The 57,671-nt window shown below is 40.6% G+C and carries 57 protein-coding genes, 2 pseudogenes and 1 riboswitch (1 of these 60 running past the window's edge); of the genes and pseudogenes, 42 read left to right on the plus strand and 17 right to left on the minus strand.

The features are described from left to right. Positions 1 to 162: 162 nt before the first annotated feature. Positions 163 to 441: a hypothetical protein gene (locus WKT08_RS00005; protein WP_021153142.1), complete on the plus strand. Its 279-nt coding sequence runs from the start codon at positions 163 to 165 to the stop codon at positions 439 to 441. Between the two features lie 54 nt (positions 442 to 495). Beyond that, the gene (radC, locus tag WKT08_RS00010; protein WP_049506208.1) at positions 496 to 1,179 is read left to right on the plus strand and encodes a RadC family protein; all 684 of its coding nucleotides are present in this window, start codon (positions 496 to 498) and stop codon (positions 1,177 to 1,179) included. 52 nt (positions 1,180 to 1,231) lie between these two features. Here radC and WKT08_RS00015 read toward each other — a convergent pair whose 3' ends face one another. The 6 genes from WKT08_RS00015 to WKT08_RS00040 all read right to left on the minus strand — a co-directional run bounded on the left by WKT08_RS00015 (position 1,232) and on the right by WKT08_RS00040 (position 5,292). Next, positions 1,232 to 1,879 carry a redox-sensing transcriptional repressor Rex gene (locus tag WKT08_RS00015; RefSeq protein WP_049506210.1) on the minus strand — a complete coding sequence of 216 codons (648 nt, stop codon included), beginning with the start codon at positions 1,877 to 1,879 and terminating at the stop codon, positions 1,232 to 1,234. Between the two features lie 130 nt (positions 1,880 to 2,009). Then, complete coding sequence (locus WKT08_RS00020; RefSeq protein ID WP_003015144.1) at positions 2,010 to 2,225, minus strand: DUF4649 family protein; 216 nt, start codon at positions 2,223 to 2,225, stop codon at positions 2,010 to 2,012. 1 nt (position 2,226) lies between these two features. Next, the gene (locus WKT08_RS00025; RefSeq protein ID WP_003015156.1) at positions 2,227 to 2,574 is read right to left on the minus strand and encodes a DUF1831 domain-containing protein; all 348 of its coding nucleotides are present in this window, start codon (positions 2,572 to 2,574) and stop codon (positions 2,227 to 2,229) included. Positions 2,575 to 2,583: 9 nt separating this feature from the next. Then, the gene (locus tag WKT08_RS00030) at positions 2,584 to 3,696 is read right to left on the minus strand and encodes a cysteine desulfurase family protein (protein ID WP_049506211.1); all 1,113 of its coding nucleotides are present in this window, start codon (positions 3,694 to 3,696) and stop codon (positions 2,584 to 2,586) included. Positions 3,697 to 3,705: 9 nt separating this feature from the next. Beyond that, entirely contained in the window at positions 3,706 to 4,662 is a 957-nt protein-coding gene (locus tag WKT08_RS00035; RefSeq protein ID WP_003007186.1) for a ribose-phosphate diphosphokinase, read from the minus strand. A gap of 72 nt (positions 4,663 to 4,734) precedes the next feature. After that, on the minus strand, positions 4,735 to 5,292 hold the full coding sequence (locus WKT08_RS00040; RefSeq protein WP_340279458.1) for a CYTH domain-containing protein: 558 nt from the start codon (positions 5,290 to 5,292) through the stop codon (positions 4,735 to 4,737). A gap of 95 nt (positions 5,293 to 5,387) precedes the next feature. On the opposite strand from WKT08_RS00040, the gene WKT08_RS00045 reads away from it, so the two are divergent. The 5 genes from WKT08_RS00045 to mutY all read left to right on the plus strand — a co-directional run bounded on the left by WKT08_RS00045 (position 5,388) and on the right by mutY (position 10,151). Next, entirely contained in the window at positions 5,388 to 6,059 is a 672-nt protein-coding gene (locus tag WKT08_RS00045) for a GTP pyrophosphokinase (protein WP_023918039.1), read from the plus strand. Beyond that, positions 6,043 to 6,861: an NAD kinase gene (locus tag WKT08_RS00050; protein WP_282188909.1), complete on the plus strand. Its 819-nt coding sequence runs from the start codon at positions 6,043 to 6,045 to the stop codon at positions 6,859 to 6,861. Before WKT08_RS00045 ends, WKT08_RS00050 begins: the two co-directional genes overlap by 17 nt. After that, positions 6,858 to 7,751 (plus strand): RluA family pseudouridine synthase, encoded by an 894-nt coding sequence (locus WKT08_RS00055; RefSeq protein ID WP_340279459.1) that lies wholly within the window; start codon positions 6,858 to 6,860, stop codon positions 7,749 to 7,751. Before WKT08_RS00050 ends, WKT08_RS00055 begins: the two co-directional genes overlap by 4 nt. 21 nt (positions 7,752 to 7,772) lie before the next feature. Further along, positions 7,773 to 8,747 carry a phosphate acetyltransferase gene (gene pta / locus WKT08_RS00060; RefSeq protein WP_021153149.1) on the plus strand — a complete coding sequence of 325 codons (975 nt, stop codon included), beginning with the start codon at positions 7,773 to 7,775 and terminating at the stop codon, positions 8,745 to 8,747. A 246-nt stretch (positions 8,748 to 8,993) separates the two neighbouring features. After that, positions 8,994 to 10,151 (plus strand): A/G-specific adenine glycosylase, encoded by a 1,158-nt coding sequence (mutY, locus tag WKT08_RS00065; RefSeq protein WP_340279460.1) that lies wholly within the window; start codon positions 8,994 to 8,996, stop codon positions 10,149 to 10,151. 23 nt (positions 10,152 to 10,174) lie between these two features. Here the strand turns inward: mutY and WKT08_RS00070 are convergent, their stop codons facing one another. The 5 genes from WKT08_RS00070 to WKT08_RS00090 all read right to left on the minus strand — a co-directional run bounded on the left by WKT08_RS00070 (position 10,175) and on the right by WKT08_RS00090 (position 14,434). Beyond that, the gene (locus WKT08_RS00070) at positions 10,175 to 10,522 is read right to left on the minus strand and encodes a thioredoxin (RefSeq protein WP_340279461.1); all 348 of its coding nucleotides are present in this window, start codon (positions 10,520 to 10,522) and stop codon (positions 10,175 to 10,177) included. 261 nt (positions 10,523 to 10,783) lie between these two features. After that, positions 10,784 to 12,499, minus strand: a complete 1,716-nt coding sequence (locus WKT08_RS00075) for a phospho-sugar mutase (RefSeq protein WP_340279462.1) — start codon at positions 12,497 to 12,499, stop codon at positions 10,784 to 10,786. A 150-nt stretch (positions 12,500 to 12,649) separates the two neighbouring features. Next, positions 12,650 to 13,210, minus strand: coding sequence for an ECF transporter S component (locus WKT08_RS00080; RefSeq protein WP_150906024.1), 561 nt, complete (start codon positions 13,208 to 13,210; stop codon positions 12,650 to 12,652). Next, entirely contained in the window at positions 13,207 to 13,746 is a 540-nt protein-coding gene (gene coaC / locus WKT08_RS00085) for a phosphopantothenoylcysteine decarboxylase (protein ID WP_223141917.1), read from the minus strand. The genes WKT08_RS00080 and coaC overlap by 4 nt, the downstream gene beginning before the upstream one ends. A 10-nt stretch (positions 13,747 to 13,756) precedes the next feature. Continuing rightward, complete coding sequence (locus WKT08_RS00090; protein ID WP_340279463.1) at positions 13,757 to 14,434, minus strand: phosphopantothenate--cysteine ligase; 678 nt, start codon at positions 14,432 to 14,434, stop codon at positions 13,757 to 13,759. Positions 14,435 to 14,609: 175 nt separating this feature from the next. Here WKT08_RS00090 and WKT08_RS00095 point away from each other — a divergent pair, with 175 nt between their 5' ends. Continuing rightward, positions 14,610 to 16,280 carry a formate--tetrahydrofolate ligase gene (locus tag WKT08_RS00095; RefSeq protein ID WP_340279464.1) on the plus strand — a complete coding sequence of 557 codons (1,671 nt, stop codon included), beginning with the start codon at positions 14,610 to 14,612 and terminating at the stop codon, positions 16,278 to 16,280. A gap of 68 nt (positions 16,281 to 16,348) precedes the next feature. Here WKT08_RS00095 and WKT08_RS00100 read toward each other — a convergent pair whose 3' ends face one another. Continuing rightward, positions 16,349 to 17,692, minus strand: coding sequence for an MATE family efflux transporter (locus tag WKT08_RS00100; protein WP_340279465.1), 1,344 nt, complete (start codon positions 17,690 to 17,692; stop codon positions 16,349 to 16,351). 96 nt (positions 17,693 to 17,788) lie between these two features. On the opposite strand from WKT08_RS00100, the gene WKT08_RS00105 reads away from it, so the two are divergent. Beyond that, on the plus strand, positions 17,789 to 18,343 hold the full coding sequence (locus WKT08_RS00105; protein WP_003011957.1) for a GNAT family N-acetyltransferase: 555 nt from the start codon (positions 17,789 to 17,791) through the stop codon (positions 18,341 to 18,343). Positions 18,344 to 18,527: 184 nt separating this feature from the next. On the opposite strand, the gene WKT08_RS00110 is transcribed toward WKT08_RS00105, so the two are convergent. Continuing rightward, positions 18,528 to 19,556, minus strand: a complete 1,029-nt coding sequence (locus WKT08_RS00110) for a YdcF family protein (protein ID WP_340279466.1) — start codon at positions 19,554 to 19,556, stop codon at positions 18,528 to 18,530. Between the two features lie 135 nt (positions 19,557 to 19,691). Here WKT08_RS00110 and brnQ point away from each other — a divergent pair, with 135 nt between their 5' ends. The 3 genes from brnQ (at position 19,692) to WKT08_RS00125 (ending at position 22,455) form a co-directional block, all read left to right on the plus strand. Continuing rightward, positions 19,692 to 21,008, plus strand: coding sequence for a branched-chain amino acid transport system II carrier protein (gene brnQ, locus WKT08_RS00115; protein WP_195423191.1), 1,317 nt, complete (start codon positions 19,692 to 19,694; stop codon positions 21,006 to 21,008). 154 nt (positions 21,009 to 21,162) lie between these two features. Next, positions 21,163 to 21,870, plus strand: a complete 708-nt coding sequence (ccdA2, locus tag WKT08_RS00120) for a thiol-disulfide oxidoreductase-associated membrane protein CcdA2 (protein ID WP_049482972.1) — start codon at positions 21,163 to 21,165, stop codon at positions 21,868 to 21,870. Positions 21,871 to 21,894: 24 nt separating this feature from the next. After that, entirely contained in the window at positions 21,895 to 22,455 is a 561-nt protein-coding gene (locus tag WKT08_RS00125; RefSeq protein ID WP_340280078.1) for a TlpA family protein disulfide reductase, read from the plus strand. A gap of 37 nt (positions 22,456 to 22,492) precedes the next feature. Here the strand turns inward: WKT08_RS00125 and WKT08_RS00130 are convergent, their stop codons facing one another. The 3 genes from WKT08_RS00130 to WKT08_RS00140 are packed head-to-tail and all read right to left on the minus strand — an operon-like array spanning position 22,493 to position 25,310. Beyond that, positions 22,493 to 23,737, minus strand: coding sequence for an NAD(P)H-dependent oxidoreductase (locus WKT08_RS00130; RefSeq protein WP_049507732.1), 1,245 nt, complete (start codon positions 23,735 to 23,737; stop codon positions 22,493 to 22,495). An 18-nt stretch (positions 23,738 to 23,755) separates the two neighbouring features. Next, on the minus strand, positions 23,756 to 24,361 hold the full coding sequence (locus WKT08_RS00135) for an NADPH-dependent FMN reductase (RefSeq protein WP_195423193.1): 606 nt from the start codon (positions 24,359 to 24,361) through the stop codon (positions 23,756 to 23,758). Between the two features lie 25 nt (positions 24,362 to 24,386). Beyond that, complete coding sequence (locus WKT08_RS00140) at positions 24,387 to 25,310, minus strand: FAD:protein FMN transferase (RefSeq protein ID WP_195423195.1); 924 nt, start codon at positions 25,308 to 25,310, stop codon at positions 24,387 to 24,389. A gap of 224 nt (positions 25,311 to 25,534) precedes the next feature. Between WKT08_RS00140 and nox the strand changes: the two genes are divergently transcribed. From nox to ilvD, 16 genes are all read left to right on the plus strand, one after another. Continuing rightward, positions 25,535 to 26,911: a H2O-forming NADH oxidase gene (gene nox, locus WKT08_RS00145; protein WP_340279467.1), complete on the plus strand. Its 1,377-nt coding sequence runs from the start codon at positions 25,535 to 25,537 to the stop codon at positions 26,909 to 26,911. Between the two features lie 118 nt (positions 26,912 to 27,029). Further along, positions 27,030 to 28,574 carry a ClC family H(+)/Cl(-) exchange transporter gene (locus WKT08_RS00150; protein ID WP_340279468.1) on the plus strand — a complete coding sequence of 515 codons (1,545 nt, stop codon included), beginning with the start codon at positions 27,030 to 27,032 and terminating at the stop codon, positions 28,572 to 28,574. 110 nt (positions 28,575 to 28,684) lie between these two features. Then, positions 28,685 to 29,557, plus strand: a complete 873-nt coding sequence (gene efeO, locus WKT08_RS00155; RefSeq protein WP_118228191.1) for an iron uptake system protein EfeO — start codon at positions 28,685 to 28,687, stop codon at positions 29,555 to 29,557. A 5-nt stretch (positions 29,558 to 29,562) separates the two neighbouring features. Then, a complete protein-coding gene (gene efeB, locus WKT08_RS00160) occupies positions 29,563 to 30,768 on the plus strand; it encodes an iron uptake transporter deferrochelatase/peroxidase subunit (protein ID WP_340279469.1) in 1,206 nt (401 codons plus the stop codon). After that, positions 30,746 to 32,431, plus strand: coding sequence for an FTR1 family iron permease (locus WKT08_RS00165; RefSeq protein ID WP_340279470.1), 1,686 nt, complete (start codon positions 30,746 to 30,748; stop codon positions 32,429 to 32,431). Before efeB ends, WKT08_RS00165 begins: the two co-directional genes overlap by 23 nt. Next, positions 32,418 to 33,137, plus strand: coding sequence for a twin-arginine translocase subunit TatC (gene tatC, locus WKT08_RS00170; protein ID WP_340279471.1), 720 nt, complete (start codon positions 32,418 to 32,420; stop codon positions 33,135 to 33,137). Before WKT08_RS00165 ends, tatC begins: the two co-directional genes overlap by 14 nt. Continuing rightward, entirely contained in the window at positions 33,137 to 33,334 is a 198-nt protein-coding gene (locus tag WKT08_RS00175) for a Sec-independent protein translocase subunit TatA/TatB (protein ID WP_023918087.1), read from the plus strand. Before tatC ends, WKT08_RS00175 begins: the two co-directional genes overlap by 1 nt. 713 nt (positions 33,335 to 34,047) lie before the next feature. Continuing rightward, positions 34,048 to 34,665, plus strand: a complete 618-nt coding sequence (locus WKT08_RS00180) for an SAP domain-containing protein (RefSeq protein WP_023918090.1) — start codon at positions 34,048 to 34,050, stop codon at positions 34,663 to 34,665. Between the two features lie 314 nt (positions 34,666 to 34,979). Continuing rightward, on the plus strand, positions 34,980 to 35,516 hold the full coding sequence (locus WKT08_RS00185; RefSeq protein WP_023918092.1) for a hypothetical protein: 537 nt from the start codon (positions 34,980 to 34,982) through the stop codon (positions 35,514 to 35,516). Positions 35,517 to 35,666: 150 nt separating this feature from the next. Beyond that, positions 35,667 to 36,263, plus strand: a complete 597-nt coding sequence (locus WKT08_RS00190) for a hypothetical protein (protein WP_340279473.1) — start codon at positions 35,667 to 35,669, stop codon at positions 36,261 to 36,263. A 42-nt stretch (positions 36,264 to 36,305) separates the two neighbouring features. Further along, the gene (locus WKT08_RS00195; RefSeq protein ID WP_340279474.1) at positions 36,306 to 37,031 is read left to right on the plus strand and encodes an alpha/beta fold hydrolase; all 726 of its coding nucleotides are present in this window, start codon (positions 36,306 to 36,308) and stop codon (positions 37,029 to 37,031) included. Positions 37,032 to 37,213: 182 nt separating this feature from the next. Further along, a complete protein-coding gene (gene guaC / locus WKT08_RS00200; RefSeq protein WP_195487214.1) occupies positions 37,214 to 38,197 on the plus strand; it encodes a GMP reductase in 984 nt (327 codons plus the stop codon). Then, a riboswitch (purine riboswitch) is annotated at positions 38,187 to 38,282 on the plus strand. Its footprint overlaps the gene before it by 11 nt. 91 nt (positions 38,283 to 38,373) lie before the next feature. Beyond that, entirely contained in the window at positions 38,374 to 38,955 is a 582-nt protein-coding gene (locus WKT08_RS00205) for a xanthine phosphoribosyltransferase (RefSeq protein WP_003001484.1), read from the plus strand. Then, positions 38,955 to 40,214 carry a nucleobase:cation symporter-2 family protein gene (locus tag WKT08_RS00210; protein WP_070589011.1) on the plus strand — a complete coding sequence of 420 codons (1,260 nt, stop codon included), beginning with the start codon at positions 38,955 to 38,957 and terminating at the stop codon, positions 40,212 to 40,214. Before WKT08_RS00205 ends, WKT08_RS00210 begins: the two co-directional genes overlap by 1 nt. 113 nt (positions 40,215 to 40,327) lie before the next feature. Further along, entirely contained in the window at positions 40,328 to 41,671 is a 1,344-nt protein-coding gene (locus WKT08_RS00215; protein WP_023918099.1) for an MATE family efflux transporter, read from the plus strand. A 127-nt stretch (positions 41,672 to 41,798) separates the two neighbouring features. Next, complete coding sequence (gene ilvD, locus WKT08_RS00220; protein ID WP_340279475.1) at positions 41,799 to 43,517, plus strand: dihydroxy-acid dehydratase; 1,719 nt, start codon at positions 41,799 to 41,801, stop codon at positions 43,515 to 43,517. 59 nt (positions 43,518 to 43,576) lie between these two features. On the opposite strand, the gene WKT08_RS00225 is transcribed toward ilvD, so the two are convergent. Next, positions 43,577 to 43,759, minus strand: coding sequence for a 4-oxalocrotonate tautomerase (locus tag WKT08_RS00225; RefSeq protein WP_001117401.1), 183 nt, complete (start codon positions 43,757 to 43,759; stop codon positions 43,577 to 43,579). Positions 43,760 to 43,873: 114 nt separating this feature from the next. Between WKT08_RS00225 and WKT08_RS00230 the strand changes: the two genes are divergently transcribed. The 14 genes and pseudogenes from WKT08_RS00230 to WKT08_RS10450 all read left to right on the plus strand — a co-directional run. Continuing rightward, complete coding sequence (locus tag WKT08_RS00230; RefSeq protein ID WP_003001444.1) at positions 43,874 to 44,458, plus strand: thymidine kinase; 585 nt, start codon at positions 43,874 to 43,876, stop codon at positions 44,456 to 44,458. A gap of 21 nt (positions 44,459 to 44,479) precedes the next feature. Continuing rightward, a complete protein-coding gene (locus WKT08_RS00235) occupies positions 44,480 to 44,959 on the plus strand; it encodes a GNAT family N-acetyltransferase (RefSeq protein WP_195189863.1) in 480 nt (159 codons plus the stop codon). A gap of 9 nt (positions 44,960 to 44,968) precedes the next feature. Continuing rightward, the gene (gene prfA / locus WKT08_RS00240) at positions 44,969 to 46,048 is read left to right on the plus strand and encodes a peptide chain release factor 1 (protein WP_003007273.1); all 1,080 of its coding nucleotides are present in this window, start codon (positions 44,969 to 44,971) and stop codon (positions 46,046 to 46,048) included. Beyond that, on the plus strand, positions 46,048 to 46,884 hold the full coding sequence (gene prmC / locus WKT08_RS00245) for a peptide chain release factor N(5)-glutamine methyltransferase (protein WP_340279477.1): 837 nt from the start codon (positions 46,048 to 46,050) through the stop codon (positions 46,882 to 46,884). The genes prfA and prmC overlap by 1 nt, the downstream gene beginning before the upstream one ends. Beyond that, positions 46,871 to 47,482, plus strand: coding sequence for an L-threonylcarbamoyladenylate synthase (locus WKT08_RS00250; protein ID WP_150906069.1), 612 nt, complete (start codon positions 46,871 to 46,873; stop codon positions 47,480 to 47,482). Before prmC ends, WKT08_RS00250 begins: the two co-directional genes overlap by 14 nt. Positions 47,483 to 47,520: 38 nt before the next feature. After that, positions 47,521 to 48,777 carry a serine hydroxymethyltransferase gene (glyA, locus tag WKT08_RS00255; protein ID WP_195529454.1) on the plus strand — a complete coding sequence of 419 codons (1,257 nt, stop codon included), beginning with the start codon at positions 47,521 to 47,523 and terminating at the stop codon, positions 48,775 to 48,777. Positions 48,778 to 48,785: 8 nt separating this feature from the next. Next, positions 48,786 to 49,760 carry a nucleoid-associated protein gene (locus tag WKT08_RS00260; protein ID WP_070589003.1) on the plus strand — a complete coding sequence of 325 codons (975 nt, stop codon included), beginning with the start codon at positions 48,786 to 48,788 and terminating at the stop codon, positions 49,758 to 49,760. Continuing rightward, entirely contained in the window at positions 49,760 to 50,362 is a 603-nt protein-coding gene (locus WKT08_RS00265; protein ID WP_003007284.1) for a lysozyme family protein, read from the plus strand. Before WKT08_RS00260 ends, WKT08_RS00265 begins: the two co-directional genes overlap by 1 nt. Before the next feature lie 238 nt (positions 50,363 to 50,600). Beyond that, on the plus strand, positions 50,601 to 51,611 hold the full coding sequence (locus WKT08_RS00270) for a DUF1002 domain-containing protein (RefSeq protein ID WP_003016663.1): 1,011 nt from the start codon (positions 50,601 to 50,603) through the stop codon (positions 51,609 to 51,611). Between the two features lie 418 nt (positions 51,612 to 52,029). Beyond that, positions 52,030 to 52,269 (plus strand): annotated as a pseudogene (locus WKT08_RS00275) (Eco57I restriction-modification methylase domain-containing protein); the annotation flags it as partial. A 336-nt stretch (positions 52,270 to 52,605) separates the two neighbouring features. Then, complete coding sequence (locus WKT08_RS00280; RefSeq protein WP_340279478.1) at positions 52,606 to 54,132, plus strand: DUF262 domain-containing protein; 1,527 nt, start codon at positions 52,606 to 52,608, stop codon at positions 54,130 to 54,132. Continuing rightward, positions 54,129 to 56,216 carry a DUF262 domain-containing protein gene (locus tag WKT08_RS00285; RefSeq protein WP_340279479.1) on the plus strand — a complete coding sequence of 696 codons (2,088 nt, stop codon included), beginning with the start codon at positions 54,129 to 54,131 and terminating at the stop codon, positions 56,214 to 56,216. The genes WKT08_RS00280 and WKT08_RS00285 overlap by 4 nt, the downstream gene beginning before the upstream one ends. Positions 56,217 to 56,594: 378 nt before the next feature. Beyond that, positions 56,595 to 56,690 (plus strand): annotated as a pseudogene (locus WKT08_RS10445) (DNA recombinase); the annotation flags it as partial. Positions 56,691 to 57,389: 699 nt separating this feature from the next. Continuing rightward, positions 57,390 to 57,671 carry the 5' end (the start) of an AAA family ATPase gene (locus tag WKT08_RS10450; protein ID WP_445330255.1) on the plus strand. Its footprint extends 789 nt past the window's final position, so the window shows 282 of its 1,071 coding nt (coding positions 1-282); it begins with the start codon at positions 57,390 to 57,392; its stop codon lies off the right edge, out of view.

The raw sequence follows: 57,671 nt of genomic DNA on the forward strand, positions 1-57,671 counted from the left end.
AGAGATGCCGGGGCTTTTTTCTTTATAGTATGGCATGAAATAACTAAAGGATTCTTGTAAAATTGTAAGCGATTGGTAATATAATGTAAGGAATTTGTCATAATATTGAGGGAAAATAGGTATATAATAAGAGGAGAAAGAGTATGATAAGGAGGTAGAATAGTGACAAAAGAGCGAATTTATCATCTCTTGCATCATTTCTATAATCTCTTAATAAATGATTTTCCACGAAATGGATTAATTACGAAAGGAATCTACGAAGTAGAGCAAGTCTACCAAACCTTAGAAGCCATTCCTCAGAGTCAGGAGTACTTGATCCGCTGTGAAATTCAACAGTTTTTAAAGGAGCTTGAACAAGTTCAAACAGGTTATCAGATCCGCTTTAATAAAGATGAAGTCTTAGTGTTAGATGATTTGAAGCAAGAAATCGCCAGTAAATAATGAAAGGTCGTTATTTTCTCAATTTATTACGAATTAATAAGTGAGGAGGAAATTATGTACGACATATCATTTATTGAACCATCTTTGCTTCCTAGGGAGCGCTTAGTTTCTGAAGGGGTGGATAAGCTAAGTCATCAGGAATTGTTATCCATTCTCTTACGGACAGGTAACAAGCAAAAAAGCGTTTATGAGATTGCACAAGGTCTTTTGAGCTCGGTAAATAGTTTAAAGGAGTTAGGGCAATTAACCCTAGAGGAGCTACAGGAAATCTCTGGCATTGGGCGAGTGAAGGCCATCGAACTTCAGGCTGTGATTGAGTTTGGACGAAGGATTCATAAAGATGAATTGATGAGTTCTGAACAGATCATGAGCAGTCAGAAATTGGCCCATAAAATTCAACAGGAAATTGGCCATAAAAAGCAGGAGCACCTAGTTGCCCTTTATTTGAATACCCAAAATGAAATTATTCATCAACAGACGATCTTTATTGGAACAGTGAATCGAAGTATCGCGGAGCCGCGTGAAATCCTGCATTATGCACTGAAGCACATGGCAACCTCCATTATCTTGGCTCACAATCATCCATCTGGTGCTGTGTTCCCCAGTAAAAATGATGATGAAGTCACTCAGCGAGTCTTAGAGGCCTGTGAAGTAATGGGGTTGACCCTATTGGATCATTTGATTGTATCCGAAGAAAACTACTATAGTTATCGAGAAGAAACGGATTATTTGGTATAAAAAAGGTTGGAACCTTCTTGTTCCAACCTTTTTGTTGTTGAAGTATAAGTCTTTATTCTTCGTTTTTACGCATAAAATAAAGAAGTGTTTGCAATTCACTAGTAAGATCGACATATTGGACAACAACCTCTTTAGGAACTGTCAAATGGACTGGAGAAAAGCTTAGAATTCCTTTGACACCAGCATCTACTAAAAGACTAGCAACTTCTTGAGCCTTAACACTTGGAACAGTTAGAATGGCTGTTTGAATGCCTTCTTTTTTGAGATTCTCTTTGATCGTAGAAATCCCATAAATGGGGATCCCATCCTTACTTTTGGTATTAATCAGTTCATGATCATCTACATCAAAAGCCATGACAATTTTCATTTTATTTCGCTCATGGAAACGGTAATTAAGAAGGGCGCTTCCCATATTTCCGATCCCAACAATAGCGACATTAGTAATAGCATTGTCATTTAAAAGATCTGCAAAGAAGTTCATCAGTTTTTTTACATCATAACCAAATCCACGTCTTCCCAATTCACCAAAATAAGAAAAATCTCTGCGAACAGTAGCAGAGTCAATCCCAATTGCATCCGCAATTTGCTTGGAATTGGCGCGCTCTATTTTTTCAGAGTTAAAGCGTTTAAAAATGCGGTAGTAGAGCGATAAGCGTTTTGCTGTTGCGCGTGGAATTGGAGTATTTTTATCATGTTTCACAATATCACAACCTTTCCCTCTTATTGTATAGGAAGATTGTGAAAAAATCAACTATCTTGAACAGTTTTTCAAAAATATTTTTGTCTAAAGAAAAAGCTGATGGTGATGGGAGAGTTCCATCACCATCAGCTTAGTTTTCAGCTTGCTCTACCTTTTTCAAAAAAGCATAGAGCCCATCGACTCTCCCCTTATAGGGGAGTTTTTCACCCTTGTATTCAATGGAAACAATTGAGTAAGAGTCAGGCAGGGTTACACAGCCTGAAAATGCTAGGATGCAGGCTGCAAGGTCGGGATAAGTAGTCATTCGTTCTACTTGGTAAGCGTCGATATAAGTTAGGGTTACCATATTAGACCTCTGTTTTGTTGAAAATTTCTCTTTCGACAAGACTATCCATTAGGAAATAAAATTTTTGTTGGATAATGTCATTTTCTGGATTTTTAAAGATATTCACCAGACGAAGTCCAGACTTATCTGTAATATTGATTTTAAAACCTGTGAGGTCTTTGTTGAAGATAATTTTAAGCAAGAAGCCTTCACCGCTATTTGGAACAGCTTCGAGCAAACGATTTAACTCGTAATTTCCAACTTTTGTAACAGCAAATGTATTGTCACGTAAGGTATATTTTTTAACATTTGGGTGTAGACTATAGGTATATTTGCAGTCTTTCAATGAAACACTTGTTTCAAAAGCCATATTGTTCTCCTATGATAAAATTTCTTTAAGTTTTGAGAGGAAGTCTTGAACCTCCTCTACGGTATTGAGTTCTGAAAAACTAATTCGAAGGGATTCTTTTAGGCGTGAGCTATCTTTTCCATAGAGCGCCTCAAGGACATGGCTGGGTTGAACTGTACCGGCGGTACAAGCAGAACCTGTAGAGACAGAAATTCCAGCAAGATCGAGTCGCATCAATAATACATCATTTTGGACACCCGGAAAGCCAAGGTTCCAAACAAATGGAAGATGATCGTCATTCGCATTTACGTAGTAGTCGTAGGCTGCTAAACCATTGACTAGTTCCTGGCCAAGTTTTTGAACCTGGTTGAAATTTTCTTCTTGATGAAGTGTAGCTTGCTGAAGCGCAGTTGCCATCCCGACAATAGAAATGAGATTTTCCGTGCTGGCTCTCATCTTACTTTCCTGATCCCCACCATGGATGAGATTATCAAAGTCTGGGACAGCTGCATAAAGGAAACCAACTCCCTTTGGTCCATGGAATTTGTGGGCAGAAGCACTGAGAAAATCAATTCCCAACTCTTCGGGATAGACAGGGACCTTTCCGATTGCTTGGACAGCATCAACGTGAAAGGCAGCTGGATGATCTTTTAAGAGTTCTCCGATTTCTTTAATCGGTAGAAGATCGCCAGTCTCGTTATTGGCAAACATGGTAGAGACAAGAATAGTATCCGGTCTAAGAGCGGCCTTGATATCACTAGCCAGAATGCGTCCAACTCTTGGTTGGACGATCGTAACTTCAAAACCGAAACGTTCTACAAGGTATTCGATGGGTTCTAGAACCGCATGGTGTTCCAAAGCGGTCGTAATGATGTGTTTGCCATCTGCTTGGTGTTTCAAGCAGTAGCCTTTTATAACGGTATTATTACTTTCTGATCCACCTGAAGTGAAGAAAATACGATTTGGAAGAGTATGGAGAGACTGAGCAATCTGCTCGCGAGATTCCCGGAGAAGTTTACTAGCCATCCGTCCATGAGCATGAAGGCTCGATGGATTTCCAAAAGTGGTCTTCATAGTTTCAGACATTTTATCAATGACTTCAGGTAGAAGGGGAGTTGTTGCGGCATTATCAAAATATATCACATTAAGACCTTATTTCTTGTGGTAGGCAAATAGAGGACTAACAGGTTTTCTTTCTTGAATGCGAACAATAGCTTCAGCGATCAGTTCGCTAGCTGTCAGATAGTTAATATTTTTAGGAGTTGGTCCGTTTGGAGCAACAGAATCGGTTACTAAGATTTCTTTGATCGGAGCTTGGTCTAATAACTCGACAGCACCTTTTACAAATAAACCATGGCTTGATACAGCATAAATTTCAGTAGCACCTTCGCGTTCGACGATTTTCGCAGCTTCTGAGAATGTCTTACCAGTATTGAGGATATCGTCAATCAAGATCGCTTTCTTGTCTTTGACATCCCCGATAATATAGCCATAATCACGGTTCGCATCATCTTGCTCGTAATCAATGATCGCAATCGGTGCATCAAGATATTCTGCTAAACTGCGAGCTCGTTTGACACCAGAGTTTTTAGGGCTGACGACTACGACATCAGGACCAGTTAGACCTTTGTTGATGTAGTGTTCTGCAAAAAGTGGAATGGTAAAGAGGTTATCCACGGCAATATCGAAGAAACCTTGGACTTGCACTGCATGGAGATCCAGAGTGACGACACGATCCACCCCAGCTTTGACCAACATATTTGCGACAAGCTTAGCAGTAATTGGTTCGCGAGGAGCAGCAGTCCGGTCTTGGCGAGCATAACCGAAGTAAGGCATGACCACATTGACAGTATTTGCGCTGGCCCGTTGGCAAGCATCCACCATAATTAAGAGTTCCATCAAGTGATTGTTGACAGGGAAACTGGTTGATTGAATGATATAAATATCATATCCACGAACACTTTCCTCAATATTGACTTGGATTTCACCATCTGAGAATTGACGGGATGAAATTTTCCCAAGTGGAACCCCAGCATGATCCGCGATTTTTTGCGCAATCTCTGGATTTGAATTGAGAGAGAAGAGCTTCATATTTTTTTTATCTGACATGTGATTCCAACCTCATTTAGATTTTTGATCTTAGCACTATTTTAGCAAAAATTTGCGATAATTTCAGCTATTTTACAATCTTTCCGCCAATCTGGCGATTTTATTTTTTGCTGCTTTGTAGACGATTCCATGGTCTGTTATGAACTGATGGAAATTTTCTTCCTGTTCAGCAGTTTCGACCTCGATTTCCAACTCGTAATCTTCAGTGTCTAGATAGAGACTGTGGTCTAGTACCACCAATCCTGCAGCTGTTTCTTTTTCGAATCGTTCTGTTGTAAGGCTTCCCCAGACAGCGAGTTGCTCAACAGAGATTTCTTTAGAGATTAAGAGGTTTTTGATTTCTCCGTCAGGAAACTGTTGGTGTTGAAGGATCGCCTCGGTTTCTTCTGGGCTGAGGTCTTGATTGTACTCGAAATGGCCAACTGCCTCAGGGACCTTGAGAGTCAATTCAGCCTGATCTGTGAAAGTACGCACCCGCAAGGCCATTTTTTCCTTACGGATGAGCTGGTCGGGTGTATCGATATAGTGATTGGTTTGGACAACCAATTCTGTATCATCAAAAAGTGGAAGGAGGGATTGGTATTCCTCCTTGTCTAGCAAGGTTTTGTATTCAATTTCTAAATGGTTCATTTTGTAGTCCTTTACTTTTTTTCGAAAGCGATTCATGATATAATAAGAGATGTGTTTATTGTATACAAAAATGGTTCAGATTACAAGGTGGTAGGATGGCAATTGATTGGGAAAACTTCTTAGATCCGTATATCCAAGCAGTTGGGGAATTAAAAATCAAACTGCGTGGGATTCGTAAGCAATATCGTAAGCAACAAAAGCATTCTCCAATCGAGTTTGTCACAGGTCGGGTCAAGCCGATTGAGAGCATCCGTGAAAAGATGATCCGAAGAAATATTTCTGAAGAAAATCTGGCTCAGGATATGCAAGATATTGCTGGTCTTCGTATCATGGTTCAGTTTGTGGATGACGTCGAAGAGATCCTAGAGGTTCTGAGACAACGGCAGGATATGCGCGTGGTCCAAGAGCGAGATTACATCCGCCACAAGAAATCAAGTGGCTACCGGAGTTACCATGTCGTGGTCGAGTACCCGGTCGATACCATTGATGGAAATGAAACGATCTTAGCAGAGATTCAAATTCGGACCTTGTCCATGAATTTTTGGGCAACCATTGAACACTCGCTCAATTATAAATATAAAGGAGACTTTCCAGACGAGATCAAAAAACGCTTAGAGACGACAGCAAACCTGGCCTATCTCTTGGATGAAGAGATGGGGGCAATTCGGGATGCGATTCAGGAGGCTCAAGCCCTGTTTGATCCACTTCATCGTAAGTTAAATGATGGCGTTGGAAATAGTGATGACACAGATGAAGACTACAGGTAAAAAAGTATCCATTATTCGCAATCGCAAGCGTCAAAGTGAAGAGGTTTTTCAGCAGTTGCGCTACAAGCTTCGGAAAAATAATTTTATTTTGACGGAGAAGCACCCGGATATTGTGATTTCAATTGGTGGCGATGGGATGTTGCTATCGGCCTTTCACAAGTATGAACACCAGTTGGATCGGGTGCGATTTGTTGGCGTCCATACTGGACACTTAGGATTTTATACAGATTACTTAGACAGTGAAATCGATAAGCTGGTTGAGAACTTAAAATATGATACTGGAGCTAAGGTTTCTTACCCTATTTTGAATGTCAAGATTACTTTCGAAAATGGGGAAACCCGTACCATGAGAGCTTTGAACGAAGCGACGATTAAGAGAAGCGACCGGACCATGGTTGCCGATCTTACGATTAATGGAGTGGATTTTGAGCGCTTCAGAGGAGACGGGATTACCGTTTCGACTCCAACAGGAAGTACGGCTTACAACAAATCCTTAGGAGGAGCAGTCCTTCACCCGACTATTGAGGCGCTACAGATCGCTGAGATCGCCAGTCTCAACAATCGTGTCTATCGTACCTTGGGTTCTTCTGTTATTGTCCCTAAAAAGGATAAGATCGAGATTACACCGACAAGACCTGGCTTCCACATTATCTCTGTCGACAATTCAACCTATTCTTACCGTAATATTGCAAAGGTAGAATACCAGATTGACAACCATAAGATTAATTTTGTGGCAAGCTCCAGTCACACCAGCTTCTGGAATCGGGTCAAGGATGCCTTTATCGGAGATGATAGAGAATGAGATTTGAATTCATTGTCGATGAGCATGTCAAGGTCAAGACCTTCCTGAAAAAGCATGAGGTTTCTAAGGGGCTCTTAGCAAAGATTAAGTTTCGTGGTGGCCAGATCCTTGTCAATGGACGTCCGGAGAATGCAATTTATTTGTTGGATATTGGGGATCGCTTGGTCATTGATATTCCAGCAGAAGAAGGATTCGAAACCCTAAAACCCATGGATCGGCCTTTGGATATTTTGTTTGAAGATGATCATTTTTTGGTCTTAAACAAACCCTTTGGCATTGCATCGATTCCAAGTGCGATTCATTCCAATACCTTAGCCAATTTTGTAAAAGGCTACTATGTGAAGCAGGGCTACGAGAACCAGCAGGTTCACATTGTCACTCGCTTGGACAAGGATACAAGTGGCGTTATGCTCTTTGCTAAGCATGGTTATGCCCATGCCCGCTTGGATAAGCAATTGCAGTCTAAAACGATTCAGAAACGCTATTATGCCTTGGTTAAGGGTTCTGGGAAGCTTGATCCTGTCGGAGAGATTATTGCTCCGATTGCGCGTGATGAAGAGTCAATTATCACCCGAAAGGTAGCTAAAGGCGGCAAGTATGCTCGTACTAGCTACCAGGTTGTTCAATCTTTTGGTGATATGCACCTATTGGATATTCAGTTACACACAGGTCGGACTCATCAGATCCGCGTTCATTTTTCCCATATTGGTTTTCCGCTCTTGGGAGATGATCTTTATGGCGGGAGTTTAGAAGACGGCATTGAGCGTCAGGCCCTTCATTGTCATCGTCTATCCTATTATCATCCATTTCTAGAGGAAGAGTTGGTCATAGAAAGTCCACTACCTCCAGATTTCCAAGCTGTATTAACACAGCTTCAAACTAGTTATTAATTATTAAAAGGAGTAAAACTCATGGAAGTTTTCGAAAATCTCAAAGCCAACCTCGTTGGTAAGAATGCACGTATTGTATTACCAGAAGGTGAAGAACCTCGTATCCTCCAAGCGACAAAACGCATTGTGAACGAGACAGAAGTAACCCCTGTCTTGCTTGGTAATCCAGATAAAATTCGGATTTATCTTGAAATCGAAGGGGTTTTGGATGGATATGAAGTCATCGATCCTCATTCTTATCCAGGTTTTGAAGAAATGGTAGCTTCCTTAGTAGAACGTCGTAAGGGCAAAATGACAGAAGAAGAAGCGCGTCAAGTTTTGAAAGACGACGTTAACTATTTTGGTGTCATGTTGGTGCACATGGGAATTGTTGATGGGATGGTATCTGGTGCGATTCACTCAACAGCCGCAACTGTTCGTCCGGCTCTTCAAATTATCAAAACTCGTCCAAATGTAAAACGGACTTCAGGGGCTTTCCTTATGGTTCGTGGATCTGAACGCTACTTGTTTGGGGACTGTGCCATCAATATCAATCCAGATGCTGAAGGATTAGCCGAAATTGCCATCAACTCAGCTATTACCGCCAAGATGTTTGGCATTGATCCAAAAATTGCTATGTTGAGCTATTCAACAAAAGGATCTGGTTTCGGTGAAAGTGTTGATAAGGTTGTCGAAGCGACTAAGCTTGCTCATGAACTTCGTCCAGACCTTGAAATTGACGGGGAATTGCAATTTGACGCAGCCTTTGTCCCTGCGACTGCAGCCTTGAAGGCTCCAGGAAGCAAGGTAGCAGGTCAAGCCAATGTCTTTATCTTCCCTGGTATTGAAGCAGGTAACATCGGATACAAGATGGCAGAACGTCTTGGTGGCTTTGCAGCGGTAGGTCCAGTATTGCAAGGGTTGAACAAACCAGTCAATGACCTCTCTCGTGGATGTAATGCAGATGACGTCTATAAATTAACCTTGATTACGGCTGCTCAAGCTGTGGAGCAATAAGAAATAAATTTAGAGCGTGGGACAGAAATTGGTAATTCGTTAGAATTCGATTTCGTCGTCCCACCTCCGCACAGTTGAGTAGGGCTGTAAAAGCTGATGAAATCAGCGTAGTAGAACCCACTCAGCCACTGCGTCTTGCTCGACAATCCAAAAATAATTGAGAGGCTAGGACTTTTGTCCCAGCCTCTTTTTCTTTATAAAATCAGAATTTCTATACTCTAACTCATTCTGTGGTATACTAGGAATATGTTAGATGTAAAAGATTACGGGATTACCATGTGGGAGGAGGAAAAAATTGCTTCCTTCCGAGAAAAGTTATTAGCCTGGTATGATGCCCATAAACGGGATCTTCCCTGGAGAAGGACCCAGGATCCTTATAAAATTTGGATCTCAGAAATTATGCTCCAGCAGACACGTGTCGATACGGTGATTCCTTATTATGAACGTTTTTTAGACTGGTTTCCGACGGTCGCTGATTTGGCTCAAGCCCCTGAAGAAAAACTCTTAAAAGCTTGGGAAGGCTTGGGGTATTACTCACGTGTCCGCAATATGCAGAAAGCTGCCCAGCAGATAATGGAAAATCACGGAGGAGTGTTTCCATCAAGTTATGAGGAAATATCTAAACTCAAGGGAATTGGGCCTTATACAGCTGGTGCCATTGCTAGTATTGCCTTTGGATTACCAGAGCCAGCAGTGGATGGCAATGTCATGCGTGTTCTAGCTCGCTTGTTTGAGGTGGACTACGATATCGGAGTTCCAACCAATCGCAAGATTTTTCAAGCCATGATGGAAATCTTGATCGATCCGGCCCGGCCGGGTGATTTCAATCAGGCCTTGATGGATTTGGGCTCCGATATTGAGTCCCCAGTCAATCCACGTCCGGAAGAGAGTCCTGTTAAGGAATTTAGCGCGGCCTACCAACATGGGACCATGGATCGTTATCCCATTAAGGCTCCTAAAAAGAAACCGGTACCTGTCTATCTAACAGCCTTTATTATCAAGGATAGTCAAGGACGCTACTTGCTGGAGAAAAATGAGCGAGATGGGCTTTTATCAGGTTTCTGGCATTTCCCCTTGATCGAAGTGGATGGCCTATCTGAGAACCTAGGTCAATTATCTCTATTGGATGGGAAGGGGGAAGCAGAGAGTAACCCAGAAATTATTTCTTTTGAACAGGACTATGACTTGGCCATTGATTGGCAAGACAGATCGTATCCTATCGTTCAGCATATCTTTTCGCATCGCAAGTGGCAGGTTCAGATTCGATACGGCCTAGTAAAAGAAGGAGAGCAACCAGCAAGCGAATCGACTGTTTGGTTAACACCAGAAGAATTTTCCGATTATCCTTTTGCTAAACCCCAGCAGAAGATTTGGACGACTTTTTCGGAAAATGAAAATAGCTAGAGATTATTCTCTAGCTAATTTTTTTATAGATGAGCGAATGCTTTGATTTCTTCTTCAGACATGGATGAGTCGCAACGAACAGTGACTTCACCGGATTCGACATGTAAAAATCCTGGGACAGTTGGGATGCCGTAAGTTGAGCGGAAGCCTTGTAATGCGTCTAGCTGACTTGGTTCTTCACTATTAATAAAATAGATATGAGCTTTTGTTTCAGCTACGACAGTTGCTAACTTAGCAGCGAACTTCCGGCAGTAAGGACAAGTCTTGCGTCCGATAAAGAAGGTCGCTGTTTCTTTATGATCGATCGCTTCTTGCGCACGTGCGACAGTTGTGACTTCAAGATCTTTAATATCTTCTAAAAATTGTTCCATGAGATTACCTCGCTTTCTTCTAAGTCTAGTATGCCATATTTTCTATAAAATCGCTGGTATTTGCTACGAAAGAAAGAGAGAGTGGGAGAGAAATCGGTAATTCGTTAGAATTCGATTTCGTCGTCCCACCTCCGCACAGTTTAGTAGGGCTGTAAAAGCTGATAAAATCAGCGTACTAGATAGAGCCCACTCAACCACTGCGTCTTGCTCGACAATCCAAAAATAATTGAGAGGCTAGGACTTTTGTCCCAGCCTCGTGTTTTAGCCTACAAAAGCATTGATTTCTGCTTCGATCTTCGCAATTTTTTCTTTAGCATCTGCTTCAGATTCACCAACTGTAGCGATGTAGAATTTGATTTTTGGTTCTGTACCTGAAGGACGAACGGCAAACCATGAATCATCAGCCAAGATGTATTTAAGAACGTTGCTTGGAGGAGTTGTCAATTTTTCAACGCCGTCAGCAGTAGTAGCTGTTTGTTCCAAGAAGTCTTCTGTCTTAGCAATGTCTGTATTGTTAAATTGTTTAGGAGCATTACCACGGAATTTATCCATGATTTTCTTGATTTCAGCAGCCCCGTCCACACCTGAAAGGGTAACAGAGATGGTTTTTTCTGCGAAGTAACCGTATTGTTTGTAGATTTCTTCGATACCATCTGCCAAAGTCATACCACGTGAGCGGTAGTAAGCTGCGATTTCAGCAACGATAAGAACGGCTTGGATAGCGTCTTTGTCACGTACGAATGGTTTGATCAGGTAACCGAAGCTTTCTTCGAAACCAAGCATGTAAGTGTGGTTATGTTGTGTTTCAAATTCATGAATTTTTTCACCGATAAATTTGAAACCAGTCAAGACGTTAAACATCGTTGCGCCGTAGCTTTCTGCAATCTTAGTCACCAACTCAGTTGATACGATGGATTTACAGAGGGCAGCATTGGCAGGAAGTGTACCAGCTGTTTTGTGAGCTTCAAGAATGTATTTAGCAATGATCGCTCCGATTTGGTTACCAGAAAGGTTGAGGTAAGAACCGTCTGGTTGGCGGATTTCAACACCAAGGCGGTCAGCATCTGGGTCAGTTGCAACCAATACATCAGCGTCTACTTTGCGACCAAGTTCTTCAGCAAGAGCAAAGGCAGCTTGGTTTTCAGGGTTTGGAGATTTAACAGTTGAGAAGTCAGCATCTGGAACAGCTTGAGCTTCAACAACTTGAACAGCTTCAAATCCAGCTTGGGCAAGAGCACGACGAGCCAACATTTCACCAGTACCATGAAGTGGAGTGTAGACAATCTTCATGTCACGACCATATTCATTGATCAAGTCTTGGTTGATGTTAACGCCTTTCACTTCTTTCAAGTATTCAGCGTCGACGTTTTCACCGATAACTTCAATCAAGCCGTTAGCTTTGCTTTCTTCAAGGTCAGCTAATTGTACAGTGAAAGGATTTTCGATAGCACGGATGTAATCTGTCAATGCATCAGCATCTGCTGGAGGCATTTGTCCACCGTCTTCACCGTATACCTTGTATCCGTTAAATGGAGCAGGGTTGTGGCTAGCGGTTACCATGATCCCAGCAAATGTGTGAAGATGACGAACAGCAAATGACAATTCCGGTGTTGGACGTAGGCTTTCAAATACATAAGATTTGATTCCGTGTGCAGCTAAAACTTGAGCAGATTCAAAAGCAAACTCTGGAGAGAAGTGACGGCTGTCGTAGGCGATCGCAACGCCGCGTTTCTTCGCTTCCTCACCTTTTGAGTCGATCAATTGGGCCAACCCTTCAGTTGCTTGGCGAACAACATAGATATTAATACGGTTAGTACCAGCACCGATTAATCCACGCATACCAGCTGTACCGAATTCTAGGTTGGTATAGAAGGCATCTTCTTTTGTTTTTTCATCCATTGCGACCAACTCATCACGAAGGTAAGCTGGTAATTCAGCAAAGTCGAGCCATTTTTGGTAGTTTTCTTGATAGGTCATGCAAGCGTCTCCTTTTTGCTTATAATTTAATCGCTTACATTATAGCAAATTTTTTCAGAAAATTCTAGCGATAATTGTAAATCTTTTCAAAAAAATAGGGTTAATTCACCATCAAAAAAAGCCAAGATAAATTGGTCTTGGCTTGAAAGGTTATTTTAATTTTTCAAGAGATGGAACGACTGCACTGGTAATGAGTACTGTCGCAATGACTTCGATGAGTGAGTTAGTAGAGACAATCAAGGCTAGGAAATGTTGAATCCCACCACCGAAGCTATTTCCAAAGAAGAAATAAATCCCACTTAGAACGAAAATAGTATTGGTCATAGAGCCGACAATTCCAGCGATCACAAGTCCTGTACGATTGCGAATCCAACGATAGACGAAGTAAGGGGTTACCCCGATGAGAATCCGAGGGACTATGGCAATGATAAGGGAGTAGAGATTCCCGTGAGGAACAAAGGGACTAAAGAGATAGCTGGCTGGTGTTATAATCAGGGTATTCATGGTGAGGCTAAAGAGTCCCATGAGGAGTCCTAAGATAGCTCCAATCCGTGGACCGTATATGATAGAGGCGATCACGACAGGAATATGAACCAAGGTTGGTTGAATTCCTGATGGAACAAATTGCAGAATGAAAGATGTCACAAAGTGAATGGTAATCATCACTGCAAAAAAGATGGCAATTCGTGAAATAGAAGATGACTTTCTCATAAACAATTCTCCTTAACAGCTTCAACAATAGATTCTACAGTCGCTAGAGCTCCAGAACCTTTGTCCCCGCAAGCAAGAATAGCATCACGAGGTTGGATAATCTGGTAACCATAGTCTTGTAAGAGTTTTAGATTTCGTTGGGTAGCGGGATGTTCTAACATTTTTGTATTCATAGCAGGGGCCAGTAATTTTTTAGTCCTTTGAGGCAAGGCTAGAGCTGTGCTTGTGACCATATTATCTGCCAGTCCAATAGCCAATTTAGCAATGGTATTGGCACTGGCTGGCGCTACAAGAAAGAGGTCAGTTTCTTTCCCAAGGTCGATGTGCTCGATCCGCTGTGGATCGTCTTCAATCATAACATCTAGCCCGACTTGATTCTTTGAAAGAACTTGCAAGGTTAAAGGGGTGATAAATTTTTGGGCTGAAGGAGTCATGAGGACTTTCACTTCAAAGCCCAATTTGGTTAGTTGGCTGGTAATATCAGCCGCTTTATAGGCGGAAATACTACCGGTAACCGCTAAAGTAATGTGTGTCATAAGTTCCTTTTTATTTGATATAACGTAGGATAGCCTCTGCGATTTCTGCTTTCGTAGAAGCTTCTAGGACCTGATCATCTGTCACTAGATAGGCTTGATGCTGACCGTTATGAATCTTGGTCAGATCGTTGGCAACGATCATGCTGGCATGATTTTTAACGAGGCTTTCACGCGCTACATGGATCAACTCTTCAGAAGAAACGTCGACTAAAAGCTTAAAGCCGATCAGTTGAATAGCAGGGTTCCATTCTTTGACGAGCGAGATAATCTTGGGATTTTTCTTTAGAAAGAGCACTTGGTATTCTTCTTTGGAAGAAATTTTCGGTTCCTGATTTTCGCGATGGATAAAGCTATGAAGGTCTTGAGCCTTCTCAACTTCCTCAAGGCCTGTCATGTAAACAGGTGTGTAGTCTGAGACTGCCATAGCGTGAATCAAAACCTGATGATGAGGGACTTCCGTTTTCATTTGTGTGAGAAGTTCTTCGACATTCTGGATCAATAGAAGTCGAAGCTGTGGATGAGGATCGGGTTTAAGCGCGGTAGGCGTTGTGATCAAGGTCACCTGATGTCCCTTTGCAAGAGCCATTTCTGCAAGAATTTTCCCTAGGCTCCCGGTGGAATGATTGGTGATCGAACGAACACTATCAATGGCTTCGCTGGTTCCGCCTGATGTAATTAAAATATGCATATGCTTATTTTACACAAAAAAGATACATAAGTAAAGTTATGAAGCTATTAGGATTAGCTATGTGTAGCCATAAAATTTACATAAAAAACGAACGTTCGATTCAAAAGGTGGAAAAACCATGTCATTTTCGCGAATTTTAGGTATAATAGACCTATCAAATATAAAGGAGTCCCTTATGAAAACAGATATCGAAATTGCTCAAAGCATTGAACTCCAACCGATTGTGGACGTTGTTAAGAAGATCGGTTTGGTAGACGATGATCTTGAATTGTATGGAAAATACAAGGCGAAATTGAGCTTTGATAAGATTCGTGAAGTTGAGAAAAATCCAGTAGGAAAACTTATCTTAGTCACTGCGATCAACCCAACTCCAGCTGGAGAAGGGAAATCAACCATTACCATTGGTCTAGCAGATGCTTTGAATAAAATCGGTAAAAAAACCATGATTGCCATTCGCGAACCTTCTTTAGGTCCAGTTATGGGGATTAAAGGTGGTGCTGCTGGTGGTGGCTATGCCCAAGTTCTACCGATGGAAGACATCAACCTTCATTTCACAGGGGATATGCATGCGATCACAACGGCTAATAACGCTCTCTCAGCATTGATTGATAATCATTTGCATCAAGGAAATGAGCTAGGTATTGACCAACGTCGGATTATCTGGAAACGGGTAGTGGACTTGAATGACCGTGCTTTGCGACACGTATCGGTTGGTCTCGGTGGACCGCTCAATGGGATTCCGCGTGAAGACGGATTTGATATTACCGTTGCTTCTGAGATTATGGCCATCCTTTGCTTGGCGACAGATATTGAAGATTTGAAACGTCGTTTGGCCAACATCGTGATTGGTTACCGTTTTGATCGTAGCCCGGTCTATGTCCATGATTTGGAAGTGGAAGGTGCACTCGCCTTGATCCTCAAAGATGCGATCAAGCCAAACTTGGTTCAAACCATCTATGGTACACCTGCCTTTGTTCACGGTGGTCCATTTGCCAATATCGCCCATGGATGTAACTCTGTATTAGCAACGACGACAGCTCTTCATTTAGCTGACTATACGATTACAGAAGCAGGATTTGGGGCTGACCTTGGCGCTGAAAAATTCCTTGATATTAAAACTCCAAACTTGCCTACATCACCAGATGCGGTTGTGATTGTAGCGACTCTCCGTGCTCTTAAGATGAATGGTGGAGTGACCAAGGATGCTTTGACTGAAGAGAATGTAGAAGCTGTTCGTGCTGGTTTTGCCAACTTGAAACGTCACGTTGAAAATATCCGTAAGTTTGGTATTCCTGCAGTGGTTGCCATCAATGAATTTATCACTGATACAGAAGCAGAAATTGCTGCTTTGAAAGAATTGTGTGCTGAAATTGAGGTGCCAGTTGAGCTTGCGAGTGTATGGGCGAATGGTGCTGACGGTGGAGTTGAACTTGCTGAAACTTTGGTTAAAACCATCGAAACAAGTCCAGCTAACTACACACGCTTGTATGATAACAACCTTTCTGTTGAAGAAAAAATTGAAAAGATTGTTACAGAAATTTATCGCGGTACTAAGGTGAATTTTGAGAAGAAAGCCAAGACACAAATTGCCCAAATCGTGAAAAATGGTTGGGATAAGTTGCCAATCTGTATGGCCAAAACACAATATAGCTTCTCTGATAATCCAAATGCCTTGGGAGCTCCTGAAAACTTTGAAATCACTATCCGTGAAGTGGTTCCAAAATTGGGAGCAGGCTTTATTGTAGCTTTGACTGGGGATGTGATGACCATGCCTGGTTTACCAAAACGTCCAGCTGCTTTGAATATGGATGTGGCTGCTGATGGAACAGCCATCGGTTTGTTCTAATAGCTAGATATCTAAAAACAACTTCTGTTCAAATGAGCAGAAGTTGTTTTGGTCTTGTTAATCAATCATTATTCAGTAAGGAGTTGGTACCTGATTTTTCGATAGATTATGATGAGCTGTAGGGTCATGGGAATCCAGATAAGGGGTTCGCAGAGAATGACCCCCATGTAGCCAGTGTGAGGAATAATCCACAGAACGAAGAAAATTTTTCCAAACAATTCAATAAAACTGGATGTGAGTGGGGTTAATTTTTTACCCATTCCCTGTAGGGCATTTCTCAGGATGATGAGACTCGCCAAAATAGGATAAAAGCAAGAGCTGATCTGGAGATAAAGACTGGCATTTGCAATGAGATCAGGATTTGTCGAGCCGGAAATAAAGCTGGTTAAAGACGGACTTGTGAAGAATAGAAGAGCAGCAACCAAGACAGACCAAACCCAAGAAAGAAGGTTGGTAATGGTAACGCCTTTTTTGATCCGCTGGAATTGCTCTGCGCCAAAATTCTGCGAGATAAAGGTTGTGATACTTGAGGCGATAGCTGTAATCGGTAAAACGGCAAAGGACATGATGCGACGGGCTGCGACCTGTGCACTGATAATGGTTGTTCCAAGCTGATTAATAGCGGATTGGAGGATAACCGTCCCGATCGAAACGATGGAAGTCATGAGGCCCATGGCAAGTCCCTGACTTAGCAGATCCTGATAAAGCTCCTTGTCCCAAACAAAATCCTTGCGATGCGGGAGTAGAAAAGGGACCTTCTTACGAATATAGAGAAGACAAAGAAGGGCCGAAATACCCTGGGCAATAATGGTCGCAATTCCAGCGGATTGGACTCCGAGATGGAGTTGGGTAATAAAATATAGATCGAGAAGAATATTGAGAATGGCAGCGATAATCAGGAAGTAGAGTGCCGCTAAGCTATCGCCAACCGCTCTAAGAAGTCCGGCACAAAGATTATAGGCAAAAGTCACAGCAACACCATTAACAATAGTAGCGATATAGAGATAAGACTGAGACACAATGGCTGATGGGGTCCCTAAAAACTGGAGCAGGGGATAAAGTCCGACAGCACCAATGAAGATTACGAAGAGACTGAGAATGCAACCAATAGTAGCAGTTGCGGCGACTGATTTTCGTAATTGGTCTTCGTTTTTGGCTCCATAATTTCTCGCGATAATGATGCCCATCCCATTTCCGACACCGACAGCAAATCCAACGATCAAATCAAATATAGCAGAGGTTGCTCCAACGGCTGCCAATGATTTTTGACCTAAAAAACGCCCTACAATCATAACGTCCGAGGTATTGTAGAGTTGTTGAAAGATATTGGACAAAAGAATAGGAAAGGCAAAACTCAAAAGAGCGGGTAAAATAGGACCATCTATGAGGTCCACACGTTGAATTCTTTTCATAGTGTCATTATACCAACTTCAGGAACTAGCGACAAGCGTCGATAGTTGAAGGCCCTTACATTTTTTGGTATAATCAGGGCAGAAAAGGAGGCTTTTATGAGCTTAACCAGCCAATTAATCACGGAAACGTTCCCAGATCTGGACAAGGTCGAGAGGCTGAATATCGAGGCATTTCCAGAAGAAGAGCGAGTTCCTTTGTCGGAATACCTGCGTTATACGGACAATGACGATGCTAATTTTTTTGCTTTTTATAACGAAGAAGAATTTGTAGGATTTGCTTTTTCTATCTATAATCAGAAAGTTTTTTATGTTAGCTTCTTTGCCATTATGCCCCACCTACGTAGCCACGGTTATGGTCAAGAAATCATTGAAAAATTGGTAGAATTTTACCAAAGAACCATGATACTTGAAGTGGAACGATTGGATGAAGAATGTGACAATCTAGAGCAACGCCAGTCTCGGATGGATTTCTATAAGCGCAATGGATTTAAAACTGCCAATGCCTTTTTAGAATACGAAGGACTGAGCTTTGAAATTCTCTATCGGGGTGATCACTTTGACGAAGAGGCTTATCGCGATATTTTCCGTAAACTGCAGGAAGAAAATTATTTCGATTTCCGCATTAAATATAGACGCTTTAGTGACCACTAGACAAGAAGGAGGCTGGGACAAAAGTCCTAGCCTCTCAAATATTTTTGGATTGTCGAGCAAGACGCAGTGGTTGAGTGGGCTCTACTACGCTGATTTCATCAGCTTTTACAGCCCTACTCAACTGTGCGGAGGTGGGACGACGAAATCGAATTCTAACGAATTACCGATTTCTGTCCCACTCTCTTTAGTTTAGATATTTAATGAAGAACTCAATCAGTTTCATGATTTGTGTAAAGAACCAAGGCAGAAATAGAAGAGCTAGGAAGGTAACATGCCATTTCCAATAAAGTGAAACCAAGCCAACGGTTTCTCGAATCCAAGCGGATGGGAGATAGTAAAAGGCTGTTCTCGAACCGATACTTCGACCAGGTATTTTCAATCGTCTCATAAAGACACCTGCACGGAGCGCGTGAAAAGAATTGGTTACCACAAGGACTCTCTTGCCAAGCCCTTCTTCTTCAAGGATCCGCTTGCTAAAGGTCAGGTTTTCAAAAGTAGTACGAGAGCGATTCTCGATGAGAATGGCGTCTTCTGGAACCCCGTGTTCCATCAAGTATCCGGCCATCGCTTCCGCCTCAGCGATCAGCTCATCTGACCCTTGACCACCAGAAACAATTAGCTTTGGTCGTCCCTCGAACTGCTCATAGATGGCCTTTCCCTTATCAAGACGTTGGGCCAAGAGTGGGGGAACCTTGTCTCCAATCAAACCTGAGCCAAGAATGATAATGGCGTCTGGCTCTTTGCGAACCGGAAAGAGATTACAAAAGGTCCCATAGGATACATAAGAGAGGTAGAGAAAGGTCATGTAAAACAGGGCGAAGTCAGTCAGATAAATGAGGATGTCATTCCCTGGGAAATAGGGTAGAAAATGTAGTGCCAAAGCTCCGATAATAAACAGTCCATAAAGCAGAGAGAGGAGGTTGGCCAGTCTTTTTCCTTCAAAAAGCATCATTTGACGGCCGTTAAAAAGGAGAAAGATAGATGAGAAAATAATGCTGAGAAAAACGAGGATGGAAATCACAACAAATACAATCATTGCAATTTGTTGATTAAACCATAGCTCAGTTCGAACGACTAGTAGAAATGCAGAAATCAGTAGAAGAAGCCCCAAGTTTATCGAAAAGAGATAAGCATTGAAAAGCCTTCTGCGATCGCTCATAAAGAACAATAAAAAAATAAGAGCTGGAAATAACCAGAATAGATATAGATACATGTTTTGCCCCTCGTAAAATCTTACATCCATTGTACCATAATGACTGATAGAAATAGAGGATTGTTTATGCAAATAAGTTGCATTCTTCAAATGAATTTGATAAAGTTAAGATTATCGTTTTTTTAAGGAGATCGTATGTTACGAAAAGGTTCCCTGACAGGTTTATTACTGTTCGGTATTTTTTTTGGTGCTGGAAACCTGATTTTCCCACCGGCTCTTGGTGCTTTATCGGGTAATCAATTTTGGCCAGCTATTGCTGGGTTTGTCCTTTCAGGTGTGGGAATTGCCATTGTGACCTTGATTATCGGGACGCTTAATCCCAAAGGATATATTCATGAGATTTCTCGTAAGATTTCACCTGTTTTCGCGATTGTATACTTAGTTGCGCTTTATCTTTCGATTGGTCCTTTCTTTGCCATTCCAAGAACGGCGACGGTATCTTTCGAAGTGGGGATAGCCCCCTTATTAGGTGGAATGAATGCCAGTTTAGCACTTTTCATTTTTACCCTGGTCTACTTTTTGCTTGCCTTTCTGATTGCTTTGAATCCATCTAAGATTCTAGATCGAATCGGTCGTATTTTGACCCCGATCTTTGCGATTCTCATTTTGATCTTGGTTGTTCTTGGAGCTCTAAAATACAGTGGACATGCTCCAATGGTGGCTACAAAAGCCTATCAGGCTTCTGCCTTTGGGCAAGGATTTTTAGAGGGCTACAACACCTTGGATGCCTTGGCATCTGTTGCCTTTAGTGTGATCGCAGTGACTACCTTGAATCAACTTGGATTTTCAAGTAAGAAAGAATATATCAAGACCATTTGGTTGGTTGGGATTGTCGTAGCCCTTGGTTTTAGTGTGCTGTATATCGGTTTAGGATATCTGGGGAATCATTTTCCAATTCCAGCTTCTGTTATGGCATCTGATACCAATAAAGGGGTGTATGTATTATCAGAAGCGACCAAAGCGATCTTTGGTCCGACTGCTCAGATTTTCCTAGCAGGAATGGTGACGGTAACTTGCTTTACCACAACCGCTGGTTTAATCGTCTCTACCAGTGAATTCTTCCATAGTACCTTCCCTAAGGTTTCTTACAAGGTCTATGCAAGTGCCTTCACTTTGATTGGTTTTGCGATTGCCAACCTTGGCTTGAATGCCATTATTGCTTTCTCATTGCCGGTCTTGATGATTCTTTACCCAATCACCATTACCATTGTATTGATTGTGATAGTGAATAAATTTGTGGCTCTTTCAAAACCAGGAATGCAACTGACTATTTTCTTGGTCAGCTTGGTTTCTCTTGCAAGTGTTCTGGCAAGTACCTTTAAAATTTCACTAGTAGAAAAGGGGATTGCCTTGCTTCCATTTGCAGCTCAATCTCTTCCATGGTTGGTTCCAGTAGTTATAGGGATTCTTTTATCGCTCGTATTACCAAATAAACAAACGGCAGAAGAATAAGTCATATTAGAAACTCTAAAGGTTTGTGCTTTAGGGTTTTTCTTTTGAAACTAGTATCTAAATCCAAACTTTAGTAAAAAAACGTAGCAGAAATTTTTATTTTTTGTCAGTCAATGTTATACTGAATGTAGCATATCAATATACGGAGTGAACTATGAATCCAATCGTTTTTTCATTGACAGTTTTTCTTGCGGGTATTCTGTCTTTCTTTTCTCCCTGTGTCTTTCCTTTGCTTCCGGTTTATATTGGAATCTTACTAGGAAGTGATCAGGAAAAGGCTATCCAATTGTTCGGGAAAAAAATTCGCTGGCATGGCTTGCTGAAAACCCTTTGTTTTATTGCAGGTATTTCTGTTATTTTCCTCCTCATTGGTTTTGGAGCGGGCTTGCTTGGAAAGATCATGTACACCAATTGGTTCCGTTATCTGATGGGAGCCCTCATCATTATCCTTGGTCTTCATCAAATGGAAGTCTTTCATTTTCATTTCCTTGAAAAGCAAAAATCAGTAGATTTTGGAGCCAACAAACAGAAGAATGAATTGTTTTCAGCTTTTCTCCTTGGTCTTGGCTTTAGTTTTGGTTGGACGCCTTGTATTGGTCCAGTATTAGGATCAGTTCTTGCTTTAGCAGCATCAGATGGGCAAGATGCTCTTATGGGAGCTATTTATCTCCTTGTTTATACCTTGGGAATGGCCCTTCCGTTTTTACTGTTGGCCTTAGCATCTAGTCTGGTCCTACCTTACTTTAATCGTCTCAAACCCCATTTGTTATTGCTGAAGAAAATCGGCGGAGCTATCATTATTCTGATGGGAATTCTCTTACTTTTGGGACAATTGAACAGTTTGTCATCTATCTTTTCATAAAATAATCCGGAGGTATAACACATGATGAAAGGTATTAAATACGCTTGTTTCTCAGTTCTCTCTTTAGCTTTGCTGTCAGCTTGTTCCATGAATCAATCCAGTGAGAGTAGTATGGGCAATCAGCCAACAATGAATACAACAACGAATAAGCATCCTTTGGTAGGAAAAAACGCCAGTGACTTTGAGTTAAAGGATATGAAGGGGAATACGGTCAAACTTTCAGACTACAAAGGGAAGAAGGTCTATTTGAAATTTTGGGCAACCTGGTGTGGCCCTTGCCGGCAAAGTATGCCTGAACTAGATAAATTGGTCAAGGATACGGATAGAGACTTTGAAATTCTGACCATTATGGCACCAGGACTCCAAGGTGAAAAAACAGAAGAAGAATTCGTCAAATGGTTTGATCAACAAGATTACAAGTCCGTACCGGTCTTGTACAATCCAGATGGTTCTGCATTTGCAGATTATCAGGTTCGCTCTATTCCTACAGAAGTCTTTATAGACAGTCATGGGAAAATTGGACATGTCCAATTAGGGGCTATTTCAAACGACGATGCTAAGAAGATCATCAAAGACTTACAATAAAAAAATGAAGCACGAAGCTTCATTTTTTTCTAGTTTCTTAGTTGCTTGCGCCAGAAGTGGCATCGGCATCTCCGTGCCCTCCGTCACCATGTCCTCCAGCATCAGAAGCACCAGAAGTTGCATCTGCACTACCGTGTCCACCAGCAGGAGCAAATGGACCGCTTCCGCCAACTAGACGTTGTCCTGTTGTTTGTAGGTACCAGTCCAACCATGGTTTGAAGTTGAAGACAATCTCATTGATACCAGCGTATGAACCATCTTCATAGTACATAGCTTGGTAGTTGTGAGTGTTGATCACGCCTTCAGGAGATCCTGGAACAATGGTCCGAACATAGTCTTGGTTACCGTTACGAAGGGTACCAATCACCCATTCCACGTTTTTCATACGTGCTGGTGGTAGGGAGCCGTGAACGGTTGACATCCGGCTTCCTGATTGAGGTGGCACGCGTTTAGCAAACATGGTATCTGGATCTTGATGGGCATTGTTGTAGTAGAGGAATTGGTTGTTATCATCGGCATAAGTCAATTCAAATGGCATAGCCTTCAAGAACATATCAATTTGGTTAACGGTTAGGATACCGTGGTCGAGTTTGACATAGGTATCGCCAGAAACGGCACCAGTGATTTCAGCTACCTTTTCTACCCAATCTGGATCGTCAGGATCGACTTCAGTAACAGTTGTAGCGATTGGATGATTACAATCCAAGTCTTCTGGTTCAATTGGTTTTGGTTTTTTCAATTTCGATACAACCTCAACGTATTTCATAAAATTATCCAAGCAGGTTTCAAGGAATTTGACGGTTCCCTCGTTGATGATATTGCCGTTTTCGTCAAAAGCTTCTTTTGCTTTTCCAAGAAGGAATTCATTTCCTGGAAGAGTATAAGCATTGACACCTGGGGCATCGAGGATCTTACGGAGGTGAACTTGTGCACGTGAAGTCCCTTGATCATAGTAAGAAGCACCAACGATCATAACGGGTTTGTTTTCAAATGGATGCACCTCGAAAGAGAGCCATTCAAGAACAGACTTGAGAGCAGCAGAGATCGTATGGTTGTGCTCTGGAGTGGCAATGATGACACCATCTGCACGAGTGATTTTGTTATATAAAAGACGCAATTGGAAACTTTCGTCCCATTTTTCATCTTGGTTAAACATTGGAACTTCGTCGATTTCAAGAACTTCCAATTCAAATTTGATCTTAAATTGGCGGCGAATGAATTCCAAAAGTTTACGGTTATATGATTGATCGTAGTTCGATCCTACAAGTCCAACAAATTTCATTCTTTTCTGTCTCCTATCTTACAAGTTTTCCCAGTCAAATTCTTCAGCATCTTTGCGAAGTAATTCTTGGGCGTTGCGCAATTTGTCTGTAATTTTCACAAACACACGGAAATCATTGAAGACGGCATCTAATTTTTGAATAACATCTAAATCCACCAAGTCTCCATTTTGATCAAAGGCTTGCAATGAATGAGAGAGCAAGAATTCATCTGGCAAGACATTCGCTTTGATTTCTGGAGCATTTAAGATTTGGCGAAGTTGAAGTTGGGCGCGTGAAGATCCCAACGTACCGTATGATGCCCCAGTAATCATGACCGGTTTGTTCAACAATGGGAAGACTCCGTATGAGAGCCAAGCGAGTGCACTCATCAAGACTGCTGGAATAGAGTGGTCGTATTCTGGAGTTCCAATAATGACCCCATCAGCTTCTTCAATTTTGGCAACAATATCCAAGACAGCTTCAGGCACTTGTTTGTCGGCTGGTTTGTTAAAGACAGGGATATCTTTAATTTCGACCAATTCGATCACAGCCTTATCAGCAAAATGTTTTTGCATGTATTGAAGCAGTTGACGGTTTGTAGAACGTTTGGAGTTAGTCCCCACAATCGCAATAAGTTTTATCATGGAAAATTCCTTTCTGATAGGAGAATTATAAATAAGATTGAAGCCCACTTGTATAGGCGATCTTGCCTGATTGAGAAACCAATAAGGTATCTATACCAGGAAGTGATTCAACAGTGTTGAGGATAGAAGCAGGAGATTCCCCGAACAAGCGGGTAGTCCATATCTCCCCGTCTACGGATCGATCAGATATGATGGTGATACTGGCTAAGTCTGTCTCGACCGGATAGCCCGTCGCGCTATCAAAGATGTGGTGAAACGACTGGCCGTCAACTTCTAAATGACGCTCGTAGATACCAGAGGTGACAACAGATTTATCCTTGACGGAGAGGACCAGTAGGTGCTGGCCTCTTTTTTCGACTGGATTTTGAATACCAATCCGCCAAGGCTGTTGTTTGATGGGGTGTTGACCGACAGTGAGGATATTGCCTCCAAGATCAATCAAGGCATCTGTTACTCCCTGGCTCTTTAAAAAGGTCGCAATGCAGTCTGCACTATAGCCCTTAGCCAAGGCTCCTAAATCAATCTTCATTCCAGGACGCATCAGAAAGACTGTATGTTTTTCTGGGTCGAGCTGGATTTGGTGAGGATCGATCTTGGCCAGGGCTTGATCAATTTCCCCTTGCTGGGGACGTCTAGCATCTGAAAATCCAATTCGCCAGGTTTGTACAAGAGGACCAATGGCGATGTTTAAATGGCTGTCTTGAGCTTGACTATGCAAGGTACCTAATGCAATCAGTTCAAAAAGATCTGGATGAACTTGGACAGGAGCAATACCAGCTTGGTGATTGACCTCCATGAGTTCAGAACTTGCATCATTAGCACTGAAGCGATGTTCGTAGGAGCGAAGAAGCTCAAAGCAGCGGGCTAAGAGTTCATTCGCTTGTGGGTGACAGATCGAAACAGTGATGGTCGTTCCCATCAAACGTTCGGATCGACTACTTAGGTCCACTAAAAATCTATCCTTTCCTATTTTCACTCACTTACAGTATATCAAAAAGATATCGTTTTCACAATCCTTTCGAGCATATTGTTTGACATTTTTTGAAACATGTGAAGTGGGATTTTCTGGAAAATTGAAAAAAAGATCACAAATTCTGAGCAAAATAATTGTAACCGATATCATTTTTATGATATACTCAAGAAGTAAATTAAATTAAAGGTAGGATTTATTCTATGAGTAAAATCGTTGTTGTAGGGGCAAACCATGCCGGAACAGCTTGTATCAACACTATGTTAGATAATTTTGGAAATGAAAATGAAATTGTGGTTTTTGATCAAAACTCAAACATTTCATTCCTTGGATGTGGGATGGCGCTTTGGATCGGTGAACAAATCGATGGTCCTGAAGGTCTTTTCTACTCTGACAAAGAAAAATTGGAAGCAAAAGGTGCGAAAGTCTACATGAACTCTCCTGTTCTTTCAATTGACTATGATAACAAAGTGGTAACAGCGGAAGTTGATGGGAAAGAACACAAAGAATCTTACGAAAAATTGATCTTTGCGACTGGATCAACACCAATCATTCCTCCAATTAAAGGAGTTGAAATCGTACCTGGTAACCGCGAATTCAAAGCAACACTTGAAAATCTTCAATTCGTTAAATTGTACCAAAATGCTGAAGAAGTCATCGAAAAATTGAAAGACAACAGCAAACACTTGAACCGTATCGCCGTAGTTGGTGGTGGTTACATCGGTGTTGAACTTGCTGAAGCTTTCGAACGTCTTGGTAAAGACGTTGTCTTGGTGGATATCGTGGACACTGTCTTGAATGGCTACTACGACAAAGACTTCACTGACATCATGGCGAAAAACTTGGAAGACCACAACATCCGTTTGGCACTTGGACAAACGGTTCAAGCGGTTGAAGGAGATGGTAAGGTAGAACGCCTTGTAACCGATAAAGAAACCTTCGATGTAGATATGGTTATCTTGGCTGTTGGTTTCCGTCCTAATACAGCTCTTGCTGATGGTAAGATCGAACTCTTCCGCAACGGTGCCTTCCTTGTTGATAAGAAACAAAAAACGTCACTTCCAGGTGTATACGCAGTTGGTGACTGTGCGACTATCTTCGATAACGCTCGTAACGAAATGAGCTACATCGCTCTTGCGTCTAATGCGGTTCGTTCAGGTATTGTCGGTGCCTACAATGCGACTGGTCATGAATTAGAAGGAATCGGTGTTCAAGGTTCTAACGGTATCTCTATCTACGGCCTTCACATGGTTTCAACTGGTTTGACGCTTGAAAAAGCGAAAGCTGCAGGCTTCAATGCCACTGAAACTGGCTTTAACGACCTTCAAAAACCTGAATTTATCAAACACGATAACTATGAAGTTGGTATCAAGATCGTCTATGATAAAGATACTCGTCAAATCCTTGGAGCTCAAATGGTATCACGTGATAGCGCCATTTCAATGGCTATCCACATGTTCTCACTTGCGATTCAAGAACACGTGACGATTGATAAATTGGCCTTGACAGACTTGTTCTTCTTGCCACACTTCAACAAACCATACAACTACATTACAATGGCAGCTTTAACTGCTGAATAATGAATAATTGAAAAACAAAGCTAGCGGTGCTAGTTTTGTTTTTTTCTGATTTTCCATGTATTCAGAGGCAGTGAAATAAGGTATAATGAATAGGATAAGAGTTTGAAGGAGTTAGGGAATGTCTGCTAAAGAAGAAGCCTTAAAAAAGGAATTTCATTTTGCCTCTAGTTCAATTGTGGCCCATATTGTCAGAGGTGTTCTGGTTGGGATCGTTGTGGGCTGCATCGTCTCAAGTTTTCGTTTTTTGATCGAACATATTTTTCATTTTGTTCAAGGCGTTTACAAGGAGATGTCTGGTCAACCACTTTATTTACTGGCGATGCTGTTGGGGTATGGGGTGATCGTACTGATTGCTGGTCGCCTTATTCGCACCAATCGGGATATCAAGGGATCAGGAATTCCGCAAGTCGAAGCGGAGCTTAAGGGTCTCTTGGCGGTGAGCTGGTGGGATACCCTGTGGAAGAAGTATATTTTAGGTGTCTTGGCCATCGGAAGTGGCTTGATGCTTGGTCGTGAAGGTCCTAGTATTCAATTAGGGGCAATGGGTGGAAAAGGAGTGGCCCATCATTTGAAGGTCAGTCCGGTTGAGGAGCGATCTTTGATTGCAAGTGGAGCTGCTGCTGGTCTTGCGGCTGCCTTTAATGCACCTATAGCGGGGCTCTTATTTGTGGTTGAAGAGGTCTACCATCATTTTTCACGCTTCTTTTGGATTTCGACCTTGGCTGCTAGTTTGACGGCTAATTTTATTTCACTTAATGTCTTTGGTCAAACACCCGTACTTCATATGCCGCAAAATATTCCGCCACTCCATCTGTCACAGTACTGGATTTATCTTTTTCTTGGAGTCTTTTTAGGGGCAGCAGGTTATGTCTACGAAATAGTGGTCCTTAATATCGGTCGATTGTATCGTTTGCTAGAGAAGATTTTCCATGTTCCTTCTCATTATTCTTCTTTATTTGCCTTTGTCTTGATTCTTCCAATCGGCTATTTCCTTCCACAAATTCTTGGTGGTGGGAACCAATTGGTTTTGGATTTAGCTCGAGTACCGTATCCAGTGCTGACCATTCTTCTCTATTTTGCGATCCGCTTCATCTGGAGTATGTTAAGCTATGGTAGTGGATTACCTGGTGGGATTTTCTTGCCTATACTAGCATTAGGATCACTTTTAGGTGCCATCGTTGGAACCTTCCTTCAAAACATTGGCTTTATCTCTCAAAACCAGCTGCCTCTTTTCATTATTTTAGGAATGAGTGGGTATTTTGGGGCTATTTCAAAAGCACCTTTAACAGCGATGATCTTAGTAACAGAGATGGTCGGTGATATTCGTAGTTTAATGCCCCTAGGCATGGTGACCTTGCTGGCTTATATGATCATGGATCTCTTCCATGGAGCGCCAGTCTATGAAGCCATGCTCGAGCAATTGTTGCCGGATAAGGCGCAAGAAGAAGGAGAGTTGACTTTAATTGAGATCCCTGTATCAGAAAAGATTGCAGGAAAACAAGTTCATGAACTGCACCTCCCTCAAGATATCTTGATCACCACGCAAATGCGAAGCGGGAAGAGTTATACGGTCAATGGTGCAACCCGCTTGTATCTTGGAGATAGCATCTTTGTGGTGGTTAAAGAATCTGAAATCGGACGGGTCAAGGATATTCTTTTGTAAAAGACAGATTCTCAGAAAAGCTTTTCTATTATTAAATTTTCAGACAATTATTGAAAAATGAGAAAATATCTGGTAGAATAAGGGCAAGAACAAATGAGGAGAAGTCTTTCATGAAAAAATATAGTCTACTCTTATTGAGTGTTGCTCTTTTAGCAGGGTGTGCAAATTCTACTAGCAAACAGTCGAATCAAAAGACGCAAACCAGCTCAACGGTGCAGTTGTCGAAGGATGACCAGAAGACCTTGGACAATGCGACAGCTGAATACAAAGACTTTGTTGAAATGCAAATTGACCAATTGCTCAAGGATACAGAAGGATTCCGAGCTACCCTAAAAGACGGTAATTTAGAAGAAGCTAAAAAGCAATACCCCTTGATCCGTATGGCCTATGAACGTTCCGAACCGATTGCTGAAACCTTCGGGGAATCAGATGTCAAGATCGACTACCGTTTGGTGGATTATGTGGATGAAAATAAATCAGAAGATGGCTGGTCAGGTTTCCACCGGATTGAGCGTATCCTTTGGGAAAACAATACTACAGATGGAACAGACAAATACGCTGACCAACTGGTGAACGATATTAAGGAGTTGAAAGCTAAAATTGCTACAGTAGAAGTAACACCGGATATCATGTTGACCGGAGCTGTTGATTTGCTCAATGAAGTGGCAACGCAAAAGATTACAGGTGAAGAAGAAGTCTTCTCTCATACAGATCTTTACGACTTCCGAGCCAATATTGAAGGGGCTGAAAAGATCTTCTCTCTCTTTAAACCTTTGATTGAGAAAAAAGATTCTAAATTGGTTAAAACCTTGGAAGCAGAATTCAAAAATGTCAATGCTCTATTGGACAAACACATGACAGATGATTCAAACTATAAGTCTTACACAGACTTATCCAAGGAAGATACCAAGGAATTGGCAGAAGCTGTGACCAAACTTGGTGAACCTTTGTCTCAAATGGGTGTGATTTTAGATGGGAAATAAGAAAAATGGCTGACGAAAAATTTTTAGATAAAAAAATGGACCGTCGTGAATTTCTAAAAAAAGCAGGTATTGGAGGGGCTGGTCTAGCGCTGGGTCTCTCTGGTGCATCTGCTTTTTTCGCTAATCAAGACAGTTCCAGCAAAAAAGCTTATGATGGGGATGAAGACATCTCCTTTTATGGCGAGCACCAAGCAGGGATTACGACGGCCATGCAGAAGGCTTGCTACTTGGTTGTATTAGATCTTCACACGACGGACAAAAAAGAAGTCATCCAGCTCTTTAAAGACTGGACCGACTATAGTAGTAAATTAGTCGAAGGAGAATTGGTCAAAAAAGATGGTTCCAATGCCCTCTTGCCACCAACAGATACAGGTGAAACAGTAGGACTCAACCCCTATCGCTTGAGCCTGACTTTTGGAGTTTCGGCCTCCTTTCTAAAGAAACTGGGCTTGGAGGCCAAACGTCCCAAACTCTTTCGTGATTTACCCCCATTTCCAAAGGAGCAGTTGCAGGACAAATATACAGGTGGCGATATCGTCATTCAGGCCTGTGCAGACGATGAGCAAGTAGCCTTTCATGCGGTGCGAAATCTGATTCGTAAGGGTCGCAATACTATTACCATGAAGTGGAGCAAATCAGGTTTTGCGGCCATTGGTGACCGAAAAGAAACACCCCGCAACCTCTTTGGTTTCAAGGATGGAACCGCAAATGTCACGACGGAGAAGGATTTTGACAAGGTCGTCTGGACTGACAGCAAGGACTGGATGAAGGGTGGTTCCTATATGGCTCTTCGTCTAGTGCAAATGCACCTGGAAACTTGGGACCGAACCAATTTGCAGGAGCAGGAAAACACTTTTGGTCGCTACAAGGAGTCCGGTGCTCCCTTTGGTAAAACCAACGAATTTGATGAGGTGGATTTATCTAAACTACCTGTAGATTCACATGTTCGTTTGGCCAAAGAAGTCGATCGTCCGATTTTACGGCGTTCTTATTCTTATTCGGATGGCATCAATGAACAGACTGGGCAATTTGATGCTGGCTTGATCTTTATCGCCTTTCAAAAGGATCCGAACAGCTTTGTCAAAATCCAAACCAACTTGGGCGCAGTGGATAAAATGAACGAGTACATCACTCATATCGGAAGTGGACTCTTTGCTTGCTTTGCAGGCGTTGAGAAAGGAGGGTATCTTGGTCAAGCACTCTTTGAATAAATTCTTGATCCTGTTAGGCCTTCTTGCCTTGTTCTGGACTCATCCAGTGGCTGCGGAGTCTTACAGCGATCTCTTTATCAAGATCACGGATGCAACAACCGCTGTACAAAATAAAGACCAGAAAAAGGCCAAGGAATTGATCGCTGAGATTCAGGCTGATTTTGAATCCAAAGACCACCATGATTCCAAGGCAGGGAAAAAAGTTAGCCAAGCCCTGGCTATAAAAGGGGAGGTAAGCAAAGAGGATCTCACCAAGATCTCATCAGCCTTGCTAGCTTTTGAAAAAGAGCAAAATCCGGTAGATTTAGAGGCGGAAAAAGACAAACTCGTGAGTCGCCTCACACCTTACTTTAAGAACCTACAAGAGGCCATTACAGCTAAGGATCTGGATAAAACTCGTCAAACCTATGCAGATCTCAATAATACCTGGACACGAAACGAAGCAGTGGTGAGGGATCATAGCACAGCCTACTATGGCAAAATCGAGACGGCCATTTCGCTCTTACGTAGTAGTATTGAAACAGAGCCTACCGACTTCACCAGCATCCAGTCCTCCTATGATGACCTAAAAAATGGGATTGATGCCTTTGTAAAAGGAGAAGCGATTAGCAGTGCCAGTACGGATTTGACACTGAAAGATGGGATCAAGCTTTTGGAGAAGGCGCAAAGCCAATTCCAAGCTGGTGATGAAAAATCTGCTGCAGCAACTATGAAGCAGTTCATCACCATCTGGCCAACCATTGAGGGGGATGTCAGCACGACCAATCCAAGTCTCTACACGCGCGTAGAGAGTGAATCCCCGGTCATTATGGTTAAGGGGAAAGAAAAGACCTATCAAGAGAAATTACAAGCCTTGATCAGGGACCTGTCTGCGATTGATACGACAGCTTCTTACAACGCTTTTGATGCTATGTTGATTCTTCTGCGTGAAGGAGTAGAAGCGCTTCTGATCGTCATGGCGCTTGTGACGACCCTTAAGGCCGCTAAGATGAGGAAAGGACTCAAATGGGTCTACGGTGGAGCCATTGCTGGCGTTCTTGCCAGTGCAGCGATCGCTCTTGTTTTGCAAGTAGCTTTTCCAGCCGTTACTTCGGGGTCTAACCGGGAAATCATTGAAGGTGGCGTTGGGATTTTCGCTGTAGTCATGATGATTCTCATCGGAATTTGGCTCCACAGCAAGTCCTCTGTCAAACAGTGGAATGCCTTTATGGACCGTCAAATGAAGACCGTAACGGCTACAGGAAGCTTTGTCTCGATGTTTGCCCTCAGTTTCTTAGCAGTCTTTCGTGAAGGGGCTGAGACTATTCTCTTCTATGTCGGGATCATTCCTCGGATTACGACCGCGAATTTCTTACTGGGAATCGGGCTTGCTATAGCTGTCCTCATCATCATTGCAGGGGCCATGACCAAGGCTAGTCAAGCTATCCAACCTCACAGAATCTTTTTCATTCTGACTTGGTTGATTTACGCCTTGGCCTTCAAGATGCTCGGTGTCAGCATTCACGCCCTGCAGTTGACCAATATCCTCCCTAGCCATTTGGTCAATGGACTTCCAACCATCGATTGGGCGGGCATCTATCCAAGCTGGGAAGTTCTTCTTCCTCAATGTATCTTTGTAGCCTTGATCGCACTCGTTACGGTGAGACAACATGGCAAAGAGTAGAGCAGATGAAATGACCATTGTTGAGCATTTGGTTGAATTTCGAAAACGATTGATCGCAGTGGTCTTGTGTTATATTATCGTCTTCATCCTATCCTTTGTATTTGGTGGAGAACTCTATCAAGCCTTGACGGCTAGCCTCCATCAAAAACTGCTGGTACTGGGACCGAATGATATCCTCTGGATCTATGTATCGCTGGCAAATCTCACAGCTTTTAGCCTGACCTTGCCCTTTATTGTCTACCAGATTTGGCAATTTGTAAGACCGGCTTTGAAGGAGAAGGAGGCGCGTGCAGTCTTTGCCTACATCCCAGCTAGCTTTATCTGCTTTGTGCTGGGACTTGCATTTGGTTATTTCTTTGTCAGCCCAGCTATTTTAGAGGTCCTGATGCGCTTGGGAGAAGGGCTGTTTGATACCCAATTGACGGCACAAAATTATCTAACCTTCTTATGGCACACCACCTTGCCTTTAGGGGTCTTGTTCGAGTTACCAGTTTTGGTCGCTTTTCTGACCTCGATTGGACTTTTGACACCACAGTTTTTAATAACCTACCGACGTTATGCTTACTTTGTTCTGCTGGTCTTAGCCGTCGTGCTAACCCCTGCAGACTTTATCAGTGACTTGGCCATGACACTCCCTTTGATCCTCTTATTTGAAGTCAGTGTCGCCTTCAGTAAAGTCATCTATTCAAGAAAAAGGAGAAACTAATGGGAATTTTACGTGATATTGGAGCACCAGGTTTGATCATCATCATCCTGGGCGCCCTCTTGATTTTTGGACCAAAACGCCTGCCTGAGTTGGGCCAGTCCATCGGCAAAATGTTTGCTGAATTTAAGACAGCTGTCAATAAAGGCAGTGAAGAAGCCGATCAAGACGCCAAAGAAGCTAAAGAAGAAAAAGAATAATCAGACAATTTTCAAAATTCTATTGAGTTCGATTGCATAAAAAGGTATAATAAGACAAGTACTTGCAATCGACGAAGGAGGAAACCATGATTATTACGATTTTGTCACTCATTTTCTATTTTAGCTATATCGGATTCTTATGCTGGTTGGTCGTAAAAATTGTCGAAAAATTGTTCAATTTCTTGTTGAACCGTTAATGAAGAAACAATCCATTTCACCCCGAGTGAGTGGATTTTTTGTGTCCAATTCAGTTAGAAAGATTCAAACAAAGAGGTTTTAACGGTCTCAGATTGAAGATAAAGTCATATAAAAAACTTTCCTTAAGTGAGTACGGACGTCAGCGAACTTATTAGAAGTTCCATGACTAAATCAAAATACAAAGGGCGTCTGCGGATAAAGTCAAAAGAGGAAATTAGAAAGCAAGTGAAACAACACAACAAAACCATCGTTTTACTGACTGTTTTGTTTATTGCTATGCTTTCCATTTAAATGTTTTTATATCTTTCAACTTCTAGTATTTCTTGTTACTAGTGATGGACTATATCGTTTGTTTTTCTTATTTATTTTATAAGAATGTTAAGCTTAATAGAAATACAGTAATTACAAGATTGTAATATATTCTGTTATAGCTTTATGTGGCATGGGTATAAATTGATATGACTTTTATTATCTATGGTATAATGAGATAAATTTGGAGTTGTAGAGGCGAGCATTTGGAAGAACATAGACCTGATTTTAGAGATATAAAATCATTTGAAGAATTTAACAGATACTACTGGTATCGAGAAGAGCTTTCACAAATTTGTAAGTACCTTGGATTAGAATACAGATGTACAAAAAAAGAATTAAATCATATTATAGAACAATATTTTAGGGGAAATAGAGTAGAAAAAGTTTTGAGGAAAAGAAACAAAAATCAAACCGAAATAATAACCCTAAATACATCATTACTTGAATGTGGGTTTTCCTTTAATCAGAAATTTCGTGATTATTTTTCAGCTGTAACAGGTGTTAATCCGTTTAAGTTTAATGCTGATATGGCAACTGCTTGGAGAAAAGTAAAACGGGACAACAACATAAATTTTACAATCCAAGATATGATTAAAATATACTATGGAGAGTCAGACTACGCCAAGTATGATAATTCAGCTTGCCAATGGAATCAATTTCTAAAAGACTTTTGTGCCGATGAATTTAGCAATCATTACTCCAACAAGTTAAAAGTTGCGGCTATCCTTTGGAATGAAGTTAGAGATTCAAAAAATAAAAAAATTTATTCACGGGGACTTCTAAAAGAATATAGCTACAAAATAGAGGAGTACTGTAAGTAAACAACTTCAAGTTTGTCGAATGGAATATAAAGTATTAAAGACGATAGCACTCTGTTTTTGCAGAGTGCTTTTTTGTTTTATAGAATATAAGAGAATGTGGGATACTTGCTTTCTCTGCTAGATGATCGAGCAGAGAAAGATTTATTAGATATGACATCAGTCAGCTAAACCCTTTTAGCTGGCTTTTTTGTTAGCGACTCGGTCATTAACTTGCTTGTCAAAATATAATTCGGTATCATAGATATATAATGTTTGGTAAGTAAGTCCTATTGTCAGTTCGGAACAAGTAGATAGGAGAAGGGGAGAAAAAACTAGTGAATAAAGACCAATTGATAGAGAAACCAGAAATAAATATTGTTGGGGTTATTGCAAATCATCAGTTTAACTGGTATATTTGTTCAAACGAAATGTGGACAATGGATATCGATAAATATATTCAGGCATACCAGGAAGCAGGTCTGGATGTTGATTTCTCCTATTTACCTGAGATTCAGCAGAATCTTCATGTGATTACAAAAAGCAATCTTGAGAGCTACTTAGAAATGTATAAAGATGATTGGCTGAAGGTGACGGTTGAAGAATTGATCTCAATGATCAAACGTTCAATGGAAGAGGAGAACTTGAATTCAGAGATTATTCTGGAAGGAAAAGCCTTGCTTCCGGATCTTTTCATCGATTTTGATAAAGAAGAATTTTATTCAAACCATCTGGGGATGAAAAACTACGAAAGATATGTGCCAAACGGATGGAAGTTTTTTTCAGGACGTTTTGATCATTTGATCCCCAAAGAGGAGCAATATTGGATTGAAGAGACCAAGAAAACTGAAGGAACTAGTCTTCTATTCATATAAAAATAATACAGTTTAAAAGTATTTCATGAGACTGTGAAATGCTTTAAAATTTCGCCACATTTCAAATCTTTATATTCCGTTTCGTTAGGAATAGCGATGGAAAGCCAACCAAATATGCTATACTGAAGTAGATAGAAGGAGGAGCGACTGATGAGCAGAAAGTGGGTAAAGATCATTGCTATTTTAATTTTCATCCTATCCGGTAGTTACTTTGTCTACAATAAACTAACGAAGCCGAATCTTGGACCGAAAACAACAAAGCTCTATAAGCATGGTTTTCTTTTGCTAGAAGAACAAATCGGAACCTACATCAAAGAACACTATACTGGGATTGAGAAGATTGAGTTATCCCCAATCTACGTTACTGAAGAAGGGTCAACATTCTCAAATGCCTATGTGCGTCCGACGATCTATGACAAGTATGGAAATAAAGCTACTCTGGGAGATAAAATAAAGAAATTTATTCCATTAAGTTATGGATTGATTTCAGACATTGTTCTTGATTTTGATGGAGGTGGCAATGAAGTCATTGAGTTACTGGACTCAAATGGCAAACCTGTAGACGTTTCAAATGAGGAGCATTTGCCTAAGAGAGCTATACTCACAGAGGCAAGTAGTACAGATGAAAATATTGAATTATTAGTAGAAGATGGTCAGTTAATAGGAGTCGTAAAGGATGATAAAGGAAGCCCTGGTGCAGAAATTGTTTATAATACGGAACTCCATAAAGGAGACGCGAGAGAGTAGCGCTAACCAATGAAATAGAATGAAAAAGAAAGGACAAAACACATGCAGTATTATTTTATTGGCGGTCTAGGTAGCAATAGCTACCATCTGGCTCCACTTATTGATGAGCTAGGCTTTCCTGTAACCTTTCTAGATCCCTATAGGGAAATGATTCAGACAGAAAATGATCTACGTGCCTGGTTTCAAGGTCAGATCGGCCAGGCGGAAGAGATCTGTTTATTGGGGCATTCCTTGGGTGGAGATTTGGCTCGTTATCTGGCTGGCGAGTTTCCTCAGATTCGAGCTCTGATTCTCCTGGATGGTGGCTATCTGGATATGGAAAAGATCCTGCCTCTTGAAGAAGAGCTAGAAGGAACGGCGTCTTTCATGCAGCAGCAAGTCTTTGCAACTTTAGAAGAAGCCGTGTTATCCGAACTTGGTGATCAAGCAGATCCTACTCCTATAGCGCAAAAAGCAGTAGAGGCTAGCTATCGCTGGAATCCAGCGAGTGAACAATATGAATTAAATCTGAATCTCGAAAAGGTCATGGCTTTATTGCGTCTACGGCGTCAGATCAAGACTTACCAGATTCCACTGGTAGAACTGCCTGTCCTCTTTATCGGGCCTCGATACCAAGAAGAACCTGAATGGAGAAAAGATGCTCTGAAGCAACTAGATCCCCAGATCAAGCAAGTCTTGCTAGAAGGTTTGGGGCACGAACTGTATACAGAGGCGCCTGAAATTGTAGCTAGAGAAGTAAACAATTGGCTCCAAAATGTTCATAAATAAAACCTGTTTCTCTGTTTGAAACAGGTTTTTGTCTTATAATTTCCGAACGTTATTTCCTATAAAATCATTCCCATTGCATTAGGTCCGTATCTTTGGTATAATCTATCAAGGAAACGTCAAGAGACGTAGCGATGCGCTTGCGCATAGGTAGGTCAGTTTTTAGAAAAGAGATTTTTCAATTTATGTTAAATGAATTTCCTATTTTCGACTATGAAGATATCCAGTTGATTCCCAACAAATGTATCATCAATAGCCGGTCAGAAGCAGACACAACCGTCCAATTTGGAAACCATACCTTCAAGCTTCCAGTTGTTCCTGCCAATATGCAGACGATCTTGGATGAGAATGTAGCAGAGCAGTTGGCACGTGGTGGTTACTTCTACATCATGCACCGTTTTGATGAAGCGGGACGGATTCCTTTTGTCAAACGCATGCATGATCAAGGTTTGATCGCTTCTATTTCGGTTGGTGTTAAGGAATACGAATACGACTTTGTGAGTCAATTAAAGGAAGATGCGCCTGAGTACATCACCATTGATATCGCACATGGTCATGCGGATAGTGTCATTCGGATGATTCAACACATCAAGAAGGAATTGCCAGATACCTTTGTCATTGCTGGTAATGTTGGAACACCTGAGGCTGTTCGTGAATTGGAAAATGCGGGAGCTGATGCGACTAAGGTCGGAATCGGCCCTGGTAAGGTTTGTATCACCAAAGTTAAGACTGGATTTGGTACAGGTGGTTGGCAATTGGCTGCCCTTCGCTGGTGCTCAAAAGCAGCGCGTAAGCCAATCATTGCGGACGGTGGGATTCGGACCCATGGCGATATTGCCAAATCGATTCGTTTCGGGGCATCTATGGTCATGATCGGTTCTCTCTTTGCAGGACATATTGAAAGTCCTGGTAAAACAGTAGAGATTGATGGAGAGTCTTTCAAAGAGTACTATGGATCTGCTTCAGAGTACCAAAAAGGTGCATATAAGAACGTCGAAGGGAAGAAGATTTTATTGCCTGCCAAGGGTCATTTGCAAGACACCTTAACGGAAATGGAACAAGATTTGCAAAGTTCGATCTCTTATGCAGGAGGCCGAAAATTAGCAGATTTGAAACATGTTGACTATGTGATCGTTAAGAATTCTATCTGGAATGGCGATGCACACTAATTGAATTACTTATTTATTTCACGAATGGGCGTGATGTTTCTACAAGGTGCCGGAACACCTAACAATAAGTAAGTCGGGATTATTTCTCTTTTTAGAGAGATTTCAAGGCTTGCTTAGCAGGCCTTTTTGTGTTTTATGATTGAAGTAGAGGATTTTTTAAAAAAGTAGGAGGAAGTATGAAATTACTTGAAGAGCGCATCTTAAAAGATGGCAATGTTTTAGGTGAGAATATCCTCAAGGTGGACTCCTTTTTGACCCACCAAGTGGATTTTAAATTGATGAAAGAAATTGGTCAGACTTTTGCGGACCGTTTTAAAGATGCTGGCGTGACCAAAGTCGTAACCATTGAAGCATCTGGGATTGCACCAGCCCTTTATGTAGCTGAAGCCTTGGATGTTCCCATGATCTTTGCTAAGAAGGCGAAAAACATCACGATGAATGAGGGCATCTTGACGGCTGAGGTTTATTCCTTTACCAAGCAAGTCACCAGCACCGTTTCGATTGCGGGTAAATTCTTGGATCCATCGGATAAGGTTTTGATCATTGACGATTTCCTTGCAAATGGGCAAGCAGCCAAAGGTTTGATTCAAATCATCGAACAAGCTGGTGCTCAAGTCGAAGCGATTGGGATCGTGATTGAAAAATCCTTCCAAGATGGACGGGGATTGTTAGAAGAGTTGGGATATCCAGTTGTATCCCTCGCACGTTTGGACCGTTTTGAAAATGGTCAGGTTGTATTTAAGGAGGCAGACATCTAATGCAAAAACAAGAAAGCCATTCACAGGCCGCTATTTTAGGCTTGCAACACCTTTTGGCCATGTATTCGGGATCTATTTTGGTGCCGATCATGATCGCAGGAGCTTTGGGCTATAACGCTCATCAACTAACCTACCTCATCTCTACAGATATCTTCATGTGTGGGGTCGCAACTTTCCTTCAAGTGCAGCTCAATAAATACTTTGGGATCGGTCTTCCGGTAGTCCTTGGGGTTGCCTTCCAGTCTGTAGCGCCTCTCAGCATGATCGGGGCTAGCCATGGTAGTGGTGCCATGTTTGGTGCCTTGATTGTCTCAGGGATTTATGTCATCCTTGTCTCTGGTTTCTTCTCTAAGATTGCCAATCTCTTCCCATCAATTGTAACGGGATCCGTTATTACCACCATTGGTTTGACTTTGATTCCAGTAGCGATTGGAAATATGGGAAATAATGCGCCAAAACCAACCGTTCAAAGCTTGATTTTGGCTGTGGTGACTATTCTCATCATTTTAGTTGTTAATATCTATACGACTGGCTTTATTAAATCCATTTCAATTTTGATTGGTTTGATCGCAGGTACTGCCATTGCGGCTTCTATGGGCTTGGTAGACTTCACTCCAGTAGCGCAAGCACCAGTCGTTCACGTTCCAACACCATTCTTCTTTGGAGCACCTAAGTTTGAAATTACCTCAATCGTCATGATGTGTATCATCGCGACAGTTTCTATGGTTGAATCAACAGGTGTCTATCTTGCTCTTTCTGATATTACCAAAGATCCAATTAATAGCACGCGCCTTCGCAATGGTTACCGTGCTGAAGGGTTGGCCGTTCTCCTCGGTGGTATCTTCAATACCTTCCCTTACACTGGATTCTCACAAAACGTTGGCTTGGTGAAATTGTCTGGTATCAAGACTCGCTTGCCAATCTACTACGCGGCTGGTTTCCTTGTTCTTCTTGGTCTCCTTCCTAAGTTTGGAGCTTTAGCACAAATCATTCCAAGTCCAGTTCTTGGGGGAGCGATGCTAGTCATGTTTGGTTTTGTATCGATTCAAGGGATGCAGATTCTTGCGCGTGTTGATTTTGAACACAATGAGCACAATTTCTTGATCGCTGCTGTATCGATTGCTGCAGGGGTTGGTTTGAACAACAGCACCCTCTTCAATGGCCTTCCAACAGGATTCCAAATGTTTTTTGCTAACGGAATTGTCGTTGCCAGTGTCTTGGCGATCGTTCTCAACGCTATTTTAAACCGCAACAAATAATTATCTCAAATTTACCGGAGGTCCTTGGATCTTCGGTTTTTTTGACTTTTAAAGAAACATATAGTAGAGTGGAAGAGGAGAAAATCTAGTTTGATGAGAAGAGAGTTAGAATCATGTATGTAACCTATCACTTTAAAGAGCGCTTGCGCTTGTTTTTGAGTCTATTTTTGCCGATTTTAATCTACCAATTAGCTAATTATTCAGCCAGCTTTGTCGATACAGCCATGACTGGTCAGTACCGGACCCTTGATTTGGCTGGTGTTTCTACAGCTACGAGTCTGTGGAATCCTTTTTTTACTTTCCTGACAGGGATTGTCTCTGCGCTGACGCCGATTGTTGGGCATCATTTAGGCAAGGGAAATAAAGAACGGATTGCTGGCGACTTTTACCAATTCCTCTATATGTCATTTGGTATGGCCATTCTCTTAATAGGCTTTGTTTGGGGGATTGCACCCATGATTCTCAAGCAGATCGGCTTAGAAAATGTTGTTGCCCAAATAGCCATTCACTATTTATATTTTCTTTCTCTGGGAATCTTACCTTTGTTGCTCTTTAGTATCGTGCGTACCTTCCTCGATACCTTGGGAATGACGCGTCTATCGATGTACTTGATGCTCTTGCTTTTGCCTCTCAATGCTTGTTTTAACTATATCCTGATCTATGGGGCATTTGGTTTTCCCGAGATGGGGGGAGCAGGAGCAGGTCTTGGAACCTCTCTGGCCTACTGGGTCTTGTTGGTTATTGCGGTTTTGATCTTATGCAAACACCCTAAGGTAGCACCTTTCCAATTGTGGAAGCCCCAACCTTATGATTTTAAAGGGATGAAAGAAGTATTGCGCCTTGGGCTTCCAATCGGTGGAATTGTTTTTGCAGAAGTCATTATCTTCTCGCTGGTTGGTTTGTTAATGGCAAAATTCCCATCACTGACCATTGCTAGCCACCAATCGGCCATGAATTTTTCTACCCTGATGTATGCTTTCCCAGTTAGTATCTCCAGTACTATGGCGATTATCGTATCTTACGAACTGGGAGCAGGAAGACCAGAAGTGGTCAAACAATATTGCCGTTTGGGACGACTGACAGCCTTTGGTTTTGCCATTGTCACCCTCGTCTTTCTCTATACATTCCGCTTCCAACTAGCAGGACTATACGGGAAGGATCCAGTCTTTGTGCAGCAAACAGCGATTTTCATGACTTATAGTCTCTTTTTCCAAGTGGCTGATACTTTTGCAGCACCTCTACAAGGGATTTTGCGGGGCTATAAGGATACAACCGTTCCTTTCTTATTAGGTGTCTTTAGTTATTGGTGCATCTCTATCCCACTAGGGATTTTCCTTGACCATGTGACCAACTTGGGTCCATACGCTTATTGGATCGGCCTTATTTCTAGCCTTGTCGTGAGTGGAATTTGTTACCAACTTCGGCTCTGGCAGATCGAAAAAAAGCAAACAAACTAAAATGAAGTCTGGGAAACCAGACTTTTTTGTGTACCGTGAATATTATAAATTTTCTGAAAGTTCTTGACAATTGATGTCAAAGTGGTAAGATTAGGAGGTAGAAATGAAGAACTAGAAGGAGAACAAGATGAGAAGTGATATGATCAAAATGGGGATCGACCGAGCACCAGCGCGTGGTCTCCTTTATGCAACAGGGCAAGTAAAATCAGCAAAGGATATGCAAAAGCCCTTTATTGCCATTTGTAACTCCTATATTGATATCGTTCCAGGCCATGTTCACCTGCGTGAATTAGCAGATGTTGCTAAGGAAGCTATTCGCGAGGCTGGTGGGATTCCTTTTGAATTTAATACCATCGGTGTCGATGATGGGATTGCTATGGGCCATATCGGGATGCGTTATAGTTTGCCATCTCGCGAGTTGATCGCAGATGCTGCTGAAACGGTCATCAATGCCCACTGGTTTGACGGTGTTTTCTATATTCCCAACTGTGACAAGATTACACCAGGAATGATTTTAGCTGCCATGCGGACCAATGTGCCAGCCGTATTTTGTTCTGGTGGACCTATGAAGGGCGGCGTTGACATGACGGGGCATCAGGCGACTCTCTCAAGTTTGTTTGAAGCTGTAGGTACTTATCAAGCTGGTGATATGGGCATGGATGAGCTGGATTTTTTGGAAAAAAATGCCTGCCCAACTTGTGGCTCTTGCTCTGGTATGTTTACTGCCAATTCCATGAACTGTTTGATGGAAGTATTAGGCCTTGCTCTTCCTGGAAATGGTACCATCCTAGCTGTCTCAGATGAACGCCGGGAATTGGTTCGCCAAGCGGCCAAACAATTGGTAGAGAATATTAAAAAAGGTATCCGCCCACGGGATATCGTGACCAAAGAAGCCATCGATGATGCTTTTGCGCTCGATATGGCCATGGGTGGTTCAACCAATACAGTGCTTCACACGCTCGCTATTGCGCGTGAAGCAGGGATTGACTATGATCTCAAAGATATCAACGAGATTGCTAAGAAGACACCTTATCTTTCTAAAATTGCCCCTTCAAGTGTTTATACTATGCATGATGTGCATGAAGCTGGTGGTGTTCCAGCCATTATCAATCAGTTGATCAAAAAAGGTGCCATTAAGGGTGATCGTATCACAGTTACTGGTAAAACCTTGAAAGAAAACGTAGCTGGTGCTGAAATCAAAAATGAAGAAATTATCCATCCAATCGAGCATCCTATTTCACCTGTAGGTGGTTTGTCGATCCTTTACGGAAATATTGCTCAGGATGGAGCTGTTATCAAGGTCGGTGGGGTAGATCCATCTGTGACCACTTTCCGTGGTAAAGCTATTTGTTGCGACTCACAAGATCAAGCCCTTGAGTTGATTGACAATGGAACAGTCAAGAAGGGACATGTCGTCGTTATTCGTTACGAGGGCCCTCAGGGTGGACCTGGTATGCCAGAGATGCTAGCACCAACTTCTAAGATTGTCGGACGCGGTCTTGGTAAGGATGTGGCACTGATTACGGATGGTCGTTTCTCAGGAGCTACTCGTGGGATTGCTATCGGTCACGTTTCTCCAGAAGCAGCAGAAGGTGGGAATATCGCCCTAATTGAAGATGGGGATGAAATCGTGATCGATCTTCCAAATCGTACCATTGATTTGCTTGTTGATGATGCAACCCTTGCAGAACGTCGCAAATATTTGAAACCTTTCAAATCAAAAATCTCTAGCGGTTGGTTGCGTCGCTATACAGCCTTTGCCAAATCAGCCAATGTCGGCGGAACCTTGATGAGTGACGAAGAATTCGAAGAACGGAAAGCAGAACGTCAAGCACAAGAAAAATAAGAAAAAACCTTTCCTGCTATGTGATATCACAAGCAAGAAAGGCTTTTTTAGTGGAACCATTATTTGGTGCGCATTTCACCTTGAGGGAAGTAGGTTCCTTCAGGCATATCGTTAATGATGACGTGAACAGCTGACTGAGGAGCGCCAGTATTGCGGACAACAGCTTCGGTTACTTCCTTGGCCAAGGCTTTCTTTTGTTCCAAGGTGCGTCCTTCAAATAGGTCAATTCGTACAAATGGCATATGGCCACCTCCTAAATTTTTTATAGGACTATTTTATCACATTTTGGGATACAAAGCTTAGCAAAATTATGGTAAAATGATAATGAAACACATTTTAGAGAGAACAAAAGGAAAATGGCACAATTATATTATAAATATGGGACCATGAACTCGGGGAAAACCATTGAGATTTTGAAGGTGGCCCATAATTATGAAGAGCAAGGCAAGAGCGTCGTCATCATGACCTCGGCAATCGATACACGAGATGGAGTAGGAGTGGTTTCTAGTCGGATCGGTATGAAACGAGAAGCCGTTGCAATTGAAGACGATACGGATATCTTTGGCTTTATTAAAAACCAAGCAATCAAACCTTACTGTGTCTTAATCGATGAAGCTCAGTTTTTGAAACGCCACCATGTCTATGACTTGGCAAGAGTCGTGGATGAACTGGATGTGCCGGTCATGGCTTTTGGCCTCAAAAATGATTTCCGAAATGAACTCTTTGAAGGTTCCAAACACCTCCTCTTGTTAGCCGACAAGATCGAGGAGATCAAAACCATCTGCCAATACTGTTCCCGCAAGGCGACTATGGTCTTGCGTACCCAAGCAGGTAAACCTGTCTATGATGGAGAGCAGATCCAGATCGGTGGACACGAGACCTATATCTCCGTTTGCCGCAAGCATTATTTTAATCCAGACATTCCAACTGAAAGCGTCTAGAATGTTATAGAGAGGATAATAATGTCTATTTGTTTAAAAGATGTTACAATAGAGAATTATTTTGACGTTTTAAATCTAGAAGTTCATCCAAACCAAAGGAATTTTATTGCATCCAATTCCATTAGTTTAGCTGAAGCTTATGTATATGATAAAAATGGTGATTTTATAGCTCCCTTAGCAGTTTATGATAAGGAAGTATTAGTTGGTTTTGTTATGATTGCCTATGACCAGAAAATTGGGATCAGCAAGGGAAATTACTTGTTATTTCGTTTTATGATCGATAAACGATTTCAAGGTTTAGGCTATTTTAAACCGACTATGGATGCAGTCATTGACTTTGTTCGAACAGAGCCAGCTGGAAAAGCAACAAGTCTTTGGTTATCTTATGAACCGGAAAATAATCAAGCGAGATCTTGCTATCTCCATTATGGATTTAAAGAAACTGGAGAAGTCATAGAAAACGAAATTGTAGCAATCTATGATCTAACAACCAAGAATTAAGGAGCGAACATGAATATCTATGATCAACTACAAGCTGTAGAAGACCGATACGAAGAGTTAGGAGAGTTATTGAGTGACCCAGATGTGGTCTCTGATACCAAACGCTTTATGGAGCTTTCAAAAGAAGAGGCTTCCACTCGCGATACGGTGACTGCATACCGTGAGTACAAGCAAGTCCTTCAAAACATTGTCGACGCTGAGGAAATGATTAAGGAAGCAGGCGGCGATGCGGACTTGGAAGAAATGGCCAAGCAAGAGCTAAAAGATGCTAAGGCTGAAAAGGAAGAGTACGAAGAAAAATTGAAGATCTTACTTCTTCCAAAAGATCCAAACGATGACAAGAACATTATCTTGGAAATCCGTGGAGCAGCTGGAGGAGACGAAGCCCAATTGTTTGCTGGTGACCTCTTGCAGATGTACCAAAAATACGCGGAAAGCCAAGGCTGGCGCTTTGAAGTTATGGAAGCCTCCTACAATGGCGTTGGCGGGATCAAAGAAGTCGTAGCCATGGTCTCTGGGCAATCGGTCTACTCGAAACTCAAGTATGAATCTGGTGCCCACCGGGTACAACGCGTTCCTGTGACTGAAAGCCAAGGTCGTGTCCATACCTCAACTGCCACAGTTCTGGTCATGCCAGAAATCGAAGAAGTCGAGTACGACATTGATCCAAAAGACCTTCGGATTGACATCTACCACGCATCTGGTGCGGGTGGACAGAACGTCAACAAGGTCGCAACAGCCGTTCGTATCGTCCACTTGCCAACCAATATCAAGGTCGAGATGCAGGAAGAACGGACGCAACAGAAGAACCGCGAAAAAGCCATGAAGATCATCCGTGCGCGTGTGGCTGACCACTTTGCTCAGATTGCCCAAGATGAGCAAGACGCTGAGAGAAAGTCTACTATCGGGACTGGTGACCGTTCAGAGCGGATCCGGACTTACAACTTCCCTCAAAACCGTGTGACCGATCACCGGATTGGCTTGACCCTTCAAAAACTGGATACCATCTTATCTGGTAAATTAGATGAAGTGGTCGATGCTTTGGTCTTGTATGACCAAACACAAAAACTAGAAGAGTTGAACAAATAATGTTGTTGGGACCATTATTAGCCCAGTATGAAGAAGAATTAATAGCCGTTGGAGAGGAAGCAGAAAGCCTCTCCTTCGCGTATCGTGCTTTAAAAAACTGGACTTTTACAGACTTTGTCCTTGCCTTGCAAAAAGAAGTTAAAGTAGAGGATCAGGCCTTGCTTCTATCCATCTTTGAGCAGCTGAAACATCACGTTCCTGCCCAATATATTATTGGTAGCGCAGATTTTTTTGGCCATATTTTTACAGTGGATGAGCGCGTGCTGATTCCACGCCCAGAAACAGAGGAGTTGGTGGCTCTAATTCTCGAAGAAAACGATGAGAAAGCCTTACGAGTTCTGGATATTGGTACAGGAAGTGGTGCTATCGCTATTAGCTTAGCCCTTGCTAGACCTGCCTGGCGGGTTCAAGCTAGCGATGTATCAGAAGAGGCTTTAGCCCTGGCTCAAAAAAATGCCAAGCAGCTAGAAGCAGTCCTTGCCTTCAAGTCGTCAGATGTACTGGACGAACTAGAAGGTCCTTATGACCTGATTGTATCCAACCCTCCCTATATCTCTCGGGATGATGTAGAAGAGGTTGGAGCCAATGTTTTAGCCTCTGAACCCCACTTAGCTCTTTTTGCGGATCGTGATGGATATGCCATCTACGAAAAGATTGCCCAGCAAGCACCAAGTGTTTTAACACCAGATGGAAAGATTTACCTAGAAATTGGCTATAAGCAAGGAAGCAAGGTAAAAGAGCTTTTTCAAGAGGCATTTCCCGACAAACGCGTTCGCGTTCTGAAAGACCAATTTGGACAAGATAGAATGGTAGTAGTAGACAATGGATCACATTGAGAAAGAATTAGAAGCAGGACGTGCGGTTATTCTGCCAACTGAAACAGTCTATGGTATTTTTGCCAAAGCTTTGAATCAAGAGGCAGTCGATTATATATACGAGTTAAAACGTAGACCTAGAGACAAGGCTCTGAATTTAAATGTAGCCGATGAAAAAGCGATTCGACTTTATTCGAAAAATCAACCTAGTTATTTAACAAAACTGGTTGATTCATTTTTACCAGGACCTCTGACTATTATCCTTCAGGCGAATGACAAGGTACCTGGCTGGATTCATTCAGGATTGGATACAGTTGGCTTCCGTATTCCGGCTCACCCAAAAACGTTGGAATTAATTCGTAAGTACGGTCCTTTGGTTGGTCCCTCGGCTAATCTTTCAGGTCATGCAAGTGGAACAAAGTATGAGGCTATTGTAAGCGAATTTGATCAAGTGGTTCCTGGTATAGAGGATGATGACTTCTTGACTGGCCAAGATTCAACTATTTTGGATATCTCTGGTTCTAAAGCCAGGATTTTGCGGCAAGGTTCGATTACACAAGCTGATTTGCTTGCACAAGTGCCAGAGCTTTCCTTTGAGGATGATAAACTTCCTCAGTGATAATGTACATAAATAATTTTTTATAAAGGAGTAGACCTATGATTTTTGATAAAGAAGATTACAAAGCCTATGATGCAGACCTATGGAATGCGATCGCTAAAGAAGAAGAGCGTCAACAAAACAATATTGAATTGATTGCTTCTGAAAATGTCGTCTCTAAGGCAGTGATGGCTGCTCAAGGGTCTATTCTGACCAATAAATATGCCGAAGGCTATCCTGGTCGTCGTTACTATGGCGGGACAGATGTGGTCGATGTGGTCGAAAGTCTCGCGATCGAACGGGCCAAAGAAATCTTTGGCGCTAAATTTGCGAACGTTCAACCGCATTCAGGAAGTCAGGCAAACTGTGCTGCCTATATGGCCTTGATTGAGCCTGGTGATACCGTCATGGGGATGGATCTAGCTGCCGGTGGACATTTGACGCACGGAGCTTCTGTGAGCTTCTCTGGTCAAACCTATAACTTTGTGTCTTATAGTGTAGATCCTGAAACAGAGCTCTTGGATTTTGATGCCATCTTAAAACAAGCCCAAGAAGTGAAGCCAAAACTCATCGTTGCTGGTGCCTCAGCCTACTCTCATATCATTGATTTCTCTAAATTCCGTGAGATTGCAGATGCAGTAGGAGCTAAGCTCATGGTTGACATGGCCCATATTGCTGGTCTCGTGGCAGCGGGTCTCCATCCAAGTCCAGTTCCTTATGCCCATATCACGACAACGACCACTCACAAGACCCTTCGTGGCCCTCGTGGAGGCCTGATCTTGACTAATGATGAGGAGTTAGCTAAGAAAATTAACTCTGCTATTTTCCCTGGTATTCAAGGAGGACCATTGGAGCATGTCGTTGCAGCCAAAGCTGTCGCTTTCAAAGAAGCGTTGGATCCTGCCTTTAAAGAGTATGCAGCCAACGTGATTAAGAACAGTCAGGCCATGGCTGATGTCTTCTTGCAAGATCCTGATTTCCGCGTCATCTCAGGCGGAACAGAGAACCACCTTTTCCTTGTCGACGTCACTAAAGTCGTTGAAAATGGGAAAGTGGCGCAAAACTTGTTGGATGAAGTCAATATCACCCTCAACAAGAACTCTATTCCTTATGAAACCTTGTCTCCATTTAAGACCAGTGGGATTCGGATTGGTGCAGCAGCCATCACCGCTCGTGGTTTTGGTGAAAAAGAAAGTCGCACCGTTGCTGAAATGATGATCAAAGCGCTGAAGAATGCGGACAAGCAAGAAGTATTAGACGAAGTACGTAGCCAAGTCAAAGCCTTGACAGACGCCTTTCCACTTTACGAGGACTAAACCATCTTATGGATATTTACGTAAAAAAAGCCATCATTCATCAATTTAGCCCTGACGATACCGATCTCTATCTAGCAGATAAATTTCTCAATATCACACCTAAAATTGAGGAATACTTGCGCAAAAAGATTGAACGGGTCTACTCTGATGAAGCCAGGACCGGTATTTTCGAAGAGGACAATCCTTTTCTTGAGATGATTTCAGATGACCTATTAGAAACTTCGGTAGCAGTAGCGAATCGCTGGAAGGAAGAATTTGTCGTCTCTGAGAATCAAAAGACCAATGATTTGGTGTTCATTCAATTCTCAAAAGAAGGGGTGGACCATTTTGCCTTTCTTCGGATTGCCTTACGGGAAACCCTGACGCATCTTGGTGGTGAAGTGGATAATCCGATTAAGCTGACGCAAAATAATCTACCTGGTTTTGGCACTGGTGCTGATGAGGCCTTGGTCATCAATCTTCAAAGTCGCAAATACCACTTGATTGAAAAACGGATCAAGTACAACGGGACGTTCTTGAACTATTTTTCTGAGAATCTGTTGCAGGCGCAACCCAAGATCTCTCCTAAAAAATCGATCAAGGCACTAGAAAAAACAGCCCAGAAGATTGCGGAAAGCTTCAACACAGATGATTTTCAATTTCAATCAAAGGTTAAATCAGCTATTTTTAACCATATTGAGGAAGAAAATAAACTCTCTCCTGAGAAATTAGCGAATGATCTCTTCGATGATAATCTGACAGCTCGCCTCAGTTTTATTGACCAAGTCAAAGAAGCTGTACCAGAGCCTGTCACCTTTGAAGAAATTGATGCAAGTCGCCAGTTGAAGAAGTTCGAAAATCAGAAATTGTCATTGTCAAATGGAATTGAACTAATCGTTCCGAATAATGTCTATGAAGATGCAGAATCTGTTGAATTTATTCTAAACGAGAACGGAACCTATTCTATTTTGATCAAAAATATTGAGGATATACAGAGTAAATAATGATTAAACGTATAGTGAAGATCTTCTTATTCATCTTACTAATATTTGGAATCTACAAGGGAATTCAGATCCACCATGATGTCAAACAAGTCATGCAGTACCGCTCCCTGGTTAGAGAAGTCCTTGCTGAGGAGGACACCACGGCCAATGAAAACCTCATTCTGGCTATGATCTATACGGAGACCAAAGGCAGAGAAGACGATGTCATGCAGGCGAGTGAGAGTGCAAGTGGTGAGACCAATACTATTAGTGATAATAAGGCCAGTATTCGCCAAGGAATTCAAACTCTTTCAGATGAGTTAAAAGAAGCCAAGAAAAAAGGCGTTGATAGCTGGACAGCGGTTCAAGCCTATAATTTTGGGAAAGACTACATCGATTACGTCGCAAAACACGGTGGAACAAATTCCCTAGAGTTGGCCCGCGCTTATTCACGGGATGTAGTAGCACCAAGTCTTGGCAATGTAACCGGTGAAACTTATCTTTACCTCCACCCTATCTCTCTTTTAAACGGGATGGAACTCTACATTAATGGGGGTAACATTTATTATTCTCGTTTAGTAGAAACCAATATGACGATTATGAAGTTATTTTCATGGTTTTAATCATTTTCCAGAGAGCCGATTGGCTCTTTTTTAAGCTGATCAGTTCTGCCTCCGATTTTGAGGGATAATAAAAATGTCATGCATTCTTAAAAAAACTGTAAGCTAGTTTTAAGAAATCAACTGTATAATGAAAATCGAAGTGGGTAAACTCTTTATTTACTTCTTTTTTCATCTCTAGTGAGGTGAGAAAGGTAATATGAGATACCCAGAGGTAATTTGAATTAGAAAGAAGAAAAAGATGAAATTAAAGAAGATTGCATTGTTTGTAACGACGACTTTGGCCTTGTTTACCGCTATCCCGCGAGTTTCCGCAGATAGCAATGTGCAGAAAGTCATTGATGAAACCTATGTCAAGCCAGACTATGTTTTGGGCTATTCGCTGGACCAAAGTCAAATCGAACAAACCTTGAGTCTCTTGAACTACGATAGTTCAAAAGATAAAGAAGAGTGGAAAACGATGACACCAGAGGTTTATTCTTCGATTATGAACGTTGCCAACGATGATAGTTTAGAACTGTATTCCTCTGTTAAAATTCAAAAATTAGGTAAAAATAAGCCACTAGAAGTGAATATCGTGACGCCTCAAAACATCACCAAGGTCACTGCAGATATGTATCGTAATGCAGCCGTTACACTTGGATTGGAGCATGCTCAAATTACAGTAGCTTCCCCTATCCAAGTGACCGGAGAAAGTGCCTTAGCTGGGATCTATTACTCGCTTGAGAAAAATGGTGCCAAGGTTTCTCAAGAAAGCAAGGATCTAGCCCAAGAAGAGTTAAAGACTCTATCCGGGATCAATGAAGAAAACGCTGGTAAGAAAAACTTCGATGCTGATAAGTTAAACGTAGCATTGACCGACATTAAAACAGCAGTAGCCAATGCCAAACAGAACAATCAGGATTTAAGCAAGGATGATATTCGAAAGATTGTCGAAGAAACCCTGAAAAATTATAAGCTGGATACAACTGTAACAGGTGATCAGATTAATTTGATCGTGAATTTCGCAGTCAACCTCTCAAAGAGTAGTGTTATCAGTAGCAAAAGCTTTACTAAAACCTTGTCGGACTTGAAAGATAGTATCGTAGACAAGGCAGGCGATACCTTTAATAATATCAATCTCAATTTTGATACAAATGCTATTCTAAAAGACAGTGGAAATTTCTTCACAAATGCGTGGAATGCCATTGCAGGCTTCTTCGGAGCCATCTGGAATGCCATTGTCAAATTCTTTAGTGGTTTAGTTGGCTAAAAACAGCACGAAAGCACTCCTGACAAGATGTCAGAGTGCTTTTTGTGTGTTAACTTGTTTAGCTGAATGATGAGAGCACAACTATGTTTTAAAATTGATGATGTCAAGCTTTATCCTTTCACTAATAAAGGCCTAGAGACGCAAGTCATCCCAATGTAAGAAACTAAAGTAAAACAGAAATCAAAATCTCACTATTTAAAGGCGCTTCAAAAAAATTGAAAGAATGAAAATTTTAGATTTTGAATTTGATATTAAAAAATAACAAATAGAACATTGAAAAGAATGGTTCAAAAAATGACCATTAAAGATACCTATAAATACACTGAGAAAACTATTTTTGTGATAAAATATAATAGATTAATAAATGAAAAGTAGACATTTTGTAGAAATTCCAATAAATAACACGAAAGGTTGCTTTATGCCAATAGATATTAGTGAAGAACAGTTGGCTTTGGAGTCGAGTGATTTATTAAAAATTCTTTTAAAAGATCGAACGACAAAGAAAAATATTGTTTGGGCGACACATTCTTATGAATTGTTAGGAAAGGGATTTGCTCCGAGTGACCGTATCACTCCAAGTAGGGTGACGGGAGCCTATGCAAACTTGATTCAACCCCGATCAGAAAAGTCTAAGTATGAGCAGAAAGACCGAACCAAGCGTTGCCTTCTTCTGCATCCTTGTTGATCGGATATATTAGCTCTCTTTTTGTTGTATGACTTTAAAATTAGATAGAATACTTATGGTAATATTATTGAAATTATAAGTCAAGATACATTAGGGCTGAGGAGGTGGATGTTGAGTCAAGTGGCAACTCTAACGGCATTGTCTCCTCAATCGTTAATTGATGATGTAAAAAATCTTATAAAAAAAATGCATGAAATTATATTGACTAAAATTGAATAATATCTTTAATTTGATATTTTGTTAACTTTTTATTTTATAATAAGGTTTTTTAGTATTTAAAAGCGAAAACAAATGGAATAGGTGATTAAAATGGGTATTTCAGAGAAGAAAATTGAAGATTTAAGAGGTCTTAAGTTCAACGTTCCATCATATCAAAGAGGCTATAGGTGGACTGAGCATGAAATTACAACTTTATTAGATGATTTTTATAATCATAACACTGAGTATAAATATTGTCTACAACCATTAATCGTAAAAAAAGTTGCTGATGGCACTTACGATGTTGTTGATGGACAGCAAAGACTAACTAGTATTTATATATTTCTTAAATTTATGTCTGCAGAATTTAATAATGGTCGTAGAAGAACTAATCAATATGATTTTTTTGATTTAGAGTATGAAACCCGAAAAGAGAGTGGAAACTACTTAAAGAATTTAAATTTTGATACTTATAAAGAAATTGAAAATATTGACATTGATGCTAGTCACATCAGTAAAGCCTTTGAAGCAATAGATAAATGGCTTGATCGTGAAGAAATAAACTCAAATAATGCTTTGAATGATATCTACAAGGTTCTTACAGAAAATGTGTTTTTTATTTGGTATGAGATTGATGAAACTGAAGACCCTATAAAGATTTTTACCAAAGTTAATATAGGGAAAATACCGTTAACAAATGCTGAACTTATTAAAGCTTTGATACTCGACAAAAATAATTATAAAAATGGAGAAGAGAGCGATAGAATACATCGATCTATTGCATGGAATCATATAGAACATAAACTTCAACAGAACTCTTTTTGGCAGTTTTTGACTAATAATGAAGTTTATGATACAAAAATAGATTTTATTTTCAATTTACTTATACATGGGAATTCTGAAGAGTACAAAGTTGACAAATACTCCACCTTTTATTCATTATATGAAGAATATAAGGGGACCGAAAATAAATCAGAGTTTATATCAGACTTTTGGTCAAAAGTCCAAATACTATTTGAAGAACTAAATAATTGGTACTTAGATTTAGATAAATATCATTTAATTGGTTATCTGCTTTCTTTAGATAGTAAAAATCTAGATAAAGTATTTAAGGCGACAAGAGACAAGAAAAAATCAGAAGCTTTCGATGAGTTGAAAAAATTAGCATTTGATACTATTCCTGACCTTGATTCGCTAGACGAATTAGTATACGGAGATAAGAGAGTTAAGAATGTATTACTATTATTTAACTTAGTTACTTTGATTAATAAAAGCGAGAAACAGTACCGTTTTCCGTTTGATATTTATAAAACTCAAAAGTGGGATATTGAGCATATTCATGCTACTGCTGATGAATCTGCAGAACCTGATGATGGGTTAGGGAACCTCACTTTACTTGACTCTAAAACAAATCGTTCTTATCAAGATAGTCCGTTCGCACAAAAAAGGAAAATTATTATTGATGTAGACGCTAAAGGTCGTTTTGTTCCGGTTTGTACTAGAAATATATTTTTAAAAGTGTATAGTGAAGAAATTGAAAATTTTGAGGTTTGGTCAGACAATGATAAAACTGACTATATTAAAGCAATGAAGCTTGAATTTAATAAATTCTTTGGTACTGAAGGAGAGGAAATATGAGTATAATGGATGATAAATATGACTTAAAGACTCTTTTAGAAAGTTATCGCATTGTAATTCCACTAATTCAACGCGATTATGCGCAAGGAAGGAAAGATTTAAGAACTACCGAGGTAAGAAAACAATTATTAATTGATATAAATTCTGCTTTAATTAACAGCGAAGAGCCAACTTTAGACCTTAATTTTATTTACGGAAAATCTCATAATGGGAATTTTATACCACTAGATGGTCAGCAGCGACTTACAACTTTGTTTTTAGTATACCTTTTCGCTTTTAGAGACAGTGATGCTTGTGATTTTCTTAGAAATTTTTCCTATGAAACAAGAGATTCGTCCAAACAATTTTTCGCTAGTTTATTTGAACACAGAAAATCAATTTTTCAACTCGAAGAGAAACCGTCTGAAATAATAAAAGATGCTGCTTGGTTCGCAGATTCATGGACATTAGATCCTACTATTCAAGGAGCACTTGTAACCTTAGACGGAATAACTGAATTTTTTGATTTTCAATACAACTATTCAAATGCATTAACATCGGAAACAAATTATAGAGTTGCGTTCAACTTCCTTGATATCGAAGATTTAGGTTCAGAGGATGAGCTATACATTAAATTGAACTCTAGAGGACGTCCTCTAACTGATTTTGAAAATTTTAAAGCAAGATTTATTTCAAGAGTACATGAGGTAGACACTAAGTTAGCAAATGATATAGCACTTAAGCTTGATACAAAATGGACTGATACTATTTGGAGATTTGATAAAAATAGATTTGATATAAATTTTTTAAATTTATTTGAAATTGCACTGATTAATAACTTAGAATCACTAGATTATTCTCAACGTGAAAATTGGACAACTAATATTTTATTTGAAGATATTAAGTTAGAGCACATAGAATTGATTGCAAGTGTACTTGATTTTTTAACGGAAAATGAGAAATCAAAGGTTTCACAAGTATTGGAAAAAGCTATCATAAATAAGAGTTTAAAAGATAGAGTCTATTTTCACTTCATTTCTTTGTATTTACTTCATTCTGGGAAAATATTAGATGATAATTTTAAAAGTTGGTACCGCATTTTTAGAAACTTAACAGATAACTCTGAAATAGATTACCAACAACCTTATGAAAGAGCAATTCGAGGTATAAATGAGCAAATTAACCATGTTTCAGACCTTATCGATTATTTGTCTCAAAATAATAGAATTACAGGTTTTAGTACAGAACAGGTTAACGAGGAGATAGAAAAGGCGAAATTAATTTTAGAAGATCCATCTCAATCAGAAGTGATATTTAATGCTGAAAATCATGTTTATTTTGGTGGACAAATTAGAAGTAGCTTTTATTTTGAAGATACTGATTCTACAGCTGATAAATACTCGAAAATAAGTTTTTATTGGGATAAGATAAGTACTATGTTTGAAGATACGAAACCTAAAGAAGGACTTTTGTTAAGAACGGCTTTGCTTTCTTTTGGAGACTATACATTAAATGTAGATAGCTATAAAACACTTTGCCAAGATGATCCTAATGAAAGTTCAAGTACACCAAGTTTAAAACGATTATTTTCTTCTAAAAGTAAATATGTTAAAAAATTACTAGATTCGATTGATGTAAATAAACCATTAGAGTTTGAGTATAAGAGGATAATAAATGAAAACATAAATAGTATAGATGAGCAAGAATGGCGATATATTTTTATTTCGTACTACAAGGTAATGTTCAATAAAATGAACCGTTCACAGTATAGATTAAAAGCCCCTAACTGGTTAGGTAGACCAGATGAAATGCTTCTAATTCCTAATAAAAACTCTAGAGCAAAAAACATTGATATTCATTTATTAGCATTGCAAGAGAAACTCAAAGAATTTAAAATTAAGTCATATTATGAAAGTGAGCCTGGTTTAGGTACTTTAGATAGGGTTCTTCGTGTTGAAAAAATTTATGAAGTTAGATTCTATAAGGATTGTTATAAGTTTAAAAAGTATGAAGATGAAAAATATTCAAGGTTAAACAACTCTCCAGCATCTTTTATAAAATTAGCTGAATACTTGAGAAATGAATTGAACAATACATCATTGTGATATATTTTGGTAAAAAATATTCAAAATTTACTATCTATCTAATGGGCAGTTACGATTATATCTTTTTTTTATATGAGATAAGTATGATTGTACTACCTATTTAGATCTAAGATTCACTAAATTGTGTATCTCTATTTTAGGTATATATACTATCGTCACTCCTAAATGATTGTTTCTTATACAAATTGGTAAACTAAACAATGAGTCTTACATTGGTTATTTGCTTTTAGCTGGCAGTTAACAAGGATTTTATTAGTAATTTTTTAAACAAATAATGAGATTTCTCTTAAAAAATCTTTTCTAGCAACAATTGAGTGGACATAATTTGTCCACTCTTTTTTGTAAACTTAAATTATCAATAAAAAGAGGTGAAATTAAATGAATTATTATCAAGTTGAGTTTAAGAATCATGATGATTTCTTAAAAACTCAAACAGAAGATTTTATTAAGACTAATCGTTTATTGCTATTTAAAGAGGATGACGCTTATTACCTTATTTCTCAAGAAAATTACAATGCTCAAGAAATCATTGGGAAAATAAAGGATTTTTTTGACCATGAGTTTACATTAAAAAAAGTTAAAACTCTAACAGAAAGTGATTTTATAAAGAAACTTGAAACAAGTGATAGAAGTGAGCTAGTAAAATTCTTATTAGGTGCAAATAAAGAGACAATGTCTTATCATCTAAAGCCTAATTTTGAAAAACTGGATGAATTGAAAAACATTTGTGGTCTCACTGATTTTAAGAAGGCTGTTCAGGAACTAATTACATATCTTTCATTTCAAGAAAAAATAAATAATAATGAACAACAGCAACACTTTTATATTTTTAATGGTGAGAGGGGATCTGGCCGTAAATTTGCTATCAAATTTCTGATGTCTCTTTTTGGAATGAATGCAATATTTGTAAATTGTAATAATTTTTTTATTCCTAAGATAGGCGAAAAAGATGTCCCAGTATTAGTTGATTATCTTTCAGCAAGACCAAGAACAAAATCAGAATTTTACGATACAATTAGACAAAAGAAGGGGCATTCAATTAACATCATTATTACGAGAACTATCCAAGAGGCAGAATCTATAAAAAAAGAGTTGCTTGAAGATTTTAGTAAAGTATCGATTGTTAATTTTCCGAATTATGATGAAGCTGAGCTTAAAGAGATCGGCCTTCAAATGTTAAATCAAAAAGGTATTCAGTTGAGTAATGAAGACTATGAACAATTAATAGCTGAAAATAAAGAACTAAAGGATGCTAAAGAAGTTCGTCCTTTTGTTCAAGAGCTTGTTGAATTTGCAGTACAAAATGATTATGATCCTTCAGATAAAAACGAATTAAGTCTGGATGGATTTATTCCCCAAAATGAATCTTCAGTTGAAGACGAAGAAAATGCGGAGAAAAAGTTGAGTGAATTAATCGGTTTAGAAGAAGTGAAAATAGTTCTAAACCAGCAGTTA

This window comes from Streptococcus sp. HCA-5024, assembly GCF_037890265.1.
GTDB classification, from domain to species: Bacteria; Bacillota; Bacilli; order Lactobacillales; family Streptococcaceae; genus Streptococcus; species Streptococcus lingualis.

Bases quoted from the DNA above. Each gene is read 5' to 3' on its own strand.
- radC (WP_049506208.1), top strand. From the start codon at position 496: ATGTACGACATATCATTTATTGAACCATCTTTGCTTCCTAGGGAGCGC.
- WKT08_RS00020 (WP_003015144.1), bottom strand. From the start codon at position 2,225: ATGGTAACCCTAACTTATATCGACGCTTACCAAGTAGAACGAATGACT.
- WKT08_RS00025 (WP_003015156.1), bottom strand. From the start codon at position 2,574: ATGGCTTTTGAAACAAGTGTTTCATTGAAAGACTGCAAATATACCTAT.
- WKT08_RS00035 (WP_003007186.1), bottom strand. From the start codon at position 4,662: ATGTCAGATAAAAAAAATATGAAGCTCTTCTCTCTCAATTCAAATCCA.
- WKT08_RS00040 (WP_340279458.1), bottom strand. From the start codon at position 5,292: ATGAACCATTTAGAAATTGAATACAAAACCTTGCTAGACAAGGAGGAA.
- WKT08_RS00045 (WP_023918039.1), top strand. From the start codon at position 5,388: ATGGCAATTGATTGGGAAAACTTCTTAGATCCGTATATCCAAGCAGTT.
- WKT08_RS00050 (WP_282188909.1), top strand. From the start codon at position 6,043: ATGAAGACTACAGGTAAAAAAGTATCCATTATTCGCAATCGCAAGCGT.
- WKT08_RS00055 (WP_340279459.1), top strand. From the start codon at position 6,858: ATGAGATTTGAATTCATTGTCGATGAGCATGTCAAGGTCAAGACCTTC.
- pta (WP_021153149.1), top strand. From the start codon at position 7,773: ATGGAAGTTTTCGAAAATCTCAAAGCCAACCTCGTTGGTAAGAATGCA.
- mutY (WP_340279460.1), top strand. From the start codon at position 8,994: ATGTTAGATGTAAAAGATTACGGGATTACCATGTGGGAGGAGGAAAAA.
- WKT08_RS00070 (WP_340279461.1), bottom strand. From the start codon at position 10,522: ATGGAACAATTTTTAGAAGATATTAAAGATCTTGAAGTCACAACTGTC.
- WKT08_RS00075 (WP_340279462.1), bottom strand. From the start codon at position 12,499: ATGACCTATCAAGAAAACTACCAAAAATGGCTCGACTTTGCTGAATTA.
- WKT08_RS00080 (WP_150906024.1), bottom strand. From the start codon at position 13,210: ATGAGAAAGTCATCTTCTATTTCACGAATTGCCATCTTTTTTGCAGTG.
- coaC (WP_223141917.1), bottom strand. From the start codon at position 13,746: ATGACACACATTACTTTAGCGGTTACCGGTAGTATTTCCGCCTATAAA.
- WKT08_RS00090 (WP_340279463.1), bottom strand. From the start codon at position 14,434: ATGCATATTTTAATTACATCAGGCGGAACCAGCGAAGCCATTGATAGT.
- WKT08_RS00095 (WP_340279464.1), top strand. From the start codon at position 14,610: ATGAAAACAGATATCGAAATTGCTCAAAGCATTGAACTCCAACCGATT.
- WKT08_RS00100 (WP_340279465.1), bottom strand. From the start codon at position 17,692: ATGAAAAGAATTCAACGTGTGGACCTCATAGATGGTCCTATTTTACCC.
- WKT08_RS00105 (WP_003011957.1), top strand. From the start codon at position 17,789: ATGAGCTTAACCAGCCAATTAATCACGGAAACGTTCCCAGATCTGGAC.
- WKT08_RS00110 (WP_340279466.1), bottom strand. From the start codon at position 19,556: ATGTATCTATATCTATTCTGGTTATTTCCAGCTCTTATTTTTTTATTG.
- brnQ (WP_195423191.1), top strand. From the start codon at position 19,692: ATGTTACGAAAAGGTTCCCTGACAGGTTTATTACTGTTCGGTATTTTT.
- ccdA2 (WP_049482972.1), top strand. From the start codon at position 21,163: ATGAATCCAATCGTTTTTTCATTGACAGTTTTTCTTGCGGGTATTCTG.
- WKT08_RS00125 (WP_340280078.1), top strand. From the start codon at position 21,895: ATGAAAGGTATTAAATACGCTTGTTTCTCAGTTCTCTCTTTAGCTTTG.
- WKT08_RS00130 (WP_049507732.1), bottom strand. From the start codon at position 23,737: ATGAAATTTGTTGGACTTGTAGGATCGAACTACGATCAATCATATAAC.
- WKT08_RS00135 (WP_195423193.1), bottom strand. From the start codon at position 24,361: ATGATAAAACTTATTGCGATTGTGGGGACTAACTCCAAACGTTCTACA.
- nox (WP_340279467.1), top strand. From the start codon at position 25,535: ATGAGTAAAATCGTTGTTGTAGGGGCAAACCATGCCGGAACAGCTTGT.
- WKT08_RS00150 (WP_340279468.1), top strand. From the start codon at position 27,030: ATGTCTGCTAAAGAAGAAGCCTTAAAAAAGGAATTTCATTTTGCCTCT.
- efeO (WP_118228191.1), top strand. From the start codon at position 28,685: ATGAAAAAATATAGTCTACTCTTATTGAGTGTTGCTCTTTTAGCAGGG.
- efeB (WP_340279469.1), top strand. From the start codon at position 29,563: ATGGCTGACGAAAAATTTTTAGATAAAAAAATGGACCGTCGTGAATTT.
- tatC (WP_340279471.1), top strand. From the start codon at position 32,418: ATGGCAAAGAGTAGAGCAGATGAAATGACCATTGTTGAGCATTTGGTT.
- WKT08_RS00175 (WP_023918087.1), top strand. From the start codon at position 33,137: ATGGGAATTTTACGTGATATTGGAGCACCAGGTTTGATCATCATCATC.
- WKT08_RS00190 (WP_340279473.1), top strand. From the start codon at position 35,667: ATGAGCAGAAAGTGGGTAAAGATCATTGCTATTTTAATTTTCATCCTA.
- WKT08_RS00195 (WP_340279474.1), top strand. From the start codon at position 36,306: ATGCAGTATTATTTTATTGGCGGTCTAGGTAGCAATAGCTACCATCTG.
- guaC (WP_195487214.1), top strand. From the start codon at position 37,214: ATGTTAAATGAATTTCCTATTTTCGACTATGAAGATATCCAGTTGATT.
- WKT08_RS00205 (WP_003001484.1), top strand. From the start codon at position 38,374: ATGAAATTACTTGAAGAGCGCATCTTAAAAGATGGCAATGTTTTAGGT.
- WKT08_RS00210 (WP_070589011.1), top strand. From the start codon at position 38,955: ATGCAAAAACAAGAAAGCCATTCACAGGCCGCTATTTTAGGCTTGCAA.
- WKT08_RS00215 (WP_023918099.1), top strand. From the start codon at position 40,328: ATGTATGTAACCTATCACTTTAAAGAGCGCTTGCGCTTGTTTTTGAGT.
- ilvD (WP_340279475.1), top strand. From the start codon at position 41,799: ATGAGAAGTGATATGATCAAAATGGGGATCGACCGAGCACCAGCGCGT.
- WKT08_RS00225 (WP_001117401.1), bottom strand. From the start codon at position 43,759: ATGCCATTTGTACGAATTGACCTATTTGAAGGACGCACCTTGGAACAA.
- WKT08_RS00230 (WP_003001444.1), top strand. From the start codon at position 43,874: ATGGCACAATTATATTATAAATATGGGACCATGAACTCGGGGAAAACC.
- WKT08_RS00235 (WP_195189863.1), top strand. From the start codon at position 44,480: ATGTCTATTTGTTTAAAAGATGTTACAATAGAGAATTATTTTGACGTT.
- prfA (WP_003007273.1), top strand. From the start codon at position 44,969: ATGAATATCTATGATCAACTACAAGCTGTAGAAGACCGATACGAAGAG.
- prmC (WP_340279477.1), top strand. From the start codon at position 46,048: ATGTTGTTGGGACCATTATTAGCCCAGTATGAAGAAGAATTAATAGCC.
- WKT08_RS00250 (WP_150906069.1), top strand. From the start codon at position 46,871: ATGGATCACATTGAGAAAGAATTAGAAGCAGGACGTGCGGTTATTCTG.
- glyA (WP_195529454.1), top strand. From the start codon at position 47,521: ATGATTTTTGATAAAGAAGATTACAAAGCCTATGATGCAGACCTATGG.
- WKT08_RS00260 (WP_070589003.1), top strand. From the start codon at position 48,786: ATGGATATTTACGTAAAAAAAGCCATCATTCATCAATTTAGCCCTGAC.
- WKT08_RS00265 (WP_003007284.1), top strand. From the start codon at position 49,760: ATGATTAAACGTATAGTGAAGATCTTCTTATTCATCTTACTAATATTT.
- WKT08_RS00270 (WP_003016663.1), top strand. From the start codon at position 50,601: ATGAAATTAAAGAAGATTGCATTGTTTGTAACGACGACTTTGGCCTTG.
- WKT08_RS00280 (WP_340279478.1), top strand. From the start codon at position 52,606: ATGGGTATTTCAGAGAAGAAAATTGAAGATTTAAGAGGTCTTAAGTTC.
- WKT08_RS00285 (WP_340279479.1), top strand. From the start codon at position 54,129: ATGAGTATAATGGATGATAAATATGACTTAAAGACTCTTTTAGAAAGT.